The organism is Pseudomonas sp. GP01-A4, from assembly GCF_058780865.1.
Genome location: NZ_JBYSWF010000053.1, coordinates 1 through 55,485, shown reverse-complemented (window position 1 = coordinate 55,485; position 55,485 = coordinate 1). Strand labels below are relative to the sequence as shown.

54 protein-coding genes and 2 pseudogenes are annotated in these 55,485 nt (G+C 61.1%); 34 read left to right on the top strand and 22 right to left on the bottom strand.

The window, feature by feature from the left end:
* The first annotated feature begins 52 nt into the window (after positions 1 to 52).
* Positions 53 to 466 carry an alternative ribosome rescue aminoacyl-tRNA hydrolase ArfB gene (gene arfB, locus AC3WKX_RS25140; protein ID WP_003212972.1) on the top strand — a complete coding sequence of 138 codons (414 nt, stop codon included), beginning with the start codon at positions 53 to 55 and terminating at the stop codon, positions 464 to 466.
* Here the strand turns inward: arfB and AC3WKX_RS25135 are convergent.
* From AC3WKX_RS25135 to AC3WKX_RS25125, 3 genes are all read right to left on the bottom strand, one after another.
* On the bottom strand, positions 463 to 1,662 hold the full coding sequence (locus tag AC3WKX_RS25135) for an MFS transporter (RefSeq protein ID WP_003212974.1): 1,200 nt from the start codon (positions 1,660 to 1,662) through the stop codon (positions 463 to 465). The two genes, arfB and AC3WKX_RS25135, sit on opposite strands and share 4 nt — an antisense overlap.
* An 86-nt stretch (positions 1,663 to 1,748) precedes the next feature.
* Positions 1,749 to 1,922 (bottom strand): hypothetical protein, encoded by a 174-nt coding sequence (locus AC3WKX_RS25130; protein ID WP_008430977.1) that lies wholly within the window; start codon positions 1,920 to 1,922, stop codon positions 1,749 to 1,751.
* A gap of 74 nt (positions 1,923 to 1,996) precedes the next feature.
* Positions 1,997 to 2,125, bottom strand: a complete 129-nt coding sequence (locus AC3WKX_RS25125) for a hypothetical protein (RefSeq protein ID WP_003212978.1) — start codon at positions 2,123 to 2,125, stop codon at positions 1,997 to 1,999.
* A gap of 335 nt (positions 2,126 to 2,460) precedes the next feature.
* Between AC3WKX_RS25125 and AC3WKX_RS25120 the strand changes: the two genes are divergently transcribed.
* The gene (locus tag AC3WKX_RS25120) at positions 2,461 to 3,762 is read left to right on the top strand and encodes an MFS transporter (protein WP_003212980.1); all 1,302 of its coding nucleotides are present in this window, start codon (positions 2,461 to 2,463) and stop codon (positions 3,760 to 3,762) included.
* Here AC3WKX_RS25120 and AC3WKX_RS25115 read toward each other — a convergent pair.
* Together AC3WKX_RS25115 and AC3WKX_RS25110 are read right to left on the bottom strand one after the other, a co-directional pair.
* Positions 3,759 to 4,343, bottom strand: a complete 585-nt coding sequence (locus tag AC3WKX_RS25115) for an HD domain-containing protein (protein ID WP_003212982.1) — start codon at positions 4,341 to 4,343, stop codon at positions 3,759 to 3,761. The two genes, AC3WKX_RS25120 and AC3WKX_RS25115, sit on opposite strands and share 4 nt — an antisense overlap.
* Positions 4,344 to 4,376: 33 nt before the next feature.
* The gene (locus tag AC3WKX_RS25110; RefSeq protein WP_003212984.1) at positions 4,377 to 4,688 is read right to left on the bottom strand and encodes an Mpo1-like protein; all 312 of its coding nucleotides are present in this window, start codon (positions 4,686 to 4,688) and stop codon (positions 4,377 to 4,379) included.
* A gap of 161 nt (positions 4,689 to 4,849) precedes the next feature.
* Between AC3WKX_RS25110 and AC3WKX_RS25105 the strand changes: the two genes are divergently transcribed.
* A complete protein-coding gene (locus AC3WKX_RS25105; protein WP_003212986.1) occupies positions 4,850 to 5,905 on the top strand; it encodes an AraC family transcriptional regulator in 1,056 nt (351 codons plus the stop codon).
* Here AC3WKX_RS25105 and AC3WKX_RS25100 read toward each other — a convergent pair.
* From AC3WKX_RS25100 to AC3WKX_RS25070, 7 genes are all read right to left on the bottom strand, one after another.
* Positions 5,862 to 7,316, bottom strand: coding sequence for a TrkH family potassium uptake protein (locus AC3WKX_RS25100; protein ID WP_003212988.1), 1,455 nt, complete (start codon positions 7,314 to 7,316; stop codon positions 5,862 to 5,864). The genes AC3WKX_RS25105 and AC3WKX_RS25100 overlap by 44 nt on opposite strands.
* Positions 7,317 to 7,618: 302 nt before the next feature.
* Positions 7,619 to 8,956, bottom strand: a complete 1,338-nt coding sequence (locus AC3WKX_RS25095) for an imelysin family protein (RefSeq protein WP_003212990.1) — start codon at positions 8,954 to 8,956, stop codon at positions 7,619 to 7,621.
* 162 nt (positions 8,957 to 9,118) lie between these two features.
* Positions 9,119 to 11,170 carry a putative bifunctional diguanylate cyclase/phosphodiesterase gene (locus AC3WKX_RS25090; RefSeq protein ID WP_003212994.1) on the bottom strand — a complete coding sequence of 684 codons (2,052 nt, stop codon included), beginning with the start codon at positions 11,168 to 11,170 and terminating at the stop codon, positions 9,119 to 9,121.
* Between the two features lie 270 nt (positions 11,171 to 11,440).
* Positions 11,441 to 11,638 carry a hypothetical protein gene (locus tag AC3WKX_RS25085; protein ID WP_003212995.1) on the bottom strand — a complete coding sequence of 66 codons (198 nt, stop codon included), beginning with the start codon at positions 11,636 to 11,638 and terminating at the stop codon, positions 11,441 to 11,443.
* Positions 11,639 to 11,796: 158 nt separating this feature from the next.
* Positions 11,797 to 12,393: a superoxide dismutase gene (locus AC3WKX_RS25080; RefSeq protein ID WP_003212997.1), complete on the bottom strand. Its 597-nt coding sequence runs from the start codon at positions 12,391 to 12,393 to the stop codon at positions 11,797 to 11,799.
* Between the two features lie 175 nt (positions 12,394 to 12,568).
* Entirely contained in the window at positions 12,569 to 13,171 is a 603-nt protein-coding gene (locus AC3WKX_RS25075; protein WP_003212999.1) for a LysE/ArgO family amino acid transporter, read from the bottom strand.
* A gap of 5 nt (positions 13,172 to 13,176) precedes the next feature.
* Positions 13,177 to 13,578 (bottom strand): ACT domain-containing protein, encoded by a 402-nt coding sequence (locus tag AC3WKX_RS25070; RefSeq protein WP_102606370.1) that lies wholly within the window; start codon positions 13,576 to 13,578, stop codon positions 13,177 to 13,179.
* 98 nt (positions 13,579 to 13,676) lie between these two features.
* Here AC3WKX_RS25070 and AC3WKX_RS25065 point away from each other — a divergent pair, with 98 nt between their 5' ends.
* The 10 genes from AC3WKX_RS25065 to AC3WKX_RS25020 all read left to right on the top strand — a co-directional run bounded on the left by AC3WKX_RS25065 (position 13,677) and on the right by AC3WKX_RS25020 (position 24,850).
* Positions 13,677 to 14,570, top strand: a complete 894-nt coding sequence (locus AC3WKX_RS25065; protein WP_102607506.1) for a LysR family transcriptional regulator ArgP — start codon at positions 13,677 to 13,679, stop codon at positions 14,568 to 14,570.
* A 52-nt stretch (positions 14,571 to 14,622) separates the two neighbouring features.
* Entirely contained in the window at positions 14,623 to 15,621 is a 999-nt protein-coding gene (locus AC3WKX_RS25060) for an NAD-dependent epimerase/dehydratase family protein (RefSeq protein ID WP_003213003.1), read from the top strand.
* Positions 15,622 to 15,739: 118 nt separating this feature from the next.
* Positions 15,740 to 16,567 carry a hypothetical protein gene (locus AC3WKX_RS25055; protein WP_003213005.1) on the top strand — a complete coding sequence of 276 codons (828 nt, stop codon included), beginning with the start codon at positions 15,740 to 15,742 and terminating at the stop codon, positions 16,565 to 16,567.
* A 156-nt stretch (positions 16,568 to 16,723) separates the two neighbouring features.
* Positions 16,724 to 17,983 carry a D-mannose isomerase gene (locus tag AC3WKX_RS25050; RefSeq protein WP_102369764.1) on the top strand — a complete coding sequence of 420 codons (1,260 nt, stop codon included), beginning with the start codon at positions 16,724 to 16,726 and terminating at the stop codon, positions 17,981 to 17,983.
* A 106-nt stretch (positions 17,984 to 18,089) separates the two neighbouring features.
* Positions 18,090 to 19,376, top strand: coding sequence for an ABC transporter substrate-binding protein (locus tag AC3WKX_RS25045; RefSeq protein ID WP_003213009.1), 1,287 nt, complete (start codon positions 18,090 to 18,092; stop codon positions 19,374 to 19,376).
* An 88-nt stretch (positions 19,377 to 19,464) separates the two neighbouring features.
* Entirely contained in the window at positions 19,465 to 20,373 is a 909-nt protein-coding gene (locus tag AC3WKX_RS25040) for a carbohydrate ABC transporter permease (RefSeq protein WP_003213011.1), read from the top strand.
* Entirely contained in the window at positions 20,366 to 21,211 is an 846-nt protein-coding gene (locus tag AC3WKX_RS25035) for a carbohydrate ABC transporter permease (protein WP_003213012.1), read from the top strand. Before AC3WKX_RS25040 ends, AC3WKX_RS25035 begins: the two co-directional genes overlap by 8 nt.
* Before the next feature lie 2 nt (positions 21,212 to 21,213).
* A complete protein-coding gene (locus AC3WKX_RS25030) occupies positions 21,214 to 22,374 on the top strand; it encodes an ABC transporter ATP-binding protein (RefSeq protein ID WP_017475738.1) in 1,161 nt (386 codons plus the stop codon).
* 105 nt (positions 22,375 to 22,479) lie between these two features.
* Positions 22,480 to 23,826: a carbohydrate porin gene (locus tag AC3WKX_RS25025; protein WP_102606216.1), complete on the top strand. Its 1,347-nt coding sequence runs from the start codon at positions 22,480 to 22,482 to the stop codon at positions 23,824 to 23,826.
* Between the two features lie 178 nt (positions 23,827 to 24,004).
* The gene (locus AC3WKX_RS25020) at positions 24,005 to 24,850 is read left to right on the top strand and encodes a D-hexose-6-phosphate mutarotase (protein WP_102606215.1); all 846 of its coding nucleotides are present in this window, start codon (positions 24,005 to 24,007) and stop codon (positions 24,848 to 24,850) included.
* A gap of 142 nt (positions 24,851 to 24,992) precedes the next feature.
* Here AC3WKX_RS25020 and AC3WKX_RS25015 read toward each other — a convergent pair whose 3' ends face one another.
* Entirely contained in the window at positions 24,993 to 25,853 is an 861-nt protein-coding gene (locus tag AC3WKX_RS25015; RefSeq protein WP_173406104.1) for a MurR/RpiR family transcriptional regulator, read from the bottom strand.
* Between the two features lie 218 nt (positions 25,854 to 26,071).
* On the opposite strand from AC3WKX_RS25015, the gene zwf reads away from it, so the two are divergent.
* Genes zwf through AC3WKX_RS25000 form a run of 3 tightly spaced genes read left to right on the top strand, consistent with a single transcriptional unit; the run spans position 26,072 to position 28,921 of the window.
* Complete coding sequence (zwf, locus tag AC3WKX_RS25010) at positions 26,072 to 27,538, top strand: glucose-6-phosphate dehydrogenase (protein ID WP_063027707.1); 1,467 nt, start codon at positions 26,072 to 26,074, stop codon at positions 27,536 to 27,538.
* On the top strand, positions 27,525 to 28,238 hold the full coding sequence (gene pgl, locus AC3WKX_RS25005; RefSeq protein ID WP_087693179.1) for a 6-phosphogluconolactonase: 714 nt from the start codon (positions 27,525 to 27,527) through the stop codon (positions 28,236 to 28,238). Before zwf ends, pgl begins: the two co-directional genes overlap by 14 nt.
* A gap of 17 nt (positions 28,239 to 28,255) precedes the next feature.
* A complete protein-coding gene (locus AC3WKX_RS25000; RefSeq protein WP_003213027.1) occupies positions 28,256 to 28,921 on the top strand; it encodes a bifunctional 4-hydroxy-2-oxoglutarate aldolase/2-dehydro-3-deoxy-phosphogluconate aldolase in 666 nt (221 codons plus the stop codon).
* A 99-nt stretch (positions 28,922 to 29,020) separates the two neighbouring features.
* Here the strand turns inward: AC3WKX_RS25000 and AC3WKX_RS24995 are convergent.
* The 3 genes and pseudogenes from AC3WKX_RS24995 to AC3WKX_RS24985 form a co-directional block, all read right to left on the bottom strand.
* Positions 29,021 to 29,128, bottom strand: a pseudogene (locus AC3WKX_RS24995) (outer membrane lipoprotein carrier protein LolA); the annotation flags it as partial.
* The gene (locus AC3WKX_RS24990) at positions 29,119 to 30,300 is read right to left on the bottom strand and encodes an aminotransferase class V-fold PLP-dependent enzyme (RefSeq protein ID WP_102606214.1); all 1,182 of its coding nucleotides are present in this window, start codon (positions 30,298 to 30,300) and stop codon (positions 29,119 to 29,121) included. The gene AC3WKX_RS24990 and the pseudogene AC3WKX_RS24995, both read right to left, overlap by 10 nt.
* 12 nt (positions 30,301 to 30,312) lie before the next feature.
* Positions 30,313 to 30,549, bottom strand: a complete 237-nt coding sequence (locus AC3WKX_RS24985) for a DUF3820 family protein (RefSeq protein WP_003213031.1) — start codon at positions 30,547 to 30,549, stop codon at positions 30,313 to 30,315.
* Positions 30,550 to 30,755: 206 nt separating this feature from the next.
* On the opposite strand from AC3WKX_RS24985, the gene AC3WKX_RS24980 reads away from it, so the two are divergent.
* Positions 30,756 to 31,223, top strand: coding sequence for a ferritin-like domain-containing protein (locus tag AC3WKX_RS24980; RefSeq protein WP_003213033.1), 468 nt, complete (start codon positions 30,756 to 30,758; stop codon positions 31,221 to 31,223).
* Positions 31,224 to 31,278: 55 nt separating this feature from the next.
* On the opposite strand, the gene AC3WKX_RS24975 is transcribed toward AC3WKX_RS24980, so the two are convergent.
* Entirely contained in the window at positions 31,279 to 31,749 is a 471-nt protein-coding gene (locus AC3WKX_RS24975) for a MaoC family dehydratase (protein ID WP_003213034.1), read from the bottom strand.
* Positions 31,750 to 31,807: 58 nt separating this feature from the next.
* The gene (locus AC3WKX_RS24970) at positions 31,808 to 32,752 is read right to left on the bottom strand and encodes an alpha/beta hydrolase (RefSeq protein ID WP_003213037.1); all 945 of its coding nucleotides are present in this window, start codon (positions 32,750 to 32,752) and stop codon (positions 31,808 to 31,810) included.
* 209 nt (positions 32,753 to 32,961) lie between these two features.
* On the opposite strand from AC3WKX_RS24970, the gene fadD2 reads away from it, so the two are divergent.
* A complete protein-coding gene (gene fadD2 / locus AC3WKX_RS24965) occupies positions 32,962 to 34,650 on the top strand; it encodes a long-chain-fatty-acid--CoA ligase FadD2 (protein ID WP_003213039.1) in 1,689 nt (562 codons plus the stop codon).
* A 394-nt stretch (positions 34,651 to 35,044) separates the two neighbouring features.
* Entirely contained in the window at positions 35,045 to 36,736 is a 1,692-nt protein-coding gene (fadD1, locus tag AC3WKX_RS24960) for a long-chain-fatty-acid--CoA ligase FadD1 (protein ID WP_003213041.1), read from the top strand.
* Between the two features lie 181 nt (positions 36,737 to 36,917).
* Here the strand turns inward: fadD1 and AC3WKX_RS24955 are convergent, their stop codons facing one another.
* On the bottom strand, positions 36,918 to 37,295 hold the full coding sequence (locus tag AC3WKX_RS24955) for a hypothetical protein (protein WP_003213043.1): 378 nt from the start codon (positions 37,293 to 37,295) through the stop codon (positions 36,918 to 36,920).
* 199 nt (positions 37,296 to 37,494) lie between these two features.
* On the opposite strand from AC3WKX_RS24955, the gene AC3WKX_RS24950 reads away from it, so the two are divergent.
* The 3 genes from AC3WKX_RS24950 (at position 37,495) to def (ending at position 39,349) form a co-directional block, all read left to right on the top strand.
* Positions 37,495 to 37,680, top strand: a complete 186-nt coding sequence (locus tag AC3WKX_RS24950; protein ID WP_003213044.1) for a CsbD family protein — start codon at positions 37,495 to 37,497, stop codon at positions 37,678 to 37,680.
* A gap of 181 nt (positions 37,681 to 37,861) precedes the next feature.
* Positions 37,862 to 38,806: a YihY/virulence factor BrkB family protein gene (locus tag AC3WKX_RS24945; protein WP_003213047.1), complete on the top strand. Its 945-nt coding sequence runs from the start codon at positions 37,862 to 37,864 to the stop codon at positions 38,804 to 38,806.
* A 3-nt stretch (positions 38,807 to 38,809) separates the two neighbouring features.
* On the top strand, positions 38,810 to 39,349 hold the full coding sequence (gene def, locus AC3WKX_RS24940; protein ID WP_003213049.1) for a peptide deformylase: 540 nt from the start codon (positions 38,810 to 38,812) through the stop codon (positions 39,347 to 39,349).
* A 136-nt stretch (positions 39,350 to 39,485) separates the two neighbouring features.
* On the opposite strand, the gene AC3WKX_RS24935 is transcribed toward def, so the two are convergent.
* Positions 39,486 to 40,304 (bottom strand): class I SAM-dependent methyltransferase, encoded by an 819-nt coding sequence (locus tag AC3WKX_RS24935; RefSeq protein ID WP_102606205.1) that lies wholly within the window; start codon positions 40,302 to 40,304, stop codon positions 39,486 to 39,488.
* Between the two features lie 60 nt (positions 40,305 to 40,364).
* Complete coding sequence (locus AC3WKX_RS24930; protein WP_087693187.1) at positions 40,365 to 40,802, bottom strand: GNAT family N-acetyltransferase; 438 nt, start codon at positions 40,800 to 40,802, stop codon at positions 40,365 to 40,367.
* Positions 40,803 to 41,136: 334 nt separating this feature from the next.
* Here AC3WKX_RS24930 and AC3WKX_RS24925 point away from each other — a divergent pair, with 334 nt between their 5' ends.
* The 9 genes from AC3WKX_RS24925 to AC3WKX_RS24885 all read left to right on the top strand — a co-directional run bounded on the left by AC3WKX_RS24925 (position 41,137) and on the right by AC3WKX_RS24885 (position 52,232).
* Positions 41,137 to 42,078 (top strand): fatty acid desaturase, encoded by a 942-nt coding sequence (locus AC3WKX_RS24925; protein ID WP_008431594.1) that lies wholly within the window; start codon positions 41,137 to 41,139, stop codon positions 42,076 to 42,078.
* Between the two features lie 9 nt (positions 42,079 to 42,087).
* The gene (locus AC3WKX_RS24920; RefSeq protein WP_008431597.1) at positions 42,088 to 42,867 is read left to right on the top strand and encodes a phosphate/phosphite/phosphonate ABC transporter substrate-binding protein; all 780 of its coding nucleotides are present in this window, start codon (positions 42,088 to 42,090) and stop codon (positions 42,865 to 42,867) included.
* A 218-nt stretch (positions 42,868 to 43,085) separates the two neighbouring features.
* A complete protein-coding gene (locus tag AC3WKX_RS24915) occupies positions 43,086 to 43,595 on the top strand; it encodes a sigma-70 family RNA polymerase sigma factor (RefSeq protein WP_003213062.1) in 510 nt (169 codons plus the stop codon).
* Positions 43,592 to 44,527, top strand: a complete 936-nt coding sequence (locus AC3WKX_RS24910) for a FecR domain-containing protein (RefSeq protein ID WP_102606204.1) — start codon at positions 43,592 to 43,594, stop codon at positions 44,525 to 44,527. The genes AC3WKX_RS24915 and AC3WKX_RS24910 overlap by 4 nt, the downstream gene beginning before the upstream one ends.
* 253 nt (positions 44,528 to 44,780) lie before the next feature.
* Positions 44,781 to 47,420, top strand: coding sequence for a TonB-dependent receptor (locus tag AC3WKX_RS24905; protein ID WP_102606206.1), 2,640 nt, complete (start codon positions 44,781 to 44,783; stop codon positions 47,418 to 47,420).
* 146 nt (positions 47,421 to 47,566) lie between these two features.
* Entirely contained in the window at positions 47,567 to 48,580 is a 1,014-nt protein-coding gene (locus tag AC3WKX_RS24900) for an ABC transporter substrate-binding protein (protein WP_003213067.1), read from the top strand.
* On the top strand, positions 48,580 to 49,506 hold the full coding sequence (locus AC3WKX_RS24895) for an aliphatic sulfonate ABC transporter substrate-binding protein (RefSeq protein WP_008431606.1): 927 nt from the start codon (positions 48,580 to 48,582) through the stop codon (positions 49,504 to 49,506). Before AC3WKX_RS24900 ends, AC3WKX_RS24895 begins: the two co-directional genes overlap by 1 nt.
* Before the next feature lie 330 nt (positions 49,507 to 49,836).
* A complete protein-coding gene (locus AC3WKX_RS24890; protein ID WP_003213072.1) occupies positions 49,837 to 50,841 on the top strand; it encodes an ornithine cyclodeaminase family protein in 1,005 nt (334 codons plus the stop codon).
* Positions 50,838 to 52,232 carry an aromatic amino acid lyase gene (locus tag AC3WKX_RS24885; protein WP_102606203.1) on the top strand — a complete coding sequence of 465 codons (1,395 nt, stop codon included), beginning with the start codon at positions 50,838 to 50,840 and terminating at the stop codon, positions 52,230 to 52,232. The genes AC3WKX_RS24890 and AC3WKX_RS24885 overlap by 4 nt, the downstream gene beginning before the upstream one ends.
* Before the next feature lie 106 nt (positions 52,233 to 52,338).
* On the opposite strand, the gene gstA is transcribed toward AC3WKX_RS24885, so the two are convergent.
* Entirely contained in the window at positions 52,339 to 52,941 is a 603-nt protein-coding gene (gene gstA, locus AC3WKX_RS24880) for a glutathione transferase GstA (RefSeq protein ID WP_008431610.1), read from the bottom strand.
* 98 nt (positions 52,942 to 53,039) lie between these two features.
* Between gstA and AC3WKX_RS24875 the strand changes: the two genes are divergently transcribed.
* From AC3WKX_RS24875 to AC3WKX_RS24865, 3 genes and pseudogenes are all read left to right on the top strand, one after another.
* Positions 53,040 to 53,909 (top strand): LysR family transcriptional regulator, encoded by an 870-nt coding sequence (locus AC3WKX_RS24875; RefSeq protein ID WP_102606201.1) that lies wholly within the window; start codon positions 53,040 to 53,042, stop codon positions 53,907 to 53,909.
* Positions 53,910 to 54,076: 167 nt separating this feature from the next.
* Positions 54,077 to 54,805, top strand: a pseudogene (locus AC3WKX_RS24870) (PAS domain-containing protein); the annotation flags it as partial.
* 18 nt (positions 54,806 to 54,823) lie between these two features.
* Positions 54,824 to 55,396 carry a methyl-accepting chemotaxis protein gene (locus tag AC3WKX_RS24865; RefSeq protein WP_371132976.1) on the top strand — a complete coding sequence of 191 codons (573 nt, stop codon included), beginning with the start codon at positions 54,824 to 54,826 and terminating at the stop codon, positions 55,394 to 55,396.
* Positions 55,397 to 55,485 lie beyond the last annotated feature (89 nt).

Below are 55,485 nucleotides of genomic sequence, written 5' to 3'. Positions count from 1 at the left end.
GCCCAACACATTGGCGTATCCTTACCCCTCCACCCCAAGGCCCGATCAAAAAATGCTGGTGATATCCAACAACGTGCACCTCCCCGACGCCGAGATCGAACTGACAGCCATCCGCGCCCAGGGCGCTGGCGGTCAAAACGTCAACAAGGTCTCCAGCGCCGTGCACCTGCGTTTCGACATCCCGGCCTCGTCCCTGCCTGACTTCTACAAGGAACGCCTGCTGGCCCTGCGCGACACCCGCATCACCAGCGAAGGCGTACTGATCCTCAAGGCCCAGCAATACCGCACCCAGGAACAAAACCGCGCCGACGCCCTCGAGCGCCTGGTGGAACTGATCCTCAGCGCCACCAAGGTCGAAAAGAAACGCCGCCCCACCAAACCCACCCTGGGCTCAAAGAAGCGCCGCCTCGAATCCAAGACCAAACGCGGCAGCATCAAGGCCGGCCGCGGCAAGGTGGACTTCTAACTCGCCTGACGTTCTTCGCGATACTTCGGCGCCTGCCGATACAAATACAGGCTCAACAGCAACCCGCCAAACGCCGCGATCGCCGCAAACAGGAAGATCGAGGCAAACCCGAACCCCGCCGCAATCGCCCCGGCCAACGGCCCGGTGATCCCCAACGACAAATCGATAAACAGCGAATACGCCCCCACCGCCGCACCCCGGCTCGAGGCGGGCACCAGGTTGACCGCCTCCACACCCAAGGCCGGAAACACCAGGGAAAAGCCAAACCCGCTCAACGCCGCACCCGCCAACGCCAAATGAGGATCCGGCGCCAGCCACAGCAGCAGCAGCCCCAGCGTCTCCACCGACAAACAGGCAATCGCTACGCGAAACCCGCCAATGCGGTTGATCAAATTGCCGAACAACAACCGCGCCCCGATAAAGCTGGCACCGAACAGGCTCAGGCACAGCACCGCGTTATCCCAATGCTGGGTCGCGTAATACAAGGTGATGAAGGTGGCGATGGTGCCAAACCCGATCGAGCCCAGCGCCAGCCCGCAGCCGTGAGGCAACACGCGCCCCAGCACATGCATGAACGGCAGGCGCTCGCCCACCACGATCGGCGCGGCGACTTTCGGCCAGGCCAGCAGCAGGCCCAGCACCGCCAGCAGGATGATGCTGACGCCCATGCTCCACAGCCCGAAATGACTGACCAGCAACACCCCCAGCGGTGCGCCGATGGCCAGGGCGCCGTAGCTGGCGATGCCGTTCCAGGAGATGACCTTGGCGGTATTCGCCGCACCCACCCGGCCAATGCCCCAGCCGATGGAACCCGAGCCCACCAGGCTTTCAGCGCTGCCCAGCACCAGGCGGCCAATCAGCAGGCTGGTGAGGCTCAGCGCCGGCAGGTGTGACAGCCACGCCGAGAGCAACATGAACACGCCGCTCAACCCGCAACCGGCCAGGCCGTACATGACGGCGCGCTTGCTGCCGCGGTTATCGATGATGCGTCCGGCATAGGGCCGGCTCAGCAGAGTGGCCAGGTATTGCACGCTGATCACAAGGCCCGCGATCACGGCGCCAAAGCCCAGGTCGCTGTGCACATAGCCAGGCAACACGGCCAGGGGAATGCCGATATTCAGGTAGCCGATGAAGGTGAACAAAACGATGGAAACGACTTGCAGCGTGACCGCCATGGGGCGCTGGGTATCTGGCATGGGGAGAGGTCCACTGTCGCAGCAGGAAAAGATAGGCTGCTTATGATACCGATGCTGGGCGCGTGCGGGGGCAGCAAAGCAAACTTTTAGCGATCGGCGGGGTTGAGCAGTTGCGTGGTTACCAACGCGGCGAGGGCGTTTTCCTGGGTGCCGAAGCGCTTGAGCAGGAGGGCCTGTTTTTCCGGGGTGAGGCGGTTCCATACGTCGACCATGTGCAAGGCAGTGTCGAGCAGGGCGGTATCGGGGGTGGTGTCGGTCATGGCGGGGCTCACGGTGTTCAGGCGGTGTGGAAAGCGCGCAATGTCACGCTTTCCACACGGTCTGGGTACGGCTCTCAGTCTTCGCTCTTGCGGTCGACCGGTTTTGCCTCTTTGGGCTCGGGCTTGGTGGCACCGGCCTGTTGCGGGGTTGGCTGCTCAGTTTCGTGCAGGCTTGGGAAGGGGAGATTAGGGATTTCGTGCATCGTCGTCGCTCCTCGCAAGATCTGTTTTATCAATCGCAGGTGATTCCGCGCGTTCAAAAAGCCTGTGCAGGATACAGCACTGTAAATGACAGAAAGATTTTATCTCAGAAAATGAACGCGTCTTCATCCCGCCGCGCAAGTGACGTGGCGCCACAGGGGTGTCGATTGTCATCGTACAACATCACCCTTCACGGATTGACATCGTACTGCGGACTGAATATAACGCTAACAGTTGTATGACGACATATGACGTTACAGTTTTATAGCGCCCGTAATACGGATGCGCTCGGTCGCAGAACGTACGCCTCAAATCTAAAAATAATTAAGGTGAAGCGATGAAAATCAAAGGCATCCGTTGGTGGATGGTCGGGCTGATGACGGTCGGCCTGATTATTAACTACCTGGCCCGCAACACGCTCTCAGTCGCAGCCCCCACGCTGATGACCGACCTGAGCATCTCCACTGAGCAGTATTCCCACATCGTTGTTGCCTGGCAGGTGTGTTACGCCTTGATGCAGCCGATCGCCGGTTATGTGATCGATGCGATCGGTACCAAGATGGGCTTTGCCATCTTCGCCATCTCCTGGTCGGTAGTCTGTGCCCTGGCGGCATTCGCCACCGGTTGGCAGAGCCTGGCAGTGGCCCGTGGCGCACTGGGGCTGACGGAGTCGGCGGGCTTCCCCGGCGGCGTCAAGGCGATTACCGAGTGGTTCCCGGCCAAGGAGCGCTCCGTCGCCATCGGCTGGTTCAACTTTGGTTCGTCGTTTGGTGCGTTGTTGGCGCCGCCACTGGTGGTCTGGGCGATTTTGCACAGCGGCTGGCAGTTGGCATTCCTGATCGTTGGCGGCATCGGCCTGGTGTGGAGCGGGCTGTGGCTGCTGCTGTACAAGCACCCGCGTGACCAGCGCCTGCTGGCCCAGGCCGAGCGTGAGTACATCGAGGCCGGCCAGGAAACCCACCTCAAGGAAGGCGTGCAGAAGAAAGCCAGCTGGAAGCGCATCCTCAAGAGCCGCAACTTTTTCGCCATCGCCTCGGCGCGGATGCTCTCGGAGCCGGCCTGGCAGACGTTCAATGCCTGGATTCCGTTGTACCTGATGACCGAGCGGCACATGAACATCAAGGAAATGGCGCTGTTCGCCTGGCTGCCGTTCCTGGCCGCCGACATTGGCTGTGTGCTGGGTGGCTACCTGAGCCCGTTGTTCCACCGCTACTTCAAGGTCTCGCTGTTCACCTCGCGCAAGCTGGTGATGCTGTTCGGTTGCCTGTGCATGATCGGCCCGGCGTGCATCGGCCTGGTGGACAGTGCCTACACCGCGATTGCTCTGCTGTGTGTCGGCGGTTTCGCCCACCAGACCTTGTCGGGTGCACTGTTTTCCATCGCCTCGGACTCATTCGGCAAGAATGACGTGGCCACCGCCACCGGTGGCGGGCAGATGTGCGGGTTTATCGGGGCTGCGGCATTTACTGCGGTGTTCGGCGTGCTGGTGACCAAGGTCGGCTACAGCCCGCTGTTTGTGGTGCTGGCGATTTTCGACATCATTGCGGCCATCGTGATCCTGATGGTGGCCCGGGAGATCGTCAAAGATCCGGAGCCAGCCACCCAAACCGGTCACGGCGGCACATTGCTGCCGGTTTAACCCTGGCGTTCCATCGCCGCCTTGTAGAGCGAGTTCTTCGGCTGGGCAAACACCCGCGCCAGCATCGGCTCGAAGAAGCTCAGCGGCAGGGTGTCGTAGGCCGGGTCGAACGCCGCCGCGTCGTACTGCGCGCAGAACTCGATGGTTTGCCGGTACTGCGGGTGGTCGCCAAATTGCTCGCGCAGGTGGCGGTCCATCCCCAGGTGGTGGAAGAAGTAGTAGCCCTGGAAGATCCCGTGCTTCTCCACCATCCACAGATTCTCGGCGCTTACGAACGGCTTGAGAATCGCGGCGGCGATGTCCGGGTGGTTGTAGGAACCGAGGGTGTCGCCGATGTCGTGGAGCAGGGCGCACACCACGTACTCTTCATCCCGGCCATCGTGCCAGGCGCGGCTGGCGGTTTGCAGCGAGTGGGTCAGGCGGTCCACCGGGAAGCCGCCGAAGTCGCCCTCCAGCAGCCGTAGATGCGCCAGGATCCGGCTTGGCAATTGCCGGGCGTAAGCACTGAAATCCTTGGCGATGATCGCCCAGTCTTCCTGGGTACCATCCTGCATATGGGTGAAACGGGCCTGCTGGTTCATCAAAGCCTCTCTTATTGTTCTTCAAGCGTGGGGCTAGAACGGCACCTTGCCCAGAATCATGTCGCGGTACATCACGAAATCCCCCAACAGGCTGTACAGCGGATGCTGGAAGGTCGCCGGGCGATTCTTTTCAAAGAAGAAATGGCCGATCCAGGCAAAGCTGTAGCCGGCTACCGGCAGCGCCAGCAGCAGCCACCACGCACCTTTGCCGATCGCCAACGCGAGTATGAAGATAACGAGGCTGGTGCCGATAAAGTGCAGGCGACGGCACGTACTGTTGCCGTGTTCGCTCAGGTAATACGGGTAGAAATCGGCGAAGCTGTTGAATTGCCTGGCATTTTCCACAGTGGTCGGCCCTCTGGTTATTGTTCTGCCCGACAGATGTTCGGCGGGGAGCTTATTTGAGTCTAGAGTCATCAGTGGTAACAGCCAGTGACAATAGATGCCACTTTAGTATCCTTCGGATTCCTGGCTGTCGTTTCAGCCTTCCTTGTTAAGAAAACGCCATGAGCGAACGAACGACTTCTGCAAGCTGGGCGATGGGGATAGTCAAGGCGCTGGAAATGGACGGCCTGGATTGCCGTGCCTTGTTCAAGCAGCTTGGCCTGGATTACGCCGCGCTGAATGACCCGGATGCACGCTTCCCCCAGGACTCCATGACCCGGCTCTGGCAGCGCGCGGTCGAGCTGTCGGGCAACCCGGCGATTGGCTTGAACATGGGCAAGGTGGTGCGCCCGGCATCGTTTCATGTGGCCGGCTACGCCTTGATGTCCAGCAATACCCTGGCCGAAGGTTTTATGCGGCTGGTGCGTTACCAGCGAATCATTGCTGAAAGTGCCGACCTGAGTTTCCGCCTGTTGCCCGAAGGTTATGCGCTGATTCTGACGGTGCACGGCGACCACCTGCCGCCTACCCGGCAAAGTGCCGAAGCGTCCCTGGCCAGTGCCCTGGCGTTATGCGGCTGGCTGACCGGGCGCACGTTGCAACCGCGCAAGGTGCTGGTGCAGGGCGATCAGCCAGCGGACCTGGCGCCCTACAAACAAGCCTTCCATGCACCGCTGGTGTTCAACGCGCCCTATGACGCGCTGATCTTCGAGCGGGCCGATATGGAAGCGCCGTTGCCCACGGCGAACGAGGCGATGGCGTTGTTGCACGATCGTTTTGCCGGGGAGTACCTGGCGCGGTTTTCCGAGAGCCGGGTGACCCACAAGGCGCGGCAGGTGCTATGCCGATTGCTGCCCCAGGGCGAGCCCAAGCGTGAAGTGGTTGCGCAGACGTTGCACCTGTCCCAGCGCACCTTGCAGCGCCGCTTGCAGGAGGAGGGCACGAGTTTCCAGACCTTGCTCGACGACACCCGCCGCGAACTGGCCGAGCAATACCTGGCGCAGCCGAGCATGACCCTGCTGGAAATTGCCTACCTGTTGGGGTTTGCCGACCCGAGCAACTTCTTTCGTGCGTTCCGCCGCTGGTTCGATGCCACGCCCGGCGAGTACCGGGCGCGGTTGCATGAGCTGCCTGTCAGTGACGCCAAAACGCCGGAATGCACAGCACAAACACCGTAATGATCTCCAGTCGGCCCAGCAGCATGCCGAATGACAGGATCCACTTGGCAGCGTCCGGCAGGGTGGAGAAGTTACCGGCCGGGCCGATGGTTTCCCCCAGGCCCGGGCCCACGCCGGACACGGTACTGGCGGCGCCGGTCAACGCGGTCATCCAGTCCAGGCCCAGCAACGACAGGGCCAGGGCGATGGCGCAGATGGTGATGGCGAAGAAAAACGAGAAGGTCAGGATCGACCGCACGATTTCTTCATCGAGGCGATGGCCGTTGTACTTCTGCTTGATCACCGCTCGCGGGTGAATCAACTGGTTCAAGTTGGCCTTGAGCAGGATGTAGGCGACCTGGAAACGGAAGATCTTGATCCCGCCAGCCGTGGAGCCGGAGCAACCGCCCACAAAGCCCAGGTAGAAGAACAGCATCAGCGAGAAATTGCCCCAGATGCTGTAGTCCCCGAGTGCGAAACCGGTGGTGGTCACCACAGAGGTGACGTTCACCGCCACGTGGCGCAGCGCGTCCAGCCAAGGCAGGTCGGTGGTCCACCAATACCAGGTGCCGAGCACCAGCCAGGTCACCACCAACAACCCGAGCAAGCCTTGCACCTGCTGATCCTTGATCAGCGCCCGGCGGTTGCCACGCATCGTGGCCACATACAGGGTGAACGGCAGGCTGCCCATGATCATCACCACCACGGCCACCCAGTGCACCGCCGGCTGTTTCCAGTGGGCCAGGGATTCGTCGGAAGTGGAAAACCCGCCGGTAGAAATCGCCGACATCGCATGGTTGATCGCATCGAACAGCCCCATCCCGGCCCACCAGAACGCCAGGCTGCCGAGGATGGTGATGCCCACGTACGCCGCCACGATCAGGCGCGCCACCATGTGTGAGCGGGGCATGACCTTTTCCGAGCGGTCGGAGGATTCGGTCTGGAACAGGCGCATGCCACCGATGCGCAGCAGCGGCAGGATCGCCACCGCCATGCCGATAAAGCCGATACCGCCGAGCCAGTGCAGCAGCGAGCGCCAGATGAGGATGCCCGGGGACATGGTGTCCAGGCCGCTGAGCACCGTGGAACCGGTGGCGGTGATGCCCGACATGCTTTCGAAGAACGAGTCGGTGTAGCTGATGTGTTGGGTCAGCAGGAACGGCAGTGCGGCGAAGATGCACACCACCAGCCAGCTGGAGACGGTCAGCAGGTACATGTCCCGCGGGCGCAGGTGCACGTGTTCCGGGCGGCCGGGGATGACCAGCGCCAGGCCCGCGATAAAGGTAATCAGGCTGGCCCAGAGGAACGACGGCAGGTCGCTGGTGCGTTCAAAAAACACCAGGGTCGCCATGGGGATGACCATGGCGATCGCCAGGGTGATCAGGAAGATGCCGATAATGAAACCGATTATCCGTAAGGTCGGCAACGCCATGAGGTCCGCTCGGGGTGACAGGAAAGGCGCCATTCTACCTGCGGTGCAGGGCAAGTAAACCGGGGGGGCGATGATCGTGGCTGCGTTGATCCCGTGGCGAGGGAGCTTGCTCCCGCTGGACTGCGAAGCAGTCCCCAAACCTTCCGAGGCGTTTTTCTGGAAATGTGCGGTGGCTTCACTGGGGCCGCTGCGCGGCCCAACGGGAGCAAGCTCCCTCGCCACAGGGAATGTGTTCGGCCCAAAGCGGTTTGGCAGGTATAAAAAAGGCGACCCGAAGGTCGCCTCATTCAACGCGGCACTGATCAGAACTCGTGATCAGCGTTATCCGGGTTCAAGTCACTGATGCCCAGCTTGCCAGCAGCCTGTTCGATCGAACCGGTCTGCTTCACCAATGCGGCGATGGCGTCACGTACGATCTGGTTGCCTTTGTCGTTACCGGCAGCAATCAACTGGTCGTAGTGTTCGCCGTTGTTGGCGTGGTCCACCATCACCTGGATCTTCGCTTCGGTGGAGGCCAGGTCAGCCTTCAACGCTTCATCGGCCGCCGGGTCGGCCTTGGCCACCAGGGAAGACAGGCTGGCGCCGGTCATCTTGGTACCGTCGGTGCGGGTGTACTCACCCAGGTAAACGTTACGAATACCCTTGGCGTCGTAGAAGTGCGAGTTGTGGGTGTTGTCGCTGAAGCAGTCCTGTTCGTCTTCCGGCGAGTTGGCTTCCAGGGAAACCTTCATGCGCTCACCGGCCAGCTCGCCCAGGGACAGGCTACCCATGCCGAACAGCATCTTGCGCAGGCCATCGGTCGCAGGTTCTGCTTCCAGCGTGGCGCGGTAGTTGTCTTCGACGTTGGGCTTCCAGTTGCCGACCATTTCTTCCAGGTCGCTGACCAACAGTTGAGTCACGGCGCGCAGGTAGGTGCGGCGGCGCTCGTTGTGGCCGCCAGTGGCGCCATCACCGGTCATGTAGTCCGACGCTGGGCGGTTGCCGGCGCCCGGGCCGGTGCCGTTCAGGTCCTGGCCCCAGAGCAGGAATTCAATTGCGTGGTAGCCGGTGGCTACGTTGGCTTCGGAACCGCCCAGCTCATTCAGGCTGGCGAGTTTTTCCGGGGTGATGTCTTTGACATCGACCTTGTCTTCGCCGACCTGGATCTCGTTGTTGGCGATGATGTTGGCGGTGGCGCCAGGGTTGCCCAGGGCGTGTTCGTAGGTCTTGTCGACGTAGTCGATCAGGCCTTCGTCCAGGGGCCAGGCGTTCACCTGGCCTTCCCAGTCGTCAATGATGGTGTTGCCGAAGCGGAACACTTCACTCTGCAGGTACGGCACGCGCGAGGCGATCCAGGCGGTACGGGCCGCTTTCAGGGTGTCGTCGTTCGGGTTGGCAAGGAAAGTGTCGATCGCGGTTTGCAGGGTTTTCGCGGTGGACTCGGCATCGCTGTACACCGCGAACACCATGTCAGCGTAATGCGCGACCACGGCCTTGGCGGCGGCCTCGTCTACCTGGCCTGCCGGGGCAGCCGCCGGGGCGGTGGTGCTGGCGGCGGCCGGGGCTTGAGGCGCGGCGGCCTTGTCTTTGCCTTCACCGCAACCGGCGAGCGAAATGGCAATGGCGAGAAGGCTGGCGGTGGCCAGGGGCATACGAATCATGGCGAACATCCTGCTTCGGTTGTTGATGGGGCACGCGGGGGGCGCGCAAAACTGCGACATAATGCGAAAGATTTGCATTTTGTGTAAAGCGTTATAAGCAGGAAATATTTAGTATCGATTTGCCGGCCATCGGCGCGCGTGGCCCCGATGGCCGGCATCGCTTCAGAGGATGGCGGCGTTATTGCGCTGGGCCTGTTTCAAGTAGGCCACCAACTCCCGTGCCGGCAAGGGTTTGCTGTAGTGGTAGCCCTGACCCTCGTGGCAACCCTCGGAGATGATGTAGGCCTCCTGTTCGGCGGTCTCCACACCCTCGGCGATCACCTGCATGCCAAGGCTTTTGCCGAGCTGGATGATCGCCCGCACGATGGTCGCATCGTCGTCGTCATCCAGCAGGTCCTGGACGAAGCTCTTGTCGATCTTGATCTTGTCCAGCGGCAGGCTTTTCAGATAGCTCAGGGACGAATAGCCGGTGCCGAAGTCATCAATCGCAATCAGTGCCCCGGAGCGGCGCAGGCTCAGCAGGTGCTGGGCGGCGGTGCTGATGTCTTCCATCAGGCCGGTCTCGGTGACTTCCAGCTCCAGGCTACGCGGCGGCAAGCGGTAGATTTGCAGCAGGTTGTTGACCACCCGTGGCAGCTCGGCGTGGTGCAACTGCACGGTCGACAGGTTGACCGCCATGCGCAGCTCGGTGAAGCCCAGGTCATGCCATTCCCGCAGTTGCCGGCAGGCCTGGTCCAGTACCCATTCGCCGATGGCAATGATGGTGCCGTTCTGTTCGGCCAGGGGGATAAACAGGTCGGGCGGCACCAGGCCGTGCTCCGGGTGCTGCCAGCGGATCAACGCTTCGACACCCACCACACGGTGGTCGAGATAGCTGATCTGCGGCTGGTACACCAGGTGAAACTGCTCGCGGCTCAAGGCGTCGCGCAGATCCTTTTCCAGCTCGCGGCGGCGGCGCATTTCGCTGTCGACGCTGGCGATATAGAACTGGTAGCGGTTGCGCGAGCGGCTCTTGGCCAGGGTCATGGTCTGTTCGGCTTTTTGCAGCAGCTTCTCGGTGCTGTCGCCGTCTTCCGGGAACAGGGTGATGCCGATGGTGGCACGCAGGCGGATCTGTTCGTGATCGAGGGCGAATTCGGCTTCCAGGTCGTCGAGGATGCTTTGTGCCAATTCGGCGGCTTCGTAGGGCTGCTCGATATCGGCCTGCACCAGGGCGAACTGGTCGCCGCCGAGGCGGGCGAGGGCGCCGAGGCGGCCGCTGTGGGCGCGCAGGCGGTCGGCCAGGGCCAGCAGCAACTGGTCGCCGGCCTGGTAGGTGAACTGCTCGTTGACGCTTTTGAAGTCATCCAGCCCCACGCACAACACCGCGACCCGGCGTTGCCGGCGGCCGGCGTCGATCAGGATCTTGTCCAGTTGCTCCTGCAGTTTCTGGCGGTTCGGCAGGCCGGTCAGGAAGTCGTACTGGGCCATGCGCAGCAGGCTGTTTTCCGCCTCATGGCGCAAGTGCGTATTGCGCTCGATGGATTCGAGCAACTGGTTGGCGGTGTTGATCCAGAGCCCCAGCTCGTTTTTCTCGTGGCCCTTGAGCTGCGGGATCTTGTGCTCGCTGGGGCGGTCGGGGTTGATCGAACTCAGGTGCTCGATGATGCGCGAGAGCGGCTTGGTCAGCAGCCAGTGATAGACCAGGTACAACACCAGCCCCATGGCCAGCGCCCGCAGCACCCCGGAGATGAAAATGATCACCGAACTGACAAGAAACCCTTTGCCATAGGTGGCGGTGTCGAGGGTGATGCTCAGGTCACCGTAGTACTCGCTGTAAGGCCCGCGCCCCACCAGCGGCGTGGTGAACGTGCGTTCCTGGCCCAGAATCAGGTCGGTCAGCCAGCGGCTCGGGGATTGTTGCAGGTCGCGGGTTTTTTCCGCGAGCATGGTTTCGTTGGGGTGGCCGATGGAGGCCATGCGCACGGCATCATCCTGGAACAGGCCTTCGATGACCTGCATGCCCATCTCCCGGTCCAGACTGTAGACGGCCTGGGTGGACGGGTCGCGAAACATGTCGAGGATGCGCTGGGCATCACCGGCCACGGCCTGGCGCGTCTTGTACGCATCAAAGACGATCTGCGCCGCGCTCAGTACCACGCCCACGGCCAATGCCGAAAGCAGTACCACCCGTAGCAACTTCACCGACAAGCTGTTTTTGAGTTCCAGCTTCAAAGGGTTATTCCTTGTTCCATGCGGGTAGCCTCAATATGCCATGAGTATTGGCAATCCCGTGAGGGCAGTCAAAGGGACATTGCGGCCAGGGCAGGTTTTGCAGTTTAGATGAGCGCGTCCGGGGGTAAGACGTTGGGAGGGGGAATGGAAAGGCAGGCCTGGCATGGAGTGAAGTCGGCGGATCGTACGTGCCGACTTCTTGTACCGTCTTTTCAGGACGAGCGCGGGTTTTTCAGTCCAGCGAAACAAACCGTCGAGCGTCAGCGCCCATCAGGTAAACGAAATTTTCGGCGGTTGTGGCTGGTCTTGCGCCTGAGGGTCGATTTGCCCCAAGGCCTGTCGAGCTATGTCCACGGTCTTATCAAGGATGCCCAAGCTTTTGTCCAGGACGTCCAGGCCCTTATCTGTCACGTTATCGAACACGTTAAGTGCTTGAGGGGCCATGCCGATCAAAGATGCTAGATCCATATCAAGTTCTCCTGCAGTCAATCAGAGGGACATTCCTCTTACATACTGCGTGGCGAAATCCTTTTGATGAGTTCCAGCGTTTTCCTGGCATTTTTCCATTTGTAATCGCCCACAAAAAAGCCCGGCAATTGCCGGGCTCTTTCTACTGCAAGCGGTACTTAAGCGGTGAAGGTCTTGCCTTCGAACTGCTCAGCCACGAACTTCCAGTTGACCAGGTTCCAGAACGCTTCCACATACTTTGGACGCACGTTGCGGTAGTCGATGTAGTAAGCGTGTTCCCAGACGTCGCAGGTCAGCAGCGGGGTGTCGCCGCTGGTCAGCGGGTTGCCGGCGCCGATGGTGCTGGCCAGTGCCAGGGAACCGTCAGCCTTTTTCACCAGCCAGCCCCAACCGGAACCGAAGGTGCCGACGGAAGTCTTGGTGAACTCTTCCTTGAACTTGTCGAACGAACCGAAGGCAGCGTTGATCGCCTCAGCCAGTGCGCCGGTAGGTTGGCCGCCAGCGTTTGGCGCCAGGCAGTTCCAGTAGAAAGTGTGGTTCCAGACCTGAGCGGCGTTGTTGAAGATGCCGCCCGAAGAAGACTTGACGATTTCTTCCAGGGTCTTGCCTTCGAACTCGGTGCCAGGCACCAGGTTGTTCAGGTTCACGACATAGGTGTTGTGGTGCTTGTCGTGGTGGTATTCCAAGGTTTCCTTGGAAATGTGCGGCTGCAGGGCATCGTGTGCGTAGGGCAGCGGCGGCAATTCGAAAGCCATGATGATTCTCCTAATCAGGTCAGTTGCGGTGAGCGCAAGGCCGATCACGGGCGGCCAAACAAGCGCCGGGGAGTTTGTACTCTTTGCGGCGCAGGGGCTGGATCATAGCACCGGGGGTGCGGCAAAACCACGCAACAACTGTGTGGGATAGAGGTTCCAGAGCGTTTTGGAATATCTACGCTGCGCTGATTAATTGATAGGCCACGCTGAACATCATGGCGGCTACCAGCAGGTCCAGAATCCGCCAGGTGGCGGGGCGCGCCAGCCACGGTGCCAGCCATGCGGCGCCCAGGGCCAGGGTCATGAACCACAGGAATGAAGCGCTGGCGGCCCCGGCCACGTAGGCGCCCGGTTCGGTTTGCTGGGCGCCGAGGGAGCCGATCAACAAGACGGTGTCCAGGTACACGTGGGGGTTGAGCAACGTCACCGCCAGGGCGCTGAGCATCACCGCCTTCAACGAGCGTACCTTGAGGTTCTCGCCCTCGCCCAGGCTCTGCTTCGAGCAGGCCCGGCGCAGGGCGAGGGTACCGTACCAGAGCAGGAACGCCGCGCCACCCCAGCGGGCAATCGCCAGCAATACCGGGTTATGCGCCAGCACGGTGGCCAGGCCGAATACGCCGGCGGCCACCAGGATCGCGTCGCACACCACGCACAGTGCCGCCACCGGCAGGTGATGTTCGCGCCGCAGGCTCTGCGCCAGCACAAACGCGTTCTGGGTGCCGATCGCCATGATCAAACCAAAGGCCACCAACAGGCCGTTCATATAGCTTTGCCACATAGGATTTACTCCGCGCCCGCCGCCAATTGCCGCAACACCGTCATGGCGCACTCGGCATCGGCGCGGCCGACAAACAGGTGATCGTGGTAGTAGCCGGCAATCACGTTGCAACTGATCCCGGCCTGGCCCAGGGCCGTGGCGAACGCGGCGGTCAGGCCGACCGCTTCCAGGGCCGAATGCACGTTGAGGGTGATCCACGCAGCCACATAGTCGAAGGCCAGTCCGGCCCGCTCGGCCTGCTGGCGCTCGACGATCAACGTCAGGCCTTCCTGCTCGCGGAAGCTGCCGATCACCTCGCAACCTTCGGGGATTCGGCTGTCGGCCAGGGTGCAGAACACGTAGTCGCCGTCATTGAGCTGTGGGCTCATGCTGCGCAGCAGGGTTGCCAGGGCGGTTTCGCCAGCCATGTGGAGGTCCTTGAATAAGAAGAAGCGATGCTGGCTATTCTCCCGTCCAAGGCTGTATAAGAAAAACCAATATTGCTGATCGCTCATTAGGAAAACTGATGTTCGACTATAAATTGCTTTCCGCCCTGGCGGCGGTGGTGGAACAGGCCGGCTTTGAACGGGGCGCCCAAGTGCTGGGAATCTCCCAGTCGGCGATCTCCCAGCGCATCAAATTGCTGGAAGCGCGGGTCGGCCAGCCGGTGCTGGTGCGCGCCACGCCGCCGACGCCCACCGAAATCGGCCGCCGTTTGCTCAACCATGTGCAACAGGTGCGGCTACTGGAGCGCGACCTGCAAAGCCAGGTGCCTGCGCTGGATGAAGAGGGCATGCCCGAGCGCCTGCGCATCGCCTTGAATGCCGACAGCCTCGCCACGTGGTGGGCCGAGGCCGTGAGCGACTTCTGCGCCGAGCAACACCTGCTGCTGGATCTCGTCGTGGAAGACCAGACCGTCGGCCTCAAGCGCATGCGCGCCGGCGAAGTGGCAGCCTGTATTTGCGCCAGCGAACGCCCGGTGGCCGGTGCCCGCAGCCTGTTGCTCGGCGCGATGCGGTATCGGGCGCTGGCCAGCCCGGCGTTTGTCGCTCGGCACTTTCCCGAGGGCGTGCGGGCCGATCAACTGGCCCGCACGCCGGCGCTGGTGTTCGGCCCGGATGATTTCCTGCAGCATCGCTACCTGGCGTCCCTGGGCGTCGACGGTGGTTTCGAACACCATCTATGCCCCTCGTCCGAAGGTTTTATTCGCCTGACGGAAGCCGGATTGGGCTGGGGCCTGGTGCCCGAACTGCAGGTGCGCGACCAGCTGGAAAAGGGCGTGTTGGTGGAGTTATTGCCAGATAAGCCGATCGATGTGCCGCTGTACTGGCATCATTGGCGCAGTGGTGGACAATTGCTGGGCCTGCTGACGGATCATCTGGCACACACAACGGGGCAATGGTTGGTGCCGTTGGCGTGATGGCCAGCGTCAAGGCAACAGCGATGAAAAACGAAAGAATGCGGAGTAAGTCATGAAAATTCTGGTCACCGGCGCAAGCGGCTTCATTGGCGGGCGCTTTGCGCGTTTCGCCCTGGAGCAGGGCCTGGACGTGCGGGTCAACGGGCGGCGGGCCGAAGGTGTGGAGCACCTGGTACGGCGCGGCGCCGAGTTTATCCAGGGTGATTTGAATGATCCGGACCTGGTGCGCGAGCTGTGCCGCGATGTCGAGGCCGTGGTGCATTGCGCCGGGGCCGTGGGGCTGTGGGGGCGCTATCAGGATTTCCACCAGGGCAATGTGCTGGTTACCGAAAACGTGGTGGAGGCCTGCCTCAAGCAGCGGGTGGGGCGCCTGGTGCACCTGTCGTCGCCGTCGATCTATTTCGATGGCCGCGACCACCTGGGGTTGACCGAAGAACAAGTGCCCAAGCGTTTCAAGCACCCGTATGCGGCCACCAAGTACCTGGCGGAGCAAAAGGTGTTCGGCGCCCAGGAGTTCGGCCTCGAAGTGCTGGCCCTGCGCCCGCGTTTTGTCACGGGGGCCGGCGACATGAGCATCTTCCCGCGCCTGTTGAAGATGCAGCGCAAGAACCGCCTGGCGATTGTCGGCGATGGCCTGAACAAGGTCGATTTCACCAGCGTGCACAACCTCAATGAAGCCCTGCTCAGCAGTTTGCTGGCGACGGGCTCGGCGTTGGGCAAGGTCTACAACATCAGCAACGGTGCCCCGGTGCCGGTGTGGGATGTGGTGAACTACGTGATGCGACAGATGGACATGCCTCAGGTCACCCGTTATCGGTCCTACGGCTTGTCTTACAGCGTTGCGGCGCTCAATGAAGCTTTCTGTGCCATGTGGCCAGGGCGCCCGGAACCGTCTTTGTCACGGCTGGGCATGCAGGTGATGAACAAAGATTTCACCCTCGACATCACCCGCGCACGGCATTATCTCGACTACCAGCCCAAGGTCAGCCTGTGGGCGGCCCTCGACGAGTTCTGCAGTTGGTGGAAGGCCCAGGACGTGGGACTTAAATAACCGGCAACACACCGGGAACCGAATTTGCGAACCCGGGTCGATCAGTGCGGCAGGTCGGGGGTTTATACTCCGACGCTTGGCTATCCATATGCCACCTCAAAGGATTTAAGGTTGATTCATGCGTAACGATGCTAACGACGACTTCGACAACGTTCCCAGCCTGCGGGCCGACACCTCGGACGACGATGATTTCGAGCCCACGCCGGCTACCTCCGTGCGCTCCCGGCCTGCGCCGGTTGTCAAGGTCAAGAGCGCCAGTACCGGGCCGCTGTGGGCATTGGTCGGTGCGCTGCTGTTCGCCTTCGCCGGCCTAGCCTGGTGGAGCTTCCAGCAGATTTCCCTGATGGGCCAGCAACTGGTGGCGACCCAGGAAAGCTTCGCGCGCATCAGCGAGGAAGCGGCGGGGCGCCTGCAGGATATTTCCGGCAAGGTGGTGGCCAGCGAAGCCAATGTGAATAATGGCAGCGAGGCCCTGAAACTGCAGATCAAGCAGCTGGAGACCCAGTTGCTGGAGCAGGGCAAGCAGCAGATGGGCGTGGCCGGCCAGGCGACTGACCTGGACAAGCGCCTGGAGCAGATGACCGCCAGCACGACCCAACTGTCCAGTGCCAACGCGCAATTGCAGGGCCAGGTCCAGGCGCTGACGGAGGCGGTGGCTACCCTCAAGTCCCGGGATGCCGAGTTCAAGGACCTCTCCGCCGACGTCGCAGCCCTGAAAAAACAGGGCAACCCCACGGCCGCCATCGCCCGCCTGGAGCAGGACCTTGTGGTCCTCAAGAGCGAACTGGACAACCGCGCCGCGGCTTCCGACGGTCCGTCCACCAAGGAGTTCGACGTGTTCCGCATCCAGACCACGCGTAACGTCACTGCCTTGCAAAGCCAGGTGCAGAACCTGCAGCAGCAGATCAACCAGCCGGCCCGGATCACTCCTCTCGGGCAGCAGTGATGTGAGGTGCTGCAGGCGTCATTACACATGACGCCTGCAAGCCCTGGCACAATCAATGTCACCAATCGGTGACATTTCCCGTCTCCTTCGTTACTTGCCCTCGCGCCGCCCTTGTTTAGACTCCCGTCATCCCGCACATAATAAAAAGGGCTAATCATGACCACGCAACCACTGCCTGCCAGTAGTTGGCTGAACGCACCTGCCCATCACGCCTGGCTTGCCACTGAAGGCCAGCGCCTGCTGTCATTCGCCAAGGCTTCCAGGCTGCCTGACGGCTTCGGCAACCTCGACGATCACGGTGTTTTGCCGCCCGATGCCGTAGCCGAAACCATGAACACCGCCCGTATGACCCACAGCTTTGCCATGGCCCATGGCCTGGGCCTGCCAGGTTATGCCGACCTGGTGGAACACGGCGTCGTGGCCCTCAGCGGCCCGCTGCGCGATGCCCGGCACGGCGGTTGGTTCGCCACGCCCGACGCCCGCGACGGCAACACCGGCAAGGCCGCCTACCTGCACGCCTTTGTCGCCCTGGCCGCCAGCTCCGCAGTAGTGGCCGGCGCGCCCGGCGCGCAAACCTTGCTCAACGACGCGATCCACATCATCGACCAGTATTTCTGGAGCGAAGAGGAGGGCGCGATGCTCGAGTCCTTCGCCCAGGACTGGAGCGGGGTAGAAGCCTATCGCGGCGCCAACAGCAACATGCACGCCACCGAAGCCTTCCTGGCCCTGGCCGATGTCACCGGTGAAACCCGCTGGCTGGACCGGGCACTGCGCATCGTCGAGCGGATTATTCATACCCATGCGGCGCAAAACCGGGACATGGTGATCGAGCATTTCGACAGCCATTGGCAACCCCTGCGTGGTTACAACGAAGACAACCCGGCCGATGGTTTTCGTCCCTACGGCATCACCCCCGGCCACGGCTTCGAATGGGCGCGACTGGTGTTGCACCTTGAGGCTGCGCGCCTGGATGCCGGGCTCGTCACCCCTGAGTGGCTAGTGACCGACGCCAAGGGCCTGTTCGCCAGCGCCTGTGAATACGCCTGGGCCGTCGACGGCGCTCCCGGCATTGTCTACACCCTCGACTGGAGCCAGCGCCCCGTGGTGCGCGAGCGCCTGCACTGGACCCATTGCGAAGCCAGTGCCGCTGCCCAGGCGCTGCTCAAACGCACGGGGGAGCTGCATTACGAAACCTGGTACCGGCGCTTCTGGGAGTTCTGTGAAACCCGTTTCATTGACCGCACCCACGGCAGCTGGCACCACGAACTGAGCCCGAAAAACCAGCCCAGCGCGAAAATCTGGGGTGGCAAACCGGACCTCTACCACGCCTGGCAGTCTGTCTTGCTGCCGGGTCTACCCTTGTCACCGAGCATGGCCAGTGCCGTGGCCACCGGGCGCTATGTCACCAAGTGGTGACATTTTGGCGTCCCTTTGTTACCTGCACCTGAAAAATCCCTGTTTAAACTCGTTTGCAGCGCAAGCACCGACTTGCATGCATAACAACAAGAAAAAAGGTACTCAGATGAAAGCGATCAGTCGCCTCGCCGTAGCTATTTCCGTTGCCTCGTTGTTTCCCCTCAGTGCTTTTGCCGCCGACTCGAAAGGGACGGTTGAAGTTGTGCATTGGTGGACCTCGGGTGGCGAGAAAGCGGCAGTAGATGTCCTGAAGGCCCAAGTTGAAAAAGACGGTTTCACCTGGAAAGACGGTGCCGTCGCCGGCGGTGGCGGTTCCACTGCCATGACCGTACTGAAAAGCCGCGCCGTTGCTGGCAACCCGCCAGGCATGGCCCAGATCAAAGGCCCCGACATCCAGGAATGGGCGTCCACCGGGCTGCTCGACACCGACGTCCTGAAGGAACCCGCCAAAGAAGAGAAGTGGGACAGCCTGCTGGACAAGAAAGTCTCCGATACCGTGAAGTACGAAGGTAACTACGTGGCCGTGCCGGTGAACATTCACCGCGTGAACTGGCTGTGGATCAACCCGGAAGTGTTCAAGAAAGCCGGTATCACCAAGAACCCGACCACCCTCGAAGAATTCTACGCAGCGGGCGACAAGCTCAAGGCCGCGGGCTTCATTCCGCTCGCCCACGGTGGCCAGCCTTGGCAGGACAGCACCGTCTTCGAAGCGGTCGTGCTCTCGGTCATGGGGGCTGACGGTTACAAGAAAGCCCTGGTGGACCTCGACGAAAAAGCCCTGACCGGCCCTGAAATGATCAAGTCCCTGACCGAGCTGAAGAAAGTCGCGACCTACATGGACGCCGACGGCAAAGGCCAGGACTGGAACCTGGAAGCCGCCAAGGTCATCAACGGCAAGGCCGGCATGCAGATCATGGGTGACTGGGCCAAGAGTGAATGGACCGCCGCCAAGAAAGTCGCCGGCAAAGACTACGAGTGCGTAGCCTTCCCGGGCACCGACAAGGCCTTCACCTACAACATCGACTCCCTCGCAGCCTTCAAGCAGAAAGACAAAGGCACTGCTGCCGGTCAGCAGGACATCGCCAAGGTCGTGCTGAGCGAAAACTTCCAGAAAGTCTTCAGCATCAACAAGGGCTCGATCCCGGTTCGTATCGACATGTTGCAAGACATGGGCAAATACGGCTTCGACTCCTGCGCCCAGACTGCTGCCAAGGACTTCCTGGCGGATGCCAAGACTGGCGGCCTGCAACCAAGCATGGCCCACAACATGGCAACCACGCTGGCGGTACAAGGCGCGTTCTTTGATGTCGTGACCAACTACATCAATGACCCGAAAGCTGACCCTGCCGATACCGCGAAGAAACTCGCGGCAGCGATCAAGTCGGCCAAGTAACGGTTAGTACCGAATGGCCTTGTGGGGGGACCCCTAACCCCCACAAGGCCTGTTCCTGTAGTCCTTTTTCCCTGTACTGGATTTTCCCATGAGTTCTGTTGCTGTGTTCAGCAAAGCCTCGCCGTTCGATGCACTGCAGCGCTGGCTACCCAAACTGGTGCTGGCGCCGAGCATGTTCATCGTTCTGGTGGGCTTCTATGGCTACATCCTGTGGACGTTCGTGCTGTCGTTCACTAACTCGACTTTCCTGCCGACCTACAAGTTCGTAGGCCTGGCGCAATACGTGCGCTTGTTCGACAACGACCGCTGGTGGGTCGCGAGCAAGAACCTCGCGGTATTCGGTGGCATGTTCATCGGCATCACCCTGGTGATCGGCGTGACCCTGGCGATTTTCCTCGACCAGAAAATCCGTCGCGAAGGTTTTATCCGCACCATTTACCTGTACCCGATGGCGCTCTCGATGATCGTCACCGGTACCGCCTGGAAATGGCTGCTCAACCCAGGCATGGGCCTGGACAAACTGCTGCGTGACTGGGGCTGGGAAGGCTTTCGCCTGGACTGGCTGATCGACCCGGACCGTGTGGTGTATTGCCTGGTGATCGCTGCTGTGTGGCAAGCCTCGGGCTTCATCATGGCGATGTTCCTCGCCGGCCTGCGCGGTGTTGATCAATCGATCATCCGTGCGGCGCAGATCGACGGCGCGAGCATGCCGCGCATCTACTGGAAAGTGGTGCTGCCAAGCCTGCGCCCGGTGTTCTTCAGTGCGGTAATGATCCTGGCGCACATCGCGATCAAGAGCTTCGACCTGGTGGCGGCCATGACGGCGGGTGGTCCGGGTTACTCCTCCGACCTGCCGGCGATGTTCATGTACTCCTTCACCTTCAGCCGCGGCCAGATGGGCATGGGTTCGGCCAGTGCGATTCTGATGCTCGGTGCGATTCTCGCAATCATCGTGCCTTACCTGTACTCCGAGCTGAGGACCAAGCGTAATGACTAGTCTTGCTGGCAAACCTGCCATCAGCCTGAGCCGCGTCGCGATATACGCGGTGCTGATTCTCGCTGTCCTGCTGTACCTGGTGCCGTTGGTGGTCATGTTGCTCACCAGCTTCAAGACCCCGGAAGACATCAGCACCGGCAACCTGCTGAGCTGGCCCACCGTGATCACCGGCATCGGCTGGGTGAAAGCCTGGGCCACGGTTGACGGCTACTTCTGGAACTCGATCAAGATCACCGTTCCGGCGGTACTGATCTCCACCGCCATCGGTGCGTTGAACGGCTACGTGCTGTCGATGTGGCGCTTCCGTGGTTCGCAGTTGTTCTTCGGCCTGTTGCTGTTCGGCTGCTTCCTGCCGTTCCAGACCGTGCTGCTGCCAGCCTCGTTCACCCTCGGCAAGATGGGCCTGGCCAGTACCACCACGGGCCTGGTGTTCGTGCACATCGTCTACGGACTGGCGTTTACTACACTGTTCTTCCGTAACTACTACGTCAGCATTCCCGATGCACTGGTGAAGGCGGCTCGCCTGGATGGCGCGGGGTTCTTCACGATCTTCCGCCTGATCATCCTGCCGATGTCGACACCCATCATCATGGTGTGCCTGATCTGGCAGTTCACGCAGATCTGGAACGACTTCCTGTTCGGCGTGGTGTTCTCCAGCGGTGATTCGCAGCCCATCACGGTGGCGCTGAACAACCTGGTCAACACCAGTACCGGGGTCAAGGAATATAACGTTGATATGGCGGCGGCGATGATCGCCGGGCTGCCGACCCTGCTGGTCTATGTGGTCGCAGGCAAGTATTTCGTGCGCGGCCTGACGGCCGGCGCGGTCAAGGGGTAATCATGGCAACGCTTGAACTTCGTAACGTAAACAAGACCTACGGTACCGGCCTGCCGGACACCCTGAAGAACATCGAACTGTCGATCAAGGAAGGTGAGTTCCTGATCCTGGTCGGCCCTTCGGGTTGCGGCAAATCGACCTTGATGAATTGCATTGCCGGCCTGGAAAACATCACCGGTGGCGCGATCATGATCGGCGACCAGGACGTCAGCGGCATGAGCCCCAAGGATCGTGATATCGCCATGGTGTTCCAGTCCTACGCGCTGTACCCGACCATGAGCGTGCGCGAGAACATCGAATTCGGCCTGAAGATTCGCAAGATGCCCCAGGCGGCGATCGATGAAGAAGTGGCGCGAGTGGCCAAGCTGCTGCAGATCGAGCACCTGCTCAATCGCAAGCCGGGCCAGCTCTCCGGTGGCCAGCAACAACGCGTGGCCATGGGCCGTGCACTGGCGCGTCGCCCGAAGATCTACCTGTTCGACGAACCGCTGTCCAACCTCGACGCCAAGCTGCGGGTCGAGATGCGTACCGAAATGAAACTGATGCACCAGCGTCTGAAAACCACCACCGTTTACGTCACCCACGATCAGATCGAAGCGATGACCCTGGGCGACAAAGTGGCGGTCATGAAGGACGGCATCATCCAGCAGTTCGGCACGCCGAAAGAGATCTACAACGACCCGGCCAACCTGTTCGTGGCGAGCTTCATCGGTTCGCCGCCGATGAACTTCATTCCACTGCGCCTGCAACGCAAGGACGGCCGCCTGGTGGCGCTGCTGGACAGCGGCCAGGCCCGCTGTGAATTGCCGTTGAACATGAACGATGCCGGTCTTGAAGACCGCGAAGTGATCCTGGGCCTGCGCCCGGAGCAGATCGTGCTGGCCGCCGCCGAAGCCACCGGCGCGCCGACCATTCGGGCCGAGGTGCAAGTCACCGAGCCGACCGGTCCGGACACCCTGGTGTTCGTGCAAATCAATGACACCAAGGTCTGCTGCCGCCTGGCGCCCGATGTGGCGCCGCAAGTGGGCGAGACCCTGACCTTGCAGTTCGACCCGGCCAAAGTGTTGCTGTTCGACGCCAAGACCGGCGAGCGCCTGGGCACTGCCGCTTCGTTGCCTGCCCAGGACCGTGCCGACAACGTCGCTCAATTCAAGGGACGCTGAAGTTTCAAATGATGTGTAGGGGCTTTTGTGAGAGTCCTGCTCTCACAAAGAAGTAAACCGCGTTAGATAAAAACAGTTAATAACAATAAAGACGAGGATGTAGGGATGAAAAAGCACCACAACAACACCCGGTTGTTCTGCCAACTGTCAGCAGCAGCAGCCCTGGTACTGTCCGCCAATGCGATGGCGGACGACGCGTTCAGCGCCGACTCCAAGTGGATGACCGGTGATTGGGGCGGCGAACGTACCAAACTGATCGAGCAAGGTATCGACATCAAGGCGGATTACGTCGGTGAAGTCGGTGGCAACCTTGGCGGCGGCTACAACAACGACAAGACTGCCCGTTACGCTGACCAGTTCGGTCTGGGCGTGGCACTGGACCTGCAAAAGCTGTGGGGCTGGGACAACACCCAGGCCAAGATCCAGTTGACCAATCGTAATGGCGCAAACATTTCCAACGACCGTATTGGCGACCCGCGTGCCGGCACCTTGAGTTCGTCTCAGGAAGTCGACGGCCGAGGCCACATGGTGCGTCTGACCCAGTTCTGGATTCAGCACCAGATGTTCGACAACAAGCTGGACGTGAAACTCGGTTACTTCGGTGAAGGCGAAGACTTCAACACCTTCCCGTGCGACTTCCAGAACCTGTCGTTCTGCGGCTCCCAGGTCGGTAACTATGTAAACACCTGGTACAACTGGCCAGTCGCCCAGGCGGCTATTCGCGTGAAGTACAACATCACGCCTGAACTGTATGCGCAAATCGGTGCATACAACCAGAACCCGTCGCAACTGGAGCACGGCAACGGCTTCAAGCTCAGCGGCAGCGGCACCAAGGGCACCGTGATTCCGGTGGAATTGGTCTGGTCGCCTAAGGTCAATGGCCTGCCGGGTGAATACCGTGTGGGTTACTACAAGAGCGCCGCGGACGCCAACGACGTACTTAAAGATGTCAATGGCAACGATGCAGCCACCACTGGGGCAGCCTACCGTGTGCGCAGCAGCAAAACCGGCTATTGGGGCGTCGTGCAACAGCAACTCACTACCCACAATGGCGACGCTTCCCGCGGCTTGAACATCGCGGCCAACGCCACCTTCCACGACAAAGACACCAACCTGGTCGACAACTACCAGTCGGTGATGCTTGTGTACAAAGGCCCATTCGACGCCCGTACCAAGGATGACGTGGGTATCGGTGTGTCCCGTATCCATGCCAACAGCGACGTGAAGAAAAACGCCGAGCTGTATAACGAGGCCAACGGTTTCACCGATTACAGCGAAGCGGGTTACGCACCGCTGCGCAACACCGAATACAACGTCGAACTGAACTACGGCATCCACGTCACCAACTGGCTGACCGTGCGTCCCAACCTGCAATACATCGCCAACCCAGGTGGTGTTAAGCAAGTCGACAACGCGGTGGTAGCGGGCCTGAAAATTCAGTCTACGTTCTAACGTTGTTGCGATAAGCTCCTTCTCTCTGTGCGCATTTTGCGGGTAGCCATGGCTATCCGCTTTTTTTTGTGTGGGAGCTGGCTTGCCTGCGATGCGAGCCCCGCGGTGTATCTGCCACACCGAGGCGATGCCATCGCAGGCAAGCCAGCGCCTGCAAAGATATTCAGGACCGTGGCACATGCATGAGCATCCGCTGCAACGCTTTTTCAAATCCCTGCGCGAGCGGCCGGTATTCGCCTGGGAACGCTTCCAGATGCGCGATGTGCTGGTGATCGATCACCCGCTCTGCCAGGCGGTGTTCAGTCGCCAGGGCGCGCAATTGCTGCACTTTCAGCCCACGGGCCAGAAACCCTGGCTGTGGTGCGCGGCCAAGTGGCCGCAGGTCGGCGCCATCCGTGGCGGCGTGCCGGTGTGTTGGCCGTGGTATGGCCGCCATCCCAGCGAAAACGCCTGGCCGTCCCATGGCTGGGCACGGCTGATCGACTGGAAATTGCTGGACAGCAGCACCGACGACGCCGGCGTGCGTTTGCACTGGCAATTGCAGCTATGCGACTGGCAGGTGGACCTGCATGCACACCTGGGGGAAACCCTGGAGCTGCGCCTGGCCACCGAGCACCAGGACGAGCTGCCGTGCCAATTGAGCCATGCTTTGCACGCTTATTGGCGGATTGGCAACGTTGGTGAGATAGCGCTGTCTGGGCTCGATGGCGCGCAGGGCTACGACCAGCTGAATCGCCAGGCGTGCCAGCAGGAAGGTGAGTTGCGTGTCGATGGTGGGTGTCAGCGGGTGTTCCAGCACGACGGTGAACTGCACCTCAAGGACCATGCCTGGCAGCGCGAATTGTGCATCGACACCGGCGAGAGTGCCGACACGGTGGTGTGGCACCCGGGGAGTCGACCATTGCTGGGGGTGAGCTTCAACGAGGCTGCGGGGTTTGTGTGTGTGGAGTCGGCGATGGCTGCTGCGAGCCTGGCGCCGGGGGAGCGGGCGCATTTGAGTTTGCAGGCGAGGGCGGGGGCTTGATCCGGATGTTCCGGTGTTGCTGATGCCGCTTTCGCGAGCAAGCCCGCTCCCACATTAGACCGAGTTCCACTTTTGGAATGCAGTCGAATGTGGGAGCGGGCTTGCTCGCGAAGAGGCCGGCACATTCACAGTAGATTCGGGCCTAGTTGAATTCATCCCCAACCGGATACCGGCTGTCGTTCAAGCTCTCTTTGATCTTGCGCAAGTGCGGCTGGAAATCCACCCCGCGACGCAAGGTCATGCCCGTCGCCAGTACATCCAGCACCGTCAACTGAATGATCCGCGAGGTCATCGGCATGTAGATGTCGGTGTCTTCCGGCAACGGAATGTTCAGGCTCACCGTACTGGCCTTGGCCAGCGGCGAGTTTTCGGCGGTCACGCCCAGCACCGAGGCGCCGTTTTCCCGCGCAATACGTGCTACTTCCACCAGTTCACGGGTACGCCCGGTGTAGGAAATGATCACGAACAACTCCCCGGTGTGGGCCACCGAGGCGATCATCCGCTGCATCAGCACATCGGCGTGGGCCGTGACCGACAGGTTGAAACGGAAGAACTTGTGCAGCGCGTCCATGGCCACCGGCGCCGAAGCGCCCAGGCCGAAGAAGTGGATCTGCCGAGCCTGGATCAGCAGGTCGACGGCCTTGCTGATCAGGTTTGGGTCCAGGGCCTGGCAGGCGCTGTCGAGGGACGCGATGGCACTGCCGAAGATCTTCTGGGTGTAGGCCTCCGGGTTATCATCGGCCTCCACCGCGCGGCTGACATACGCCGCGCCGCTGGCCAGGCTTTGCGCCAGCTGCAATTTAAGTTCAGGGTAACCACTCACGCCGAACGAGCGGCAGAAGCGGTTCACTGTAGGTTCGCTGACCGAAGCGGCCTGGGCGAGGGCGGCGATAGAGAAGCGGGTCGCCTGCTGCGGGTTGAGCAGGATGACCTCGGCGACTTTACGTTCAGCCTTGTTCAGTTCTTCGAGGCGTTTCTGGATCTGTTCCAGTAGATTTCGCACGCGGTCCATTCATGTTTCCTTAGGGCGACGATGCAAATAAGGGTCGTCAACCAATCGACGAGCGGCCCTTTGCGGTGGCCTATCCTACTGAGGGTAGTTGAACACCACCACTCGGAATACGTTTTTCGGGAAAATGTTGTGGTTATTACTACATTTTTCCTTGAGTGATGCCTTAAAAAAAGGTATTTGTAGCTTAACTTGATAAAAGAACAAACATCATGCCTTCGATAACCGTAGAACCCTGCACCTTTGCCCTGTTTGGCGCCTTGGGTGATCTGGCGCTGCGCAAGTTATTTCCTGCCCTCTATCAACTCGATGGTGCGGGCCTGCTGCACGAAGACACGCGCATCCTGGCCCTGGCCCGTGAGGCCGGTTCCGAGCAACAGCACCTGGCCCACATCGAAAAAGAATTGCGCAGCTACGTTGGCAAGGAACTGGACGAAACCGTCGCCCAGCGTTTCCTGGCCCGCCTGACGTACCTGCACGTCGACTTCCTGAAGGCCGATGACTACGTCGCCCTGGCAGAGAACGCCGGCACTGAACAACGCCTGATTGCCTACTTCGCCACCCCGGCGGCGGTGTATGGCGCGATCTGCGAGAACCTGTCCAAGGTCGGCCTGGCGGAAAATACCCGCGTGGTCCTGGAAAAACCCATCGGCTCGGACCTGGATTCCTCGCGCAAGGTCAACGACGCCGTGGCGCAGTTCTTCCCGGAAAACCGCACCTACCGCATCGACCACTACCTGGGCAAAGAGACCGTCCAGAACCTGATCGCCCTGCGTTTTGCCAACAGCCTGTTTGAAACCCAGTGGAACCAGAACTACATCTCCCACGTGGAAATCACCGTGGCCGAGCAAGTAGGCATCGAAGGTCGCTGGGGCTATTTCGACAAGGCCGGGCAGCTGCGGGACATGATCCAGAACCACCTGCTGCAGCTGCTGTGCCTGATCGCCATGGACCCGCCGGCCGACCTGTCTGCCGACAGTATTCGGGACGAGAAGGTCAAGGTGCTCAAGGCCCTGGCGCCCATCAGCCCGGACGGCCTGACCACCCAGGTGGTGCGTGGCCAATACATCGCCGGCTACAGCGCCGGCAAGCCGGTACCGGGTTACCTGGAAGAAGAGAACTCCAACACCCAGAGCGACACCGAGACCTTCGTCGCCCTGCGTGCCGATATCCGTAACTGGCGTTGGGCCGGGGTGCCGTTCTACCTGCGTACCGGCAAGCGCATGCCGCAAAAACTGTCGCAGATCGTCATCCACTTCAAGGAACCGTCCCACTACATCTTCGCCCCCGAGCAGCGCTTGCAGATCAGCAACAAACTGATCATCCGCCTGCAACCGGACGAAGGGATTTCCTTGCGCGTGATGACCAAGGAGCAGGGCCTGGACAAGGGCATGCAACTGCGCAGCGGCCCGCTGCAACTGAATTTTTCCGACACCTATCGCAGCGCACGGATTCCCGATGCCTACGAGCGGCTGTTGCTGGAAGTAATGCGTGGCAACCAGAACCTGTTTGTGCGCAAAGATGAAATCGAAGCTGCGTGGAAGTGGTGTGACCAGTTGATCGCCGGGTGGAAAAAATCCGGTGATGCGCCCAAGCCGTACGCGGCGGGGTCCTGGGGGCCAATGAGCTCGATTGCACTGATCACGCGGGACGGGAGGTCTTGGTATGGCGATATCTGATTTGAAACTGCCTCAGGGCGTGACTGCCCATGAGTACCGCAATCCGGTGCTGCTGGCGGATGGCTTGGCCAATGACGTGGCCGAACAACTGCGCGCGGCCATCAGTGCCCGTGGCGAGGCGACCCTGGTGGTGTCCGGCGGCCGCAGCCCGGTGGCGTTCTTCCAGAACCTCGCCAAGCAAGGCCTGGACTGGTCCAAGGTGACCATCACCCTGGCCGACGAGCGCTGGGTGCCGGTGGAACATGCCGACAGCAATGCCGGCCTGTTGAAGAAGTATTTGCTGCAAGGCCCGGCGGCCAAGGCCAAGTTCCTGAGCCTGTACAGCGTCGCCGCCACCCTTGACGACGCTGCCGAGCAGGCTGATCGCCTGCTGGCCGAGTTGCCGACGATTGATGTGCTGGTACTGGGCATGGGCGACGACGGCCACACCGCGTCGCTGTTCCCCAATAGCCCGAACCTGGCTGAAGCGTTGAAGCCGGACGGCAGCCGTCGTTGCTGGCCGATGCTGGCGCCGACCGTGCCGCACCAGCGCCTGACCATGAGTCGCGCGCTGCTGGCCACCGCCCACTACACCGTGCTGTCGATTTCCGGCAGCTCGAAATTGACCACCTTGAGCGCCGCGCTGGCCAGTGACGACGTTGCTGCCATGCCGATACGCGCGTTTTTGCAACCTACTCTAGAGATTTACTGGTGCCCATGAGCCAAGGATCAGCCGCGATGAACAGCCCTCAACCTACCGTTTCCATGGCGGACAAAGTTGCCTTGATCGACAGCCTCTGCGCCAAGGCGCGGATCCTGCCGGTGATCACCATTGCCCGCGAACAGGACATCCTGCCGCTGGCCGATGCCCTGGCAGCCGGTGGTTTGACCGCACTGGAAGTGACCCTGCGTTCGCAGTTCGGCCTCAAGGCCATCCAGGTACTGCGTGAGCAGCGTCCGGAGCTGTGCACCGGTGCCGGTACCGTGCTGGATCGTCATATGCTGGAAGCGGCCGAAGTGGCCGGTTCGCAATTTATCGTCACTCCCGGGATTACCCGTGACCTGCTGGAAGCCTCGGTACACAGCTCGATTCCGCTGTTGCCGGGCATCAGCAATGCCTCCGGGATCATGGAAGGTTATGGCCTGGGTTATCGCCGTTTCAAGCTGTTCCCGGCTGAAGTCAGCGGTGGCGTGGCGGCGATCAAGGCCCTGGGCGGCCCGTTTGGCGAAGTGAAATTCTGCCCGACTGGTGGTGTTGGCCCGGCCAACATCAAGAGCTACATGGCGTTGAAAAATGTGATGTGCGTGGGCGGTAGCTGGATGCTTGATCCGGAATGGGTCAAGAACGGCGACTGGGCACGCATCCAGGAAACCACCGCCGAGGCGCTGGCCCTGCTGGACTGATTGGATTTACCGAATCGTTGTTGCTGTGTTCTACGGCATTTTTGCGGTGCACTTGGTCGGTGTGCCGCTTTTTTTTGCCTGCGGAAAATGGCCCACTCCCACTGTAGGAGCGAGCTTGCTCGCGAAAAAACCGAGAGCACCGCTGGGTGTCAGGTTTCCCGTGTCATCGTTAACGACCTTCGCGAGCAAGCTCGCTCCTACAGTGATATCGCGCTCAGTTCGGTGATGGCTTTGATCAGCGCATGAATGTCCGCCGCTGACGTCAAAAAGCCTGGTGTCACCCGAATACAACTGCCGAACGACGCGCCGCTGCGGGTTGTGGTGAAGAGGTTGTATTCCTTGAGCAGTCGGTCCGCCATCACCTGCTGATCCGGCTTGTCAGTGAACTTGAACGACGTGATCGCGCAATACAGCCGTGGGTCGTCCGGCGTCAGCACTTCAATTCCCGGCAACTGCCGCACCTCACTCACCCACAAATCCCGCAGGTAATTAAGGCGGGCGCCCTTGGCTCTGGATCCACCCAGCAAACGATGCTCTTCGAACACCAGCGGCAAGGTCATCAACGCCGGGAAATTCGGCGTGCTGTATGGCGTGCGGGCACGTACATCGGTGGCCGGGTAATGAAACTCCCCCATGTCCGGATCAATGTCCGCCAACCGTTGTGGGTCGATATAAATAAAGCCCAGGGTCAACGGCGCACCGATCCACTTGTGCAGGTTGAAACCGGCAAACGCGATACCCAACTGTGCCAGGTTGAACTCGATCTGCCCCAGCGCATGGGCGCCATCGAGGATCACATCAATTCCATGTTCCCTGGCAGCGCCGGCAATCGCCTCCACCGGCATCACCAGCCCGGTGCGGTGGGTCACGTAGGTCAGTGCCAGCAGTTTCAGGCGGGGATAGCGCAGGAACGCATCGCGATACGTCTGCACCAGGCTGTCGAAACTGGCCGGGTGTTCGTGGGCAATCTCGATCACTTCTACGCCACGATTCTGCGCCAGCCAGCGCATGGCGCCCTTGACGGTGTCGTACTCCAGGTCGCTGATCAGCACCTGGTCGCCGGGCTGCAAGCGGTTGTAGTTGCGGATCAGCGACTGCAACGCATCCGAGGCGCAGCGGGTGAGGGCGATGGCTTCAGGATCGGCGTCCATCAACTGCGCCAACTGGTTACGGATCTCGACGTTTTCGCCCTGCTCGAAACGCTGGCGCACATGGATCGAGTTGCTGCGGTTGATGAAGGCGACGTTGTCCTGATACTGCTCAAGTACCGCGCGGCTCATGCGCCCGAAGTAACCGTTTTCGAGGTTGATCGGGCCGGGCTCCAGGTCGTAGCGCTGGGCGATGGCGTGCCAGTGTTGTTCGTCGCGGGTACTGTCCATGTGCGTGCTCTATTAATGACGAGGGGCGGGCTTGCCGTGCTTGGCGCGTAGGGGTTCCAGCAGTTCGGATAAACCGTTGTGGTCGATTTCCTGCATCAGGGCCAGCAACCCGCCCAGTTCGCCGTGGGGGAAACCTTCACGGGCGAACCAGTTCAGGTAGGGGCCGGGCAAGTCGGCAATGATCCGGCCCTTGTACTTGCCGAAGGGCATTTCGCGGGTGATCAGCAGTTCAAGTTTTTCAGGGTTCATTGCGGCTTCAGGTGTTTGAGTCGATGCCTTGGAAAATACAGGCATTCTGCATGGAGGCCAAATGACAGATCATGCAAATAAAGCGGATACAGATTTTTGTGTATTGGCTAACTTATTGAAATTTAAGTAATAAATTGTTTTTCAAAAGCTGGCACGGGCGCTGCAATTACTAATACACGTTTCTTAACCCGCGAAGGAATTGAAAAATGACTGATATCAACAAAGAATCGATCTCTGTACTCAACGACCTGATCGAGACCAGCAAAGACGGCCAGGAAGGCTTCAAGACCTGCGCAGAAGACATCAAGCACCCAGAACTCAAAGCCCTGTTTGCCAAACGTTCCGTTGATTGCGGTACCGCCGCTGCCGAACTGCAGACCGCAGTAAGAGCGCTGGGTGGCGATCCGGAAGATTCCGGCAGCGTCGCCGGTGCCTTGCACCGTGGTTGGGTCGACGTGAAGTCGATGGTGACCGGTAAAGACGAAGAAGCCGTGCTGAACGAAGCCGAGCGCGGTGAAGACCACGCACTGAAGGCTTACAAAGAAGCGATCGAGAAGATCAACAAGCACAACCTGCTGGGCATTCGTGACCTGGTAGAGCGTCAGTTCCACGGCGCGCAACGCAACCACGACCAGGTGAAAGCCCTGCGTAACCAGGCTCGCGCTCAGTCTTGAGCCCCGCCTGAATAAAAAAGCCCCGCAGATGCGGGGCTTTTTCATGGGCATTCGTTCAACCGATGCTGATGGCCGGCAGTTCGGTCAGGGTCACGGTCTGCTGCTTGCGTGGCGCGAGGATCTCGGCTTCGCCATCCACCACCAGTTCATCGCGCTGGTTGAATACGCGGGTGGCGATACGCACGCGGAATTTCGGCAGCTTCTCGAGGATTTCCAGACGCACGGTCAGGGTGTCGCCGATTTTGACCGGCTTCTGGAAGGTCATTTGCTGGCCGATGTATATCGTGCCGGGCCCAGGCAACTCGCACGCAACCGCCGCGCTGATCAGGGCGCCGCTGAACATGCCGTGGGCAATGCGCTCCTTGAACATGGTCGCCTTGGCGAATTCGGCGTCCAGATGCACCGGGTTGTGGTCGCCGGACATTGCCGCGAACAACTGGATATCGCGCTCTTCGACGGTCTTGCTGTAGCTGGCGGTCTGGCCGACTTCGAGGGCTTCGTAAGGCGTGTTGGTAACCTGGGTCATCAGTTGGTGCATCCTGTGGCTAATCAGAAATCTTAATATATTGATTTTAAACGAAAAATCATTCGCAGCGAGTAGGGCGGCGCAGCACTGCTGCCTGGGCCAGCCACGTCAGCACGTCGGCTGTGACCGCATCACGGTTGGTTTCGTTGAATAATTCGTGGCGCGCCTGTGGGTAAATGCTCAGCTCCAGGTGCTGGCAGCCGGCTTCACGCAACGCATTGGCCAGACTTTTGAGACGCTTGCCTTCACTGACCGGATCACATTCACCGCCCATTATCAGGATGGGCAGCCCCGGGTCTATCTGAGCGAGATTGGACGCTTTGCTGATTTGCTGCAAGCCGCCCAGCAGGTCGATCCACAGCTGGTTGGTGCAACGGAAGCCGCAAAGCGGGTCGCTGACGTACTTGTCGACCTCGGCCGGGTCACGGCTGAGCCAGTCGAAAGCGGTGCGATTGGGTTTGAACGCCTTGTTGAACGATCCAAATGACAGGAAATCAATCAGCGCACTGCGCCCGCGCAACCCCTGGCGCAGGCGTTCGACATGGGCAATCACCTTGGCCGCGCCGTACAGCGCCACCGGCTGGAAATTCGAGCCGCTGAGAATCGCCCCGTTAAGGCTCGCGCTGTGGTGCAGCAGGTACGCCTGGGCAATGTAGCTGCCCATGCTGTGGCCCAGCAGGATGATCGGCACCCCCGGCGCTTGCTGGCCGATATGCTGGTTGAGGCTCGCCAGGTCGCCCACCACCTTGTTCCAGCCGTCTTTCTCGGCGAACAGCCCCAGGGTGCCCTCGTCGGCGGTACGCCCGTGGCCGCGCTGGTCGGGGGCGTACAGGCCGTAGCCGGCATCGCACAACGCCTGGGCCAGGCGGGCATAGCGGCCACTGTGCTCGGCCATGCCGTGGGCCAGCATGATCAGCGCCTTGGGCGGCCCGTCCGGCAGCCACTGGTTGACGTACACCCGACTGCGGTCATTCGCGGTCAGCCAGAAAGTGGTGTGGTTCATGGCGCTTCCTTTGCTCAGGGTCGTTGCAGTGTATAGCTCATTCACCGCAGGCCGCTGGATCAGCGCTGGCCTTGGCGGGGAGATTCACACAATCAATGACGCATCTTGTTGTATTTGCCTGATTGACCATAGCTGCTAACGTCCCCAAAGCTCCGCTTTCATCGCAACATCAAAAGCGGCCGGACCACTCAGGTAAGAGGACAAGAATAATGCAACCTGATTTCTGGAATGACAAACGCGCAGCCGGGGTTCCCAACGAGATCGACCTCACAGCCTATAAATCGGTGATCGAAGTCTTCGAGCGTTCCTGCAAGACCTTTGCCGATCGTCCGGCGTTCAGCAACATGGGGATCACCCTGACCTACGCCGAGCTGGATCGGCGCAGCGCCGCGTTCGCCGGTTACCTGCAGTGGCACACCGACCTCAAGCCGGGTGACCGCATTGCCGTGCAGATGCCCAACGTCCTGCATTATCCGATTGCCGTGTTCGGCGCCCTGCGCGCCGGGCTGATCGTGGTCAACACCAACCCGTTGTACACCCCGCGGGAAATGCGTCACCAATTCAAGGATGCCGGCATTCGTGCGCTGGTGTACCTGAACCTGTTTGGCTCGCGTGTTGAAGAAGTCAGCAAGGACACCGAGATCGAATACCTGATCGAAGCGAAGATGGGCGACTTCATGCCCGCCGCCAAGGGCTGGCTGATCAACACCGTGGTCGACAAGGTGAAGAAGATGGTCCCGGCCTATAACCTGCCGCAAGCCATCTCCTTCAAGCGCGCCCTGCGCATGGGCGCCGGCCAGGCACTCAACCGCCACCCGGTGACCCTCGACGACATCGCGGTGCTGCAATACACCGGCGGCACCACCGGCCTGGCCAAGGGCGCAATGCTTACCCACGGCAACCTGGTGGCCAACATGCAGCAAGTGCGGGCGTGCATGTCGCAACTGGGGGACGACGGCCATCCGCTGATCAAGGAAGGCCAGGAGGTGATGGTGGCGCCGCTGCCGCTGTACCACATCTATGCCTTCACCGCGAATTGCATGTGCATGATGGTATCGGGCAACCACAACGTACTGATCACCAATCCCCGGGACATTGGCGGCTTTATCAAGGAGCTGAAAAAGTGGCGCTTCACCGGGCTGCTGGGGCTCAACACCCTGTTCGTGGCCTTGATGGACCACCCGGACTTCAAGAGCCTGGATTTCTCCCACCTCAAGCTCACCAACTCCGGCGGCACCGCACTGGTCAAGGCCACGGCCGAGCGCTGGCAGCAACTGACCGGCTGTGCGATTGGTGAAGGCTACGGCTTGACCGAAACCTCACCGGTGGCCAGCACCAACCCCTATGGCGGCAAATCGAAGCTGGGCACCGTGGGCATTCCGGTGCCGGGCACGGCGATGAAGATCATCGACGACAACGGCGCGGAGCTGCCGCTGGGCGAGCGGGGCGAGCTCTGCATCAAGGGCCCGCAAGTGATGAAGGGCTACTGGCAGCAGCCGGTGGCCACTGCCGAGACCCTGGACGCCGAAGGCTGGCTCAAGACCGGCGATATCGCGGTGATCGACCCGGACGGCTTTGTGCGCATCGTTGATCGCAAGAAGGATCTGATCATCGTCTCGGGGTTCAACGTGTACCCCAACGAGATCGAAGACGTGGTGATGGCGCATCCGGCGGTGGCCAGCTGCGCGGTGATCGGCGTACCGGACGAGCGTACCGGCGAGGCGGTGAAGCTGTTTGTGGTGGCCCGTGCCCAGGGCGTGAGCCTTGAAGAGCTGAAGACCTACTGCAAGGCCAACTTCACCGGCTACAAGGTGCCCAAGCATATTGTGCTGCGTGAGTCGTTGCCGATGACGCCGGTGGGCAAGATCCTGCGGCGCGAATTGCGCGACATAGCCTGATTTGAAATAAGGTCAAAAAATGTGGGAGCGGGCTTGCTCGCGAAAGCGGTATACCAGTCGACATATCCTGTGACTGACACTGCGCTTTCGCGAGCAAGCCCGCTCCCACATTTGGTTTTTATTCATTCAGTTTAAATGCGTAGAAGCCCATTCCAGAGCCCTTTCTTGGCTTATAGAATCTTTGCTCTAAAAATGACCATTAGATATTCTTGAGTCATGTTTATGACCGTAGGGGCCTCTTTTGGCTCTAGGCGGCCCTTGGCAAAGCTGCTACTCTCGGCGCGCTTTGTGACCTCTTGGCCTGCTTTTAACCGCCAGACTCACCCAAAAACAAACAAATAATAATCGCATCAAATGCGATGAATGAATTCGCGTCGCTGAGGAGTGGGCTTCCATGATCGAAGACTTTTGGAAGGATAAGTACCCCGCCGGGATTGCTGCAGAAATCAATCCAGACGAGTATCCGAATATTCAGGCGGTACTGAAGCAGTCCTGCCAACGCTTCGCCAACAAACCGGCTTTCAGCAACCTGGGCAAGACAATCACCTACGGTGAACTGTACGAACTGTCCGGCGCCTTCGCCGCTTACCTGCAACAGCATACCGACTTGCAGCCCGGTGATCGAATCGCCGTGCAACTGCCCAACGTCCTGCAATACCCGGTCGCCGTGTTCGGCGCCATCCGTGCTGGCCTGATCGTGGTCAACACCAACCCGCTGTACACCGCGCGGGAAATGGAACACCAATTCAACGACTCCGGTGCCAAGGCCCTGGTCTGCCTGGCCAACATGGCGCACCTGGCTGAAAAAGTCGTGCCCAAGACTTCCGTCCGGCACGTGATCGTCACCGAAGTCGCCGACCTGTTGCCGCCGCTCAAGCGCCTGCTGATCAACAGCGTCATCAAGTACGTGAAGAAGATGGTCCCGGCCTATCACTTGCCCAAGGCGATCAAGTTCAACGACGTATTGGCCAAGGGCCACGGCCAGCCGGTGAACGAAGTCAGCCCCGCCAGCGACGAAGTTGCCGTGCTGCAATACACCGGCGGCACCACGGGCGTGGCCAAGGGCGCGATGCTGACCCACCGCAACCTCGTCGCCAACATGCTGCAGTGCAAGGCGCTGATGGGCTCCAACCTGAATGAAGGTTGCGAGATCCTGATTACCCCGCTGCCGCTGTACCACATCTATGCCTTCACCTTTCATTGCATGGCGATGATGCTGATCGGCAACCACAACATCCTGATCAGCAACCCGCGCGACCTGTCGGCGATGGTCAAGGAACTGTCGAAGTGGAAGTTCAGCGGCTTTGTCGGCCTGAACACCCTGTTTGTTGCCCTGTGCAACAACGATGCCTTCCGCAAGCTGGATTTCTCGGCGCTGAAGGTCACCCTGTCCGGCGGCATGGCCCTGCAACTGGCGGCGGCCGAGCGCTGGAAAGCGGTCACCGGCTGCTCCATCTGCGAAGGTTACGGCATGACCGAAACCAGCCCGGTGGCCACCGTGAACCCGATCCAGAACATCCAGATCGGCACCATCGGCATCCCGGTGCCGTCGACCCTGTGCAAGGTCATCACCGATGACGGCGTCGAGCTGGCGCTGGGTGAAGTGGGCGAGTTGTGCGTCAAGGGCCCGCAAGTGATGAAGGGCTACTGGCAGCGCGAAGACGCCACCGCCGAGATCCTCGACAGCGAAGGCTGGCTGAAGACCGGTGACATCGCGATCATCCAGCCGGATGGCTACATGCGCATTGTCGACCGCAAGAAGGACATGATTCTGGTCTCCGGTTTCAACGTCTACCCCAACGAGCTGGAAGACGTGCTGGCGACCCTGCCGGGCGTGCTGCAATGCGCGGCCATTGGTGTGCCGGACGAGAAGTCCGGGGAACACATCAAGATCTTCATCGTGGTCAAGCCGGGTGCCAGCCTGACCAAAGACCAGGTGATGGAGCACATGCGCGCCAACGTCACCGGCTACAAGGTGCCCAAGGCCGTGGAATTCCGCGATGCGCTGCCGACTACCAACGTGGGCAAGATCCTGCGCCGCGAACTGCGGGACGAAGAACTGAAAAAGCTGGGTTTGAAGAAGTAACTCGGCCCCCAACAAAAAGCCCCGCAGATGCGGGGCTTTTTATTGAACGCTGATTCCGCCACTTGGAATGCAATCCAATGTGGGAGCGGGCTTGCTCGCGAAAGCGGAGTATCAGTGACATATCGGTGACTGACACTCCGCTTTCGCGAGCAAGCCCGCTCCCACAGTTTTTACCGTATTCCTACAGTGCGAACTGCGCGAAGCTCACACCAGCACCGGCCGGGCGTACGTCCTTGAGGAACGAGTCCTTGTCGGCACTCAGCTCCAGGGTAATCTCCGGCTTGCGCTTGCCGGCATTGCGCACCACCAGGCCTTCCAGCTTCTCGCGCAGAAACACCGTTGGCACCTTCAGGTGCAGCAACTGGTCGCTCTCGGCGTTGTGCATCAACAAGTGGATCCACTCGTACTGGCCCACGGCAATCCGGCCCACCGGCAGGTCGAACCACCAGATGTTGCGTTTGCGGTCCAGGTCGGTGAAGTGGCAGTTGTTGACACCGAGTACGGCACCGCCCAGTTCCTGGTTTCTGCGGGCAATGGCCTGTGCTTTATTGAGTTTCATAACCTTCCTACGGGATCTGTTACCCAGCGCTTGCGCCTGGATGTGCCCGGCATTCTCGTGGGTTGGCCGCAAAACATAAAGCCAAACCTGTACGGCGCGATGAAATGCCGCTGAAAAAATAATTGAAACTCTCTGGAAAGGCCAAGGGTCAACGATTACGTAGTGACCAAAATCCTTGATTGTTCCCAGGAGAAATACCATGAGCAGCACATCGGATAAGGCAAAAGGTTTGGCGAACGAAGCCGTAGGCAACATCAAGCAAGGTGTTGGCAAAGTCACCGGCAACGACAAGTTGCGGGCTGAAGGCGTGGTTCAGGAAAAGAAAGGTGAAGTGCAAAAAGCAGTCGGCGACACCAAGGACGCAGTAAAGAAAGCGGTCAAATAGTCCCGACCTGGCTGCCTGCACTCCAGCAGCCCGACGGCCATCCACGGATGGCCGTTTTTGTGTCACCTGCAGTGATTAAAGTTTGGAAATTGTTTCAAGGTCGCCAAATAAGCTACCTTGATGTAGAAAACGGCCCCTGAGTCGCCCACGAACTCAACTTTTTGCGGCGAAAGGAGACGCTATGATTTTTCCGGTATTACAAGGCTTGCCCCTGCACAAAGTGCTGGTGCGCACTGTCACAGAGTTCCTCGATGACGAGATGCCTACGTACGCCTCGGCGCTGGCCTACCAGATGCTGTTCTCGCTGTTTCCCTTCCTGCTGTTCCTGATTGCCCTGATCGGTTTCCTGCACCTGCCGGACTTCTTCACCTGGCTGCGCATGCAATCGGAACTGGTATTGCCGCCCCAGGCCCTGGAGCAGGTCAACCCGGTGATCGACCAGTTGCAGCAATCCAAGGGTGGCCTGTTGTCGGTGGGTATCGTGATCGCGCTGTACACCGCCTCGGCGGGTGTGCGCCTGATGATGAGTGCGATGAATGCCGCCTATGACGTGGTGGAAGGCCGACCGATCTGGAAGCGTTTCCCGCTGTCGATTTTCTACACCGTAGGCTTCGCCGGCATGCTGTTGGCCGCCGCCGCCTTGATGGTGCTCGGGCCCCAGGTGATGGAATGGCTGGCGGGGCAGATCGGCATGCAGGAATTCGTGGTCACGCTGTGGACCATCCTACGTTGGCCGCTGATCGTCATCCTGTTGATGTTCTCCGTGGCGTTGATGTACTACGTGATGCCTGACGTGAAGCAGAAGTTTCGCTTCATCACACCGGGTTCGGTGCTGGCGGTGGTGGTCTGGATCGTCGCTTCCCTGGGTTTTGGCTACTACGTCAAAACCTTTGCTGACTACAACGCCATGTATGGCAGTATCGGCGCGATCATTGTGCTGCTGTTGTACTTCTACATCTCGGCTGCCGTGCTGTTGCTGGGGGCGGAGATGAATGCGGTGATCGAACACATGTCGGCCGAAGGCAAGGATCCTGGTGAAAAGGACTTTGGCGAGCACGACGAAAAAAAGCATGTCTCAGGCCTTGGCCGCGACCCTTCCCTCAAGCCCACTACCGATGAAGTCTGATCGATGATCCGTGAAATCCTGAAAATGGGCGATGAGCGCCTGCTGCGCATTGCCCCGCCGGTTCCGCCGGAAATGTTCGACAGCCCCGAGCTGTGGCAGTTGATTGATGACATGTTCCAGACCATGGAACACGTCGGCGGCGTCGGCCTGGCCGCGCCACAGATTGGAGTGGACCTGCAACTGGTGATCTTCGGTTTCGAGAGCAGCGAACGCTACCCGGACGCGCCCGCCGTGCCCCAGACCATCCTCATCAACCCGCTGATCACGCCGCTCAGCCCGGTGCTGGAAGAAGGCTATGAAGGGTGCCTGTCGGTGCCGGGCTTGCGCGGGGCCGTGGACCGTTACCAGCAGATTCGCTACGAAGGGTTTGACCCCAAGGGCGAGCCGATTGTGCGGATTGCCGAAGGCTTTCACGCGCGGGTGGTACAGCACGAGTGCGATCACCTGATCGGCCGGCTGTACCCGTCGCGGATTACCGATTTCAGCAAGTTCGGGTTTATCGAAGTGATGTTCCCGGATATGGATCCTACGGCAGACGAATAACCCTCAGGCAAAACACACATCAAACTGTGGGAGCGGGCTTGCTCGCGAAAGCGGAGTGCCAGTCACCGAAGTTATAGACTGATCCACCGCATTCGCGAGCAAGCCCGCTCCCACATTTGTTCTGTGTGCATTCAGCTTATTTTGCGGGCTTCACAAACCGCAACGTCATCCGGTCCGACTCACCAATCGCCACATACCTCGCCTTGTCCTTTTCCCCCAACGTCAACGCCGGCGGCAAGGTCCAGACCCCATCCGGGTAGTCCTTGGTATCTTTCGGGTTGGCATTCACCTCGCTCTGCCCCTCAAGCTTGAACCCCGCATCCGTCGCCAGTTTCACCACATACGCGGTGGTCAGGTAACCGCTGTGCTTGATGTCTTCCAGCGATGCCCCGTCCTTGGCCCGGTGATCCACCACCCCCAGCACGCCGCCCGGTTTTAACACCTTGAAGAACGCCTCGAACATCGCCGGCGCCGTATCCGCCATCACCCAGTTATGCACGTTGCGAAAGGTCAGCACGGTGTCGGCCGAGCCAGGCTTGCCCAGCACCGGAGCCTTGGGGTCGAACTCGGCGAAGCCGGCCTTGGAATAATGCACCGGGTCTGCGGCGAATTTCTTTTTCAGGTTTTCTTCTGATGTACGCGCGTAGGCACTGCTGTTCGGCGCCTGCACGGCAGCGATGTAGTGGCCGTTATCCTTGAGCAGCGGCGCCAGCAGCTCGCTGTACCAGCCACCACCGGGGGTGATTTCGATCAGGGTCTGGTCGCCCCGCAGGCCAAAGAACTCCAGGGTCTGCTGCGGGTGACGATACACATCACGCGCGCTGTTGGCCGGCACGCGCCAACTGCCGGCGAGCACGGTTGCATACTGCTCGGCGGAAACCGGCGCTTCGGCTGCCTGGCTCAAGGCCGGGGCGAGGAGGGCTGCAAGGGATAAGGCTGCAAGGGTCGCTTTCATGATCATCCTGTAATGGGCCGCTGGTGCCGCCGAGGCTAGCATGGGGCCCACAACGGCTGATCACACTTTATTGAAGGTCGACCTCACCAACGGTTCTAAGCCCATGGCGATCATCGGCTTGTTGCGTTTGTAGCGCACCAGGCGCTCCGACAAGGACTGCGGCAGCAACGTGTCCTGGGTAAAACCCTGGCGTTGATAAAAGCCTTCCAGGTCCGGATGGCACAGCAGCCACACCGTGCCTTCAACGCTTGCGACCGAGGCGCGAATCAATTGCGCCGCCAGCCCCTGGCCACGCAGCGCCGGGTCGACAAACAGCCCGGTCAACCACTGCCCACCCACCACCGGCGTCAGGCACAGGCCCGCGACAATCTCGCTGCCCCTGGCCACCCACAACTGGCCACCCTTGAGGGCCTTCATCGGTGAGTTATGGCTGCGATAGAACTTGTTCAGCAGCGGCCACAACGGCTCTGCCAGTCGGTCAATGTGCAACTCGGGCATGGTTTTCAAACACGCGAATCCAGGGGGTGCAGATTATAAGTCGGGCAAAGCGCCTTCTGTTGGGCAATCGGTGTTATACCCAGTGTTACATCCCCTGTAAGTGGAGCACGCATCATGGCCAAAGGTCTGAATTCCAAGAAAGCTGACAAGAAGAAACCGGCAAAGACCGCCGATGAAAAACGCGCCGAGAAAAAGGCCAAGAAAACCGACAGCAACCTGTTCGGTCATTAAGTTCTAAGCTAAGCACCAAACGATCTGCAAGATTTTCCCGCCCCATTGCACAGAGCAGGATGAAGCCGACTTTTTCGTCGGCCACGCCTGCCCTGAGCTGCCGATGTCCAACTACCTTGATGAAACCCAGCGCCGGGAAATCGAAGCCCTGGCCCAGACCTTTACCGCCCGCACTGAGTGGCCGACCTGGCTGCTGTTGATCGGCGTCTATGCCGGCTGGTTTGCCGTGATCCTCGCCAGCCACTGGCTTGGCCTGTGGCTGAGTACCGCACTGTTGATCCCGCTCGTGACGCTGTGGATGTCCCTGCAACACGAACTGCTGCACGGCCATCCCACCCGCTTCACTGCTTTGAACAAACTCCTCGGCTACGCACCGTTTGCCGTCTGGTACCCCTACACCCTGTACCGCAACTGCCACCTGGTGCACCACAACGACGAAGACCTGACGGTGCCCGGTGTCGACCCGGAAAGCCGCTACCTGAATCAGCGGCAGTGGGACGACAGTTCGCTGTTCGAGCGCACCTTGCATTGGCTGACCAAGACCGTCCTGGGGCGCTTCCTGTTGGGTTCGCCGCTGGCGCTGTGGAAGCTGGCGCGCAACGAGGTCAGACGCCTACGCAAAGGCCAGCGCCAGGCGTGGCTGATGTGGCTGAGCCATGGCACCGTGACCGTGCTGATGCTGACCTTCATCGCCCACTACAGCGTGCTGCCGGTGTGGCACTACGTGGCGCTGGTCAGCGTGCCGGCCTTGTCGGTGGCGGCGATCCGTTCCTACTATGAGCATCGCCCGCACCCACAACCGGAACAGCGCACGGTGCTTAACGAAGCCGCCTGGCCGTGGACCTGGCTGTTCCTCAACAATAACCTGCACCTGGTGCATCACGACTTGCCGAAGCTGCCGTGGTATTTGCTGCCCACCGTGTACCGCGCGCGCCGCGAACAATGGGTGGCGCGCAGCGGCGGGTTCCTGGTGCAGGGTTACGGCCAGTTGATCGGCCGTCACGGGCTCAAGGCCATCGACAGCCCACGGCACCCCTTTGCTTGAGAGACGACCATGAGTGACCGCTACGCCGAACTGCTGATGTACGTGGCGCCGCAGCAGGTGCAACAGGCCAATGAGCGCTGGCTTTCGCGCATCCTTGAGCGCCTGGGCGCGACCCGCCGCAAGGCTGATCATCTCGACCTGCGCAGCCTGTGGCGCGCCCCGCAATTGCTGCTGACGCAAACCTGCGGCTACCCGCTGATGACCGAGCTGCGCGGGCAAGTCCAGGTGATTGGCCGCCCGCGCTACGAACTGCCCCACAGCAGCGGCGGCCAGCATTGCAGCCTGCTGCTGACCCGCGACGACAATCCCCGCGTTGCCTTGGCGGACTTCCAAGACAGCCGCGGCGTGATCAACGGCCATGACTCCAACAGCGGCATGAACCTGCTGCGCGAACGCCTGGCGCCGCTGCAGCAGGGCGGTCGGTTCTTTGCCGAAGTCGGCATCAGCGGCGCCCATCGCGAAAGCCTGCGCTGGCTGCGGGAAAACCGCGCCGACCTTGCCGCCATCGACAGCGTGACCTACGACTACCTCGCCCGTTTTGCGCCAGAGGAAGTGGCCGGGCTGAGGATCGTCACCCGCAGCGCGCCCAGCCCGACGCTGCCTTACATCAGCGCGCCGGGCTCAAGTGAACACCTGCGGGAGGTCATGAACCTGGCCTTGCAGGATCTGCCCGAAGTGGTGCAAACCCTCGGCGTACACGAAGTGCTGCCCGCCACCGAAGCGGATTACCAGGTGCTGCTGGATTACCGGCAGCAGGCTGAAGCCTTGGGTTATCCACGCCTCCAATGATCGTTCCCACGCTCCGCGTGGGAATGCATCCTGTGACGCTCTGCGTCACGATTTCAAAGCAGACGCAGAGCGTCCAAGGCGGCATTCCCACGCAGAGCGTGTGAACGATCGGTTATATAAAAATACCTTTTAAATATTATTAAAGAATAAGCAGCCTTGCTAGGATCGCTCCACCGGAACACCGGACATAACGCGCAACCTACTCAGATGGAGCCACTATGTCCGGCGCCGACACTTCTCACAGCGATTACGTGGGCGGATTGTTCCGCAGTCATTACGACTGGCTGTGCGGCCGTTTGCACCGCCATCTCGATTCCCGTGCCCACGCCGAAGACATCGCCGCCGACACCTTCGTCCAACTGTTGAGCTCCCCGGGCGTGGCGCCGATCCGCCAGCCACGCGCCTTGCTCACCACCATTGCCCAACGCCTGATGTACCAGCTGTGGCGTCGCCGTGACCTGGAGCGCGCCTACCTCGACGCCCTCGACCAGGACGAAACCTCGCCCGCGCCATCCCCTGAGGATTTGGCGCAGATGCTCGAAGCCCTGCAGGCCATCGACCAGTTGCTCGACGGCTTGCCGGCCAAGGTCAAGGCGACCTTTCTGCTGTCGCAACTCAATGGCCTGACCTACCCGGAAATCGCGGCCGAGCTGGGCATTTCCCAGCGCTCGGTCAGCGACTACATGACCCGTGCCGTCAACCGCTGCCTGCGGCTGTGCCTGGAATGAGCGACGAACTGATCGACAGCGCCACTCGCTGGGTGGTGTTGCTGCGCTCCGGCGAGGCGAGTGCCGCCGACTGGCAGCGTTACCATCAGTGGCGCGCCGCAGACCCGCGTCACGAAGCCTTGTGCCAACAACTGGAAACCCGCCTCGGTGTGTTTCAAATTCCGCAGGCCCAAGGCGTCAGCGGCAAGGTATTGCAGCAGGCACTGGACGCGCCATCCAGCCGCCGCACCGTATTGCGCGGCGCCCTGGTGGGCGCTGGCCTGATGCTGGGCGCCGGTTGGCTGGCCCGGCCGGTGATGGAGGATTTGACCGCCGATATCCGCACCGGCACCGGCGAACGGCGCACTGTAGAGCTGGCGGATGGCAGCGAGTTACTGCTCAACGCCCGCAGTGCCGCCGACATCCAGTTCGACCCACAACACCGCGTGGTGCGCCTGCGCGATGGCGAGTTGCTGGTGAAGATTGCCAGGGACAGCAACCGACCGTTTTTCATCCAGACCGATCAAGCTCGACTGCATGCCTTGGGCAATCGCCTGTTGCTGCGGGAGCGCGAAGGGCAGGGCCACGTGGTTGCGCTCAACGGCGCCCTGGAGATCGACGGCCAGAACGGCGAACGCCTGCAACTGGAGGCCGGGCACGAAGTCACTTACGACCGCTTCGGCTTCGGACCGGTGCTCGCCAGTTCCTCGGGCGCGACCGCCTGGATCGATGGCTTCCTGCAAGTGCGCGACCGCCCGCTGGTGGAAGTGATCGACGCACTGCGCCCGTATCACAACGGTGTGCTGCGCCTCGATCCGGCGGTGGCAGGGTTGCGGGTCAGCGGCCTGTACCGCCTCGACAATCCCGACCAGATCCTCGACACCCTGGCACGCACCCTGCCGATCCACATCACCCGCCGGACCGGGTTGTGGGTGACCGTCAGTGCCACCTGAAAACGGTTCACCTCGGTCAATGTGGGAGCTGGCTTGCCTGCGATGCGAGCACCTCGGCCTCTCAGATGTACCGCAGCGATACCATCGCAGCCTCGCTAAAGCTCGACAGCTCCCACAGTTGACCGCGTCGTTTCCGAATGTCGGTTCTATCGACATAACCAAACGATCTGCAAGTTTTCCCCCGGCCATCCCACATCACTCCCGTAAGCGCTGCGGGGAGCAGCGCTCAGGAGTTTCCTTGGGGGGAGCCAACGTGAGCCCATTCAACCGTACACCGCTTCGAACCTTTGCCCTGGTGCCGTTGGCCAGTCTGTTCCTGTCTTTCGCTGCCAGCGCCGAAGAGGCGCGGCAGGTCTACCACATCGCGCCCGGCCCGCTGGATGAAGTGCTGCTGAACATCAGCCGCCAGAGCGGCCAGGTGATTTCCTTCACGCCACAATTGGGCAATTATTCCTCGGCGCGGGTCGACGGTTCGCTGTCGGCGCAACAGGCGGTAGACGCCGCGCTCAAGGGCACCGGCCTGCAAGTCCAGGTCAGCCCGGACGGTGCATTCATCATCAAGGAAGGTGCCAAAGTCGCGCCTGCCAGCAACAGCATCAAGGCGCAAACCGCCGAAGCCCAGGCGCCGACCCTCGACCGTGTGGTCGCCATCGGTACCCGTCGCAGCGACGCCACGGCCCTGACCAGCAGCGCCCCGGTGGATGTGATAAACGCCGAGGAACTCAAGCAAACCGGCGCCACCAGCCTTAACCAGGCGCTGTTCCAACTGCTGCCCTCGTTCAACTTTCCACAGAACAACAGCGCCACCCGCGGCCAGGATCCGAAAGGCGCCTCCCTGCGCGGCTTGTCCCCGGACCAGACCCTGGTGCTGATCAACGGCAAGCGCCGGCACACCTCGGCGGTGGTGAACATTTCCGGTGGCGTGCCGTTCATTGGCGCGCAGCCGGTGGACCTCGACATGATCCCCATCAGCGCCATCGACCACGTCGAAGTGCTGCGCGACGGTGCCTCGGCGCAATACGGTTCGGACGCGGTGGCGGGGGTGGTCAACATCGTGCTCAAGGAGCGCGACAGCGGTGGCGGCATCAACACCCAACTGGGCAAATACGCCCAGGGCGACGGCTTCAGCAAAACCACCGATGGCTGGTACGGCATCGGCTTGCCGGGGGATGGTTTCCTGACCCTGAGCTTCAACACCCTGAACAACAAACCCGATGACATCGGCGACAAATACGTCGCCGACGGCCAGGTACAAGACCCGCGCTGGGGCGGTGCCGGGCGCGACAAATACAACCTGGCGGCCAACGCCGAAATCGGCCTGAACGACCAATGGCGCCTCTACAGTTTCGCCACCTTCGGCCAGGACACCTCGGTAAACAACACGCCGCCGCTGCTGGCCAGCAGCCCGAACAACGTGGCCGGGATCTACCCCAACGGCACCATCCCGAAATACCGCTATCGCTATGAAGACGGCGCCGTCACCGTCGGCACCCGCTATGAAGACGAGAGCATCGGCCGCTTCGATTTGAGCGCCACCTATGGCCGCGACGAGCACGACGAACTGGCTTTCAACACCGTCAACCCGAGCTACGGGATCAACAGCCCGACCAAGTTCAACGTCGCCACCCTGGTCAACGACCAGACCAACATCACCCTGGATTACGCCAAGGATCTGAACGTCGACTGGTCGAGCCATCCACTCACCGTTTCAGCGGGCGTTGCCTACCGGCATGAGCAATACCGGCTGGAGGCCGGCGACTACGATTCCTATTCCTACGGTGGCATCGACGGCGTGCAGGTTGGCGCGGTGCAGGCTTCGGGCCTGACCCCGGACGACGCCGGCACCTTTAAGCGTGATGTGAGCGGCGTGTATTTCGGCCTGGAAAACCAGGTCACCGACAAGCTCCAGGTGGGCATTGCCGGGCGTACCGAGCACTACTCGGACTTCGGTTCAGCCACCACCGGCAAACTCTCGGCGCGCTATGACTTCACCCCGAAAGTCGGCCTGCGGGCCACGGTCAACAATGCCTACCACGCGCCCAGCCTGGGCCAGATCGGCACCTCCTGGACCACCACCACCAACCTCGACGCCAACGGCAACCCGGTGCTGACCCGCATGCTGCCGGCCGACAACCCGGCCGCCCGAGCCCTAGGTGCACAGCCGCTGAAGCCCGAGAAGTCCACCAACTTCTCCCTGGGCCTGGTGCTGCGCCCAACCGACCAGGCCTCGCTGACCATCGACGCCTACCAGATTTCGATTCGTGACCGCCTGCTGTTCAGCGGTGGTATTTCCGGGCCGCTGGCCGAGCAGATCCTCAAGGACGCCGGCTACGGCCAGTACTCCTGGGCGCAGTTCATGACCAACGCCGCCGACACCCGCACCCGCGGCGTCGACATCGTGGGCAAGTACAACCTGGACCTTGAGCAGTTGGGCAACCTGAACCTGTCGGCGGGCTACACCAAGGCCCGCACCACCATCGAGAAGGTCCACGAAAACCCCAACGGCTTCGAAGTGCTGACCCGTGAATCCCGTGGCTTCCTGGAGCACGGTTACCCGGAAGACAAGCTGGTGTTTGGCGCGGTCCACAAGCTCAACCAATGGACTATCGCCCTCAACGAAACCCGTTACGGCAAGTACCGCAAATATGCGTCCAGCGAAGCCAACGCCCAGTACGACCAGACCTTCAGCGCGCAATGGACCACCGACCTGGACGTGAACTACGCCTTCACCAAACAACTGCGGGTGTCGGTGGGCGTCAACAACCTGTTCGACAGCAAGCCTGACGACTACAACACCCGTTTGCGCCAGACCCCGGGCCAGCAATACAGCTACCTGTCGCCGACGGCGCCGGAAGGGGCGTTTTACTACACGCGGCTCAGTTATGACTTTTAAACCCTGATGCAAAACCTGTGGCGAGGGAACTTGCTCCCGCTGGGGCGCGTAGCGGCCCCAAGCACTTTGGGCCTGCTGCGCAGTCCAGCGGGAGCAAGCTCCCTCGCCACAAGAGCACTCTTCATGGAATCACCACGAGGTAACACATGAAAACAATCAAGAACCTGCTCGGTGGCTCGCTATTGGCACTCACCGTCCTGGCACAATCAGCCACGGCCGCCGAACCTGCCAAACCGATCCACTTCGGTGACATCACCTGGGAAAGCGGCAGCCTGATCACCGAAGTGCTGCGCCTGATCGTCGAGAAAGGCTATGGCCTGCCCACCGACACCTTGCCCGGCAGCACCGTGAGCCTGGAGGCCGCCCTGGCCAAGGACGATATCCAGGTGATCGGCGAAGAGTGGGCCGGGCGCAGTCCGGCGTGGGTCAAGGCCGAAAGCGAAGGCAAGGTGTTCGGCCTGGGCGACACCGTCAAAGGCGCCACCGAAGGCTGGTGGGTGCCGGAATACGTGATCAAGGGCGACGCCGAACGGGGCATCAAACCCCTGGCCCCGGAGCTTAAATCCGTCGCCGACCTGGCCCGCTACAAGGATGTGTTCCGCGACCCCGAAGACCCGACCCGTGGGCGCTTCCTCAACAGCCCCACCGGCTGGACCTCGGAGATCGTCAACAGCCAGAAACTCAAGGCCTATGGCCTGACCGACAGCTACGTCAACTTCCGCACCGGCTCCGGCGCGGCGCTGGATGCCGAGGTTGCATCCTCGATCCGTCGCGGCAAGCCGGTGCTGTTCTACTACTGGTCGCCGACGCCACTGCTGGGGCGCTTCAAGTTGATCAAACTGGAAGAACCACCGTTCAACGCCGAAGCCTGGAAGACCCTGGCCGACGCCAACAACCCGCACCCCATCGGTACTCGTTCGATGCCAGCGCACCTGGCGATTGGCGTGTCGGCGCCGTTCAAGGCGCAGTACCCGCAACTGGTGACGTTCTTTGAAAAAGTCGACCTGCCGATTGACCTGCTCAACGGCATCCTCGCGCAAATGGCCGAGAAACGTACCGCGCCGCGCCAGGTGGCCGAAGCGTTCCTGAAAGAACAGCCGCAGGTCTGGCAGCAATGGGTGCCGGCGGACGTCGCGGCCAAGGTCAAGGAGAGTCTCTGATGCGCAAGCTCATCGCAGCCACACTGCTGGCACTGTGCGCCGGGCCGCTGCTGGCGGCAGAACCGGCCACCCTGCGCGTCGGCTACCAGAAAAGCTCGGTGAGCATGGTGCTCGCCCGTGAGCATCACCTGTTCGAGCAAGGGTTGCCGGGCACCAAGGTCGAGTGGATCGAATTCCTCGGCGGCCCGCCGCTGATCGAAGCCCTAAATGGCGGCAGCATCGACATCGGCAATATCGGCGACATCCCGCCGATCTTCGCCCAGGCTGCCGGCATCGACATTCGCTACATCGGCGTCGAGCCCAATGACGGGCGCACCGAAGCCATCCTGCTGCCCAAGGACAGCACCGTGCAAAGCGTGGCCGAACTCAAGGGCAAGCGCGTGGCGTTGCTCAAGGGTTCCAGCGCCCACAACCTGTTCCTCAAAAGTTTGCTGCGTGCCGGCTTGCAGTGGAAGGACGTGAACGTGGTGTACCTGTCGCCCTCCGACGGCCGTGCCGCGTTTGAACAAGGCAAGGTCGACGCCTGGGTGGTGTGGGACCCGTACTACTCGGCGGCCGTGGTGGACGGTTCGGCGAAGGTGCTGGGGGATGGCCAGGGGCTGAACCCGGCGGGCAGTTTCTTCATCGCCAGCGGGCCGTTTGCCAAGCAGCACCCGCAGGCGATTGCGGCGATTCTCAAGGTGTTTGCCCAGGCGCAGCGGTTGTCGCTGGACCAGCATGACGAAAGCGTCGCGCTGATGGCCAAGACATTGGGCTTGCAGCCGGCGGTGGTGGAGAGTTACTTCCAGCACCGCTCGCCGACGCCGAGCCGGCCATTGGAAGCGGTGGATATCGCCAACCAGCAACGTACGGCCGACGCGTTTTTTGCCAACGGCCTGATCCCGAAAAAGGTCGATGTGCAGCAGGTTGTGTTCAAGGCCCCTTAACTTGATCCCTGTGGCAAGGGAGCTTGCTGTAGGGAGGGCGCTTGCTGTGGCAGGGGAGCTTGCTTTAGGGAAAGAGCTGTTGTGGCGAGGGAGCTTGCTGTGGCGAGGGAGCTTGCTCCCGCTGGGCTGCGTAGCGGCCCCAAAAAAAGCGGGAGCGCTGCGCACTCCAGCGGGAGCAAGCTCCCTCGCCACAACAAGCTCCCTCTCTACAACAAGCTCCTCACCACAACAAGCTCCTTCACCACAACAAGCTCCCTCCCCACAGCAATCTCCCTCACCCCATAAAAGCATCTTCAGCATCGACCTTCGCAACCCATCAGTGAGCAGACCATGCAACCGATCTACATCGACTTCCTCAACGGCCTGGACATCGACGAACTGGCCCTGACCAACGACGAAATCCTCAACGCCATCGAATCCAGCCTGGCCATCCAGGGCCGCAGCGAGGCGGTGATCGAGCCGCGCATGCACCTGATTCCCGGCGGTGAAATCAACGGCCACTTCAACGTGCTGCGCGGTGTATTGGGCGGCGCAATCGGCTACGCCGGGGTCAAGGTGGTGGGCGACTTTGTCGATAACTACCGCAAGGGCCTGCCCTCGGAACTGGCGATTCTCAACCTGCTGGACCCGGCCACTGGCATCCCCAAGGCCATCCTCGACGCCTCGGCGATCACCGACATGCGCACCGGCGCCGTCACCGCCATCGGTGCCAAATACCTGGCCCGGCCCGACAGCAAAATCCTCGCGCACATCGGTGCCCGTGGCACGGCGTATTGGAACGTGCGGCTGCTGGACCACCTGTTCGACTTCGACGAAATCCGCGTGCACTCGCGCCGCAGTGAAAGCCGCGAAGCCTTCGCCGAACGCCTGCGCCGCGACCTCGGCAAGCCGGTGATTGTCACCGACGACTGGGAGTCCACGGTGCGCGGCGCCGACATCGTGGTGGAAGCTTCACGCCTGGATCAGCCGCAACCGTTGCTGCACACCGAGTGGATCAAGCCCGGTGCCTTCGTCGTGCCCTACGGCACCATGAGCGCGGTGGAACTGTCGTTGACCGATATAATGCACAAGCTGGTGGTGGACGATTGGGGCCAGTGCAAGGGCGGGATGTTCGGCGCATTGCGTGCCCATGTCGACGCCGGAAAACTCAGCGCCGAGACCTTGCATGCCGAGTTGGGGCAGATCGTGGCCGGCTTGAAGACCGGCCGGGAAACCCCCGAGGAAACCATCCTGTTCTGGCACCGTGGCTTGAGCCTCAGCGATATCGCCCTGGGCCACGCACTGCTGGAAAAATCCAGACGCCTGGGGATCGGCCAGCGGTTGCGCTGGGCATGATTCACTTCGATCCCGCCGGTTTGACGGTTGAGGATTTGCTGTCGATTGCCCGCCAAGACGCACCGGCTGACTTCAGCGATGCGGCCCGCCAACGTATCGACGAAGGGCATCGACTGTTGCTGCGTCTGGTGGCTGAAGGCACGCCGATTTACGGGGTGACCACCGGCCTCGGTGCGGCGGTGGATACGCAGGTTGCGCCGGTGCAGGCAAACATTCCTTTGGGGCGTGCGGTGGGCGTTGGCCGCCTGGCCACGCGTGAGGAATTACGCGCGATCACCGCAGCCCGCCTGGCGGGGTTGGCCCAGGGGCGTTCGGGTATTTCGCCGGGTGCGGCGCAGGCGCTGTTGGCGTTACTCAACTGCGGCATGGAGCCCGCGGTGCCGTTGCTCGGCTCGCTGGGCGAGAGCGACCTGGCGCCGTTGGCGCATTTGAGCCTGGCGCTGAACGTGCCATTGACGGGCAAGGATGGCCTGGCGCTGGTGTCGGCCAACTCCGCGAGCATCGGCCTTGGCGCGTTGCTGGTGGCCGAGGCCGAACAGGCATTGCAGGCCATGTTGGCGGGGCTGGCGTTGTCGTGTGAAGGCTATCGGGCCAACCTCAGTCCGTTCCAGCCGTGGGCTTCGCGGTTGCGCCTGGCGCCGGGGCAAAGCGGCCAATCAGCGGCGTTGCTGGAATTGCTGGCGGGCGGCGAATTGGCCGATAACCCGCGCCGGCTACAGGACCCGCTGAGCTTTCGCTGTGCCACGGTGGTTCAAGGCGCGGCACAACAGGCAGTGCAGGCGTTACGCGAGTTGATCGAACTGGAACTGGCCAGCGGCGCGGACAATCCGGCGTTGATCAGCGAAGACGTGTTGGTGCTGGCCACGGCCAATTTCGACAGCACCCATCTCGCGCTGGCGGCCGAAGGCTTGGGCCTGGCGTTGAGCCGCGTGGCGGTGTGCAGCGCCGAGCGGATTGCCAAGTTGCTGTCGCCGGCCTCCAGTGAACTGCCGCGCTTTCTGATCAACCAGCCCGGGCACGTGGGCATGGCCGCCTTGCAGCGCACCGGTTCGGCGTTGGTGGCGGAGATCGGGCACTTGGCCAATCCGATCCCGGCGGTGAGCGTGCCGGTGGCGGATCGCGTGGAAGATTATGCGGGGCAGGCGCTGGCGGTGGTCGAGAAAACCCGGCAACTGGTGCAGCGCGTGGTGTGGCTGGGCAGCATTGAGTTGATCGTGGCGGCGCAGGCGGTAGACCTGCGCGGCAAGGTTCAACTGGGGCAGGGCACCCGGCGTATTCATCAGGCGGTGCGCCGCCAGGTGGCGCACCTGGATCAGGACCGTTCGGGGTCGGTGGATGTGTTGGCGTTAAGTGCATTCATCGAAAACGATGGCTTGAAACCCATTCTCTAAAACTATGAAGATCAACTGTGGGAGCTGGCTTGCCTGCGATAGCGGTGTTGGATTCACCATCGCTATCGCAGGCAAGCCAGCTCCTACAGGTTGATCGCATTTCAGGTCATGGATTTTCGGCGGCCAGGGCAGCAATCACTGCCGGGCGTTCACCGACACGCTGCTGAAACTTCGCCAACGCCGGCCACTGCTGCAAGTCGATATCAAACAACCCCGCCCAGCGCAGCACCACAAACAGGTACGCATCCGCCACTGAGTACTGCGCGCCCAGCAGGTAATCCTGGCGCTCCAGGGTCTGTACCAGAATCGCAAAACGCTTGAACAGCGTGGCCTTGAACAGCGCCTTCACCTCATCGGGAATCGCGTCCTTGAACAACACTCCCAGCCCGCCATGAATCTCGCTGGAGACAAAGTTCAGCCATTCCTGCAAACGCACCCGCTCCCAGCTGCCATTGGCCGGCGCCAGGCCCGCTGCGGGTACCCGGTCGGCCAGGTATTGCAGGATGGCGGCACCTTCGGTCAGTACCTCGCCGTTGTCCAGTTGCAGTGCGGCCACATAGCCCTTGGGATTGATCTGCAGGAAATCATCACCGTCAGCCGTGAGCTTTTTCTGGTTGTCGACGCGAATCAATTCAAACGGCAGGGCCAATTCCCGCAGCGCGATATGGGAGGCGAGGGAACAGGCATTCGGGGAAAAATACAGCTTCATCGGGGCAACTCCGCAGGACAGTTGCCTTCAGTCTCGTGGGCATGGCACCTTGGGTAAAATTAATCTTTCAGAATCCTGCCATAAGGACAGCTACTGCCATGATGAACCTGATGCACTGGCGCCTGCTGGTGGCCGTGGCGGACAACGGCAGCATCACTGCCGCCTCCGAACGAGTGGGCATGACTCAGTCCGCCGCCAGCCAGGCGATGGCGGCCATGGAGGCCAACCTCGGTGCGCAGTTGTTTGTGCGTGAGGCGCGTCAGACCGTGCCTACCGCCCTGGGCCTGCAAGTGATCGAGCAGGCGCGGGTGATGTTGGAAGCGTTGCAGGCGATTCGCACCACCGTGGACGAAGCGCGGCCGATGCTGCGTGGGACGATTCGCATCGCGAGTTTCCCCATGGTGCTGGCGGTGTTCCTGCCGCCGCTGCTGCGTCGGTTCAACCAGCTTTATCCCGGCATCGAGGTCACGGCCCTGGAAGTGACCGACGATGAAGTGAACACCTTGCTCGACGCGAATCTGATCGACCTGGGCGTGGTGCTCAACCCGCCGTCCGAGCGCAATGCCGCCGTGCTGGGGCGCGATAACTGGGTGGCGGTGCTGCCGATGGCCCACGGGTTTTCCCGGCGCCCGGCGCAGGCAACGGTCACGCTGGAAGAGTTGGTGGAGCAACCGTTCGTGCTTGCTACCGGCGGCTGCACCGTCAACGCCCGCAGCCTGGCGCAGGAAGCCGGCCTGGTGCTGCGCGAGGTGCGGGTGGAAGTGCGCGAATGGAACAGCGCTTTCAGCCTGGTGCGTGAAGGCGTGGGAGTGACGCTGGTGCCCGAGATGACCCTGCCGGCCCAGCGCCACGGCTTGCGCATCATGCCCCTGGCGGAGCCGGTGCATCGCGAGTTTGCGTTGGTGACATCACGCCACCAACCGCCCTCCGCAGTGGTTAATGCTTTGTTGCAAATGCTGGCTGACTAGTGGCCTTGCATAGCGCCAACGCCTGTCTATGCTCACCCAGAACCGTTGATGACGCTCGGCATATAAAGCGTTTCGGATAGGTTTCCCCATAAAGGTCTTCGATCAAGATTCAAACCGTGAATGGAATGCGCCCGCGTGGGCGTCGGGAAAATAAAGGGTGATCTGACATGTTCAACCGCCAACACAAATCCGACCTGCTGGAAATCGAACGTTTCTCCTGCGCCCTTACCGAAGCCAAAGCCAAATTGGCCGCCATCAGCCGTTCCATGGCAATGATCGAGTTTGATCGCGACGGCATCGTGCTGGATGCCAATGAAAATTTCTGCAAGACCATGGGCTACCGCGCCGAAGAAATTCGCGGCAAGCATCACCGGATTTTCTGCGAAGAGGCCTACACCCACACCGACGCCTACGCCAAGCTCTGGCGCGACCTGGCGCGGGGCGAGCCCCTCAGTGGCACCTTCATGCGGTTGAACAAGCATGGTCAGGAAGTGTGGCTGGAGGCCAGTTACATGCCGGTAATCGGTGCCGACAACCAGGTGCAAAGCGTGATCAAGGTGGCCTCGGACATCTCGGCGCGGATTCACAGCGAGCATGAAAACCAGAGCCTGATCGACGCCATCGGCCGCTCCATGGCGGTCATTGAATTCACCCCGCAAGGCCAGATCCTGAATGCCAACGACAACTTCCTGAAGACGGTGAAGTATTCCCTCAGTGAAATCGTCGGCCAGCACCACAGTCTGTTTTGTCATCGCGGTGAGACCGATTCGCCGGCCTACAAGGCGTTCTGGGCCTCGCTCAATCGCGGCGAATATCACTCCCACCGCTTTGAGCGCAAAGACAAATTCGGCCAAACGCTGTTCCTGGAAGCCTCCTACAACCCGATCTTCGATGCCAACGGGCGCCTGTACAAAGTGGTGAAGTTCGCCAGTGACATCACCGACCAGGTCACCACCTTGCGCACGGCTGCCGACTCGGCTCACGCCACCTCGGTGCAAAACGACGCCTGCGCCCGCAAGGGTTCGGAAGTGGTGCAGCAGACCGTGCAGATCATCGAAGAAATTTCCCGTGACCTTAACGAAGCGGCCGTGAGCATCGACGCAGTGAGCAAGCAGTCGGACATCATCGGCACCATCGTCCAGACCATCCGCGGCATCGCCGACCAGACCAACCTGCTGGCGCTGAATGCGGCGATCGAAGCGGCCCGGGCGGGCGAGCATGGGCGCGGGTTTGCGGTGGTGGCGGATGAGGTGCGCAGTTTGGCGGCGCGAACCAGCCAGGCGACGATCGAGATTGTGGATGTGGTGCGCAAGAACCACGACCTGTCGATCAGCGCGGTGTCGAGCATGCAATCGAGCCTGAGCCGCACGGGGCTTGGGGTGGAGCTGGCGAATGAGGCGGGGCAGGTGATCCTGGAGATTCAGGAAGGGTCACGGCATGTGGTGGATGCGATCAGTCAGTTCAACTCGACACTGCAATTGCAGTAACACCGCAGATCAAATGTGGAATGAGCTTGTGTGGGAGCGGGCTTGCTCGCGAATGCGGTGTGTCAGTCAGCACATGGATTGACTGACAC

Coding starts and splice junctions, on each gene's coding strand:
- arfB (WP_003212972.1), top strand. CDS start 53: ATGCTGGTGATATCCAACAACGTGCACCTCCCCGACGCCGAGATCGAA.
- AC3WKX_RS25135 (WP_003212974.1), bottom strand. CDS start 1,662: ATGCCAGATACCCAGCGCCCCATGGCGGTCACGCTGCAAGTCGTTTCC.
- AC3WKX_RS25130 (WP_008430977.1), bottom strand. CDS start 1,922: ATGACCGACACCACCCCCGATACCGCCCTGCTCGACACTGCCTTGCAC.
- AC3WKX_RS25125 (WP_003212978.1), bottom strand. CDS start 2,125: ATGCACGAAATCCCTAATCTCCCCTTCCCAAGCCTGCACGAAACTGAG.
- AC3WKX_RS25120 (WP_003212980.1), top strand. CDS start 2,461: ATGAAAATCAAAGGCATCCGTTGGTGGATGGTCGGGCTGATGACGGTC.
- AC3WKX_RS25115 (WP_003212982.1), bottom strand. CDS start 4,343: ATGAACCAGCAGGCCCGTTTCACCCATATGCAGGATGGTACCCAGGAA.
- AC3WKX_RS25105 (WP_003212986.1), top strand. CDS start 4,850: ATGAGCGAACGAACGACTTCTGCAAGCTGGGCGATGGGGATAGTCAAG.
- AC3WKX_RS25100 (WP_003212988.1), bottom strand. CDS start 7,316: ATGGCGTTGCCGACCTTACGGATAATCGGTTTCATTATCGGCATCTTC.
- AC3WKX_RS25095 (WP_003212990.1), bottom strand. CDS start 8,956: ATGATTCGTATGCCCCTGGCCACCGCCAGCCTTCTCGCCATTGCCATT.
- AC3WKX_RS25085 (WP_003212995.1), bottom strand. CDS start 11,638: ATGGATCTAGCATCTTTGATCGGCATGGCCCCTCAAGCACTTAACGTG.
- AC3WKX_RS25080 (WP_003212997.1), bottom strand. CDS start 12,393: ATGGCTTTCGAATTGCCGCCGCTGCCCTACGCACACGATGCCCTGCAG.
- AC3WKX_RS25075 (WP_003212999.1), bottom strand. CDS start 13,171: ATGTGGCAAAGCTATATGAACGGCCTGTTGGTGGCCTTTGGTTTGATC.
- AC3WKX_RS25070 (WP_102606370.1), bottom strand. CDS start 13,578: ATGGCTGGCGAAACCGCCCTGGCAACCCTGCTGCGCAGCATGAGCCCA.
- AC3WKX_RS25065 (WP_102607506.1), top strand. CDS start 13,677: ATGTTCGACTATAAATTGCTTTCCGCCCTGGCGGCGGTGGTGGAACAG.
- AC3WKX_RS25060 (WP_003213003.1), top strand. CDS start 14,623: ATGAAAATTCTGGTCACCGGCGCAAGCGGCTTCATTGGCGGGCGCTTT.
- AC3WKX_RS25055 (WP_003213005.1), top strand. CDS start 15,740: ATGCGTAACGATGCTAACGACGACTTCGACAACGTTCCCAGCCTGCGG.
- AC3WKX_RS25050 (WP_102369764.1), top strand. CDS start 16,724: ATGACCACGCAACCACTGCCTGCCAGTAGTTGGCTGAACGCACCTGCC.
- AC3WKX_RS25045 (WP_003213009.1), top strand. CDS start 18,090: ATGAAAGCGATCAGTCGCCTCGCCGTAGCTATTTCCGTTGCCTCGTTG.
- AC3WKX_RS25040 (WP_003213011.1), top strand. CDS start 19,465: ATGAGTTCTGTTGCTGTGTTCAGCAAAGCCTCGCCGTTCGATGCACTG.
- AC3WKX_RS25035 (WP_003213012.1), top strand. CDS start 20,366: ATGACTAGTCTTGCTGGCAAACCTGCCATCAGCCTGAGCCGCGTCGCG.
- AC3WKX_RS25030 (WP_017475738.1), top strand. CDS start 21,214: ATGGCAACGCTTGAACTTCGTAACGTAAACAAGACCTACGGTACCGGC.
- AC3WKX_RS25025 (WP_102606216.1), top strand. CDS start 22,480: ATGAAAAAGCACCACAACAACACCCGGTTGTTCTGCCAACTGTCAGCA.
- AC3WKX_RS25020 (WP_102606215.1), top strand. CDS start 24,005: ATGCATGAGCATCCGCTGCAACGCTTTTTCAAATCCCTGCGCGAGCGG.
- zwf (WP_063027707.1), top strand. CDS start 26,072: ATGCCTTCGATAACCGTAGAACCCTGCACCTTTGCCCTGTTTGGCGCC.
- pgl (WP_087693179.1), top strand. CDS start 27,525: ATGGCGATATCTGATTTGAAACTGCCTCAGGGCGTGACTGCCCATGAG.
- AC3WKX_RS25000 (WP_003213027.1), top strand. CDS start 28,256: ATGAACAGCCCTCAACCTACCGTTTCCATGGCGGACAAAGTTGCCTTG.
- AC3WKX_RS24990 (WP_102606214.1), bottom strand. CDS start 30,300: ATGGACAGTACCCGCGACGAACAACACTGGCACGCCATCGCCCAGCGC.
- AC3WKX_RS24985 (WP_003213031.1), bottom strand. CDS start 30,549: ATGAACCCTGAAAAACTTGAACTGCTGATCACCCGCGAAATGCCCTTC.
- AC3WKX_RS24980 (WP_003213033.1), top strand. CDS start 30,756: ATGACTGATATCAACAAAGAATCGATCTCTGTACTCAACGACCTGATC.
- AC3WKX_RS24975 (WP_003213034.1), bottom strand. CDS start 31,749: ATGACCCAGGTTACCAACACGCCTTACGAAGCCCTCGAAGTCGGCCAG.
- AC3WKX_RS24970 (WP_003213037.1), bottom strand. CDS start 32,752: ATGAACCACACCACTTTCTGGCTGACCGCGAATGACCGCAGTCGGGTG.
- fadD2 (WP_003213039.1), top strand. CDS start 32,962: ATGCAACCTGATTTCTGGAATGACAAACGCGCAGCCGGGGTTCCCAAC.
- fadD1 (WP_003213041.1), top strand. CDS start 35,045: ATGATCGAAGACTTTTGGAAGGATAAGTACCCCGCCGGGATTGCTGCA.
- AC3WKX_RS24955 (WP_003213043.1), bottom strand. CDS start 37,295: ATGAAACTCAATAAAGCACAGGCCATTGCCCGCAGAAACCAGGAACTG.
- AC3WKX_RS24950 (WP_003213044.1), top strand. CDS start 37,495: ATGAGCAGCACATCGGATAAGGCAAAAGGTTTGGCGAACGAAGCCGTA.
- AC3WKX_RS24945 (WP_003213047.1), top strand. CDS start 37,862: ATGATTTTTCCGGTATTACAAGGCTTGCCCCTGCACAAAGTGCTGGTG.
- def (WP_003213049.1), top strand. CDS start 38,810: ATGATCCGTGAAATCCTGAAAATGGGCGATGAGCGCCTGCTGCGCATT.
- AC3WKX_RS24935 (WP_102606205.1), bottom strand. CDS start 40,304: ATGAAAGCGACCCTTGCAGCCTTATCCCTTGCAGCCCTCCTCGCCCCG.
- AC3WKX_RS24930 (WP_087693187.1), bottom strand. CDS start 40,802: ATGCCCGAGTTGCACATTGACCGACTGGCAGAGCCGTTGTGGCCGCTG.
- AC3WKX_RS24925 (WP_008431594.1), top strand. CDS start 41,137: ATGTCCAACTACCTTGATGAAACCCAGCGCCGGGAAATCGAAGCCCTG.
- AC3WKX_RS24920 (WP_008431597.1), top strand. CDS start 42,088: ATGAGTGACCGCTACGCCGAACTGCTGATGTACGTGGCGCCGCAGCAG.
- AC3WKX_RS24915 (WP_003213062.1), top strand. CDS start 43,086: ATGTCCGGCGCCGACACTTCTCACAGCGATTACGTGGGCGGATTGTTC.
- AC3WKX_RS24910 (WP_102606204.1), top strand. CDS start 43,592: ATGAGCGACGAACTGATCGACAGCGCCACTCGCTGGGTGGTGTTGCTG.
- AC3WKX_RS24900 (WP_003213067.1), top strand. CDS start 47,567: ATGAAAACAATCAAGAACCTGCTCGGTGGCTCGCTATTGGCACTCACC.
- AC3WKX_RS24895 (WP_008431606.1), top strand. CDS start 48,580: ATGCGCAAGCTCATCGCAGCCACACTGCTGGCACTGTGCGCCGGGCCG.
- AC3WKX_RS24890 (WP_003213072.1), top strand. CDS start 49,837: ATGCAACCGATCTACATCGACTTCCTCAACGGCCTGGACATCGACGAA.
- AC3WKX_RS24885 (WP_102606203.1), top strand. CDS start 50,838: ATGATTCACTTCGATCCCGCCGGTTTGACGGTTGAGGATTTGCTGTCG.
- gstA (WP_008431610.1), bottom strand. CDS start 52,941: ATGAAGCTGTATTTTTCCCCGAATGCCTGTTCCCTCGCCTCCCATATC.
- AC3WKX_RS24875 (WP_102606201.1), top strand. CDS start 53,040: ATGATGAACCTGATGCACTGGCGCCTGCTGGTGGCCGTGGCGGACAAC.